Here is a 57,671-nt window from a genome sequence, read left to right on the forward strand (position 1 = left end):
CGGGAGCATATGGCGATCAAGGGGCGTCGCTCGGTCGAATTGACCGAGGCGGCCTTGAAGGATTTCGATGCTGTCGTCGTTGCAACCGACCACGACGCGATTGACTATCAGGCGATCGCGGATCACGCTCTTCTGATCGTCGACACACGCAATGTTTTTGGCCGCCTCGGGCTAACCCGAGAGACGGTGGTGAAGGCCTGACGGCGTCCGAGCCGGCGAATTTGTGGCGGATCAAGGAGATTTCGAGATAGCATGAGCACAGCGCAAGCAGAAATTTCTGCCATTCTCATGGATAAGGTTGCCGATTGGCTGACCCAATCGGCGCTGGCGGGCGACGACCTGGAAACATTGGTAAAGGGCTTTTGTGAACGGCTGGCTGCTGCCGGCCTGCCGTTGAGGCGGGTGCATTTGAGCTTTTCGATGCTTCATCCGCTTTATGACGCGCTTGGCTTCACCTGGCTCCGCGGCCAGGGCTTGGAAGTAGAAGGCTTCCGTCATGACGACGGCGTTCCTTCCGACAGATTCCTGACCAGCCCATACTACCATCTGCTCAGCCACAAACTCGACCATCTGCGGCGCCGGCTCGACCCGTCGGTGCCGTCTGAATTTCCTGTTTTCGATGACCTCAAGCTTATGGGCGTCACCGATTACATGGCTTTCGTCCATCCGTTCAGCGGCAACACCAGTCAGGGCATGATCGGGTCTTGGTCCACCGACAGTGCTGCAGGCTTCAGTGACAACATGATTTCGGCGCTGCTGCGGATCCAGAACCATCTCGCTATCGCAACCAAGATGGCGGTGCTCACCAAGCTCGCCGACAACATGATGACCACTTATCTCGGCGGCGACGCCGGCAGGCGGGTGCTGGACGGCCAGATCAAGCGCGGCGAGGGCGACACAATCCGGGCTGCACTGGTCATGGCCGATATGCGCGGGTCGACAAGGCTTGCCGAAACCTCCGGCCGCGAAATCTATATCGATACGCTGAACCAGTTTTTCGATGCCATTGCTGCACCTTTCAATCGCAGAGGCGGGCAGATCATGAGTTTCCTGGGGGATGGCTTCATTGCTGTCTACCCTTGCGAAAGGCACCGTGCGCAGTCCGAGATCGCCTGCCGGGCTGCCCTTGCGGCAGCGCACAAGGCCACCGCGCGCATGATGGATCTCAATCTGCGCAGAAAGGAGCAGCGGTTGGGCGACATTAAATTCGGCATCGGCCTGCATGTCGGCAATGTGATGTTCGGCAATGTCGGGCTTTCCGACCGGCTCACATTCTCTGTCTTCGGCTCGGCTGTAAACGAGGTCCAGCGCCTTCAGACCCTGACTAAGAAATATTCGCACAGCGTTCTCGCCAGCGAAGATTTCGCCGGCTATTGCAGCGCCAACAACTGGCTGACGCTCGGCAAGGAGGAACTGGCGGGCATCAAGCAGAAGCTGACGGTGCTTTCACCCGATTTGTCGGGTGCTCTTGCACTCGATGAAGACGGTGCGCTGGAGCCGATTTACGACCGAATATCGGACGCCGAGCAGGTCATGCTGCTTCATCGCGATGCCGCGCGGCTGTCGGCGGGCGACCCGAGGAAGCTCCAGTAACCGCCACGATCTGATCCGAACGCGTTTGGTATGCAGTCCGGTCGCCGGTTCCGCCAGGGAACTGGCGACTGTTCGAATCCAAGTTGCTCTAGGCTGGCAATGCGTTAGTCTCGCCTTCTGGACGTGCCAGAGTGGGGGCTGGTGTGAGAATGAATTTGGGCGTTGATCTGCTGCGGATCGAGGATGTTGGCATCTCTTTTGCCATTATAGGGGGACCGTTGCATGCTGTCAGGCGTGCAAATCTTCGCGTCCTGCCCGGCAAGGTTACCGCGCTTGTGGGCGAGTCCGGTTCCGGAAAATCGGTTCTCAGCCAGGCAGTGATGGGCATTTTGCCGAACACAGCCCATGTTCGCGGCCGTATCCTGTTTTCCGATCCTGAAAAGCCCGGCACGACGCAGGATATCCTGCAAATGCCGCGTGACGGACCCGAAATCCGGGCGTTGAGAGGCAGCCGCATCGGCAAAATATTTCAGGAGCCGATGACATCACTGTCGCCGCTGCATACGATCGGCAATCAGGTGAGCGAATCGCTGCAGATTCATACGCCCATGGCTCGGGTGAAGCGCAAGGCGCTGACCGAGGAAATGCTCGGACTTGTCGGCTTTCCCAACCCCAAGCGCGCCTATGACATGTATCCCTTTGAACTTTCGGGAGGATTGCGTCAACGCGCAATGATCGCCATGGCGCTTATCTGCCGGCCCGCCCTGTTGATCGCCGACGAGCCGACGACGGCGTTGGACGTCACCATCCAGGCGCAAATCCTGCAATTGCTGCGCGAGCTTCAGACGAAGCTGAACATGGCGATGCTGCTGATCACGCACGACCTTGGCGTAGTCGCCAATGTAGCCGACGAGGTGGTGGTCATGTACCATGGCGACATCATGGAAGCGGGACCCGTGGAGGCGATATTCCGCCGGCCAGGCCACCCTTACCTGAAGGGCCTGATGGCAGCCGTTCCGCATTTCGACCTAAAGCCTGGCGAAAGGCTACAGGCGCTCCGCGAGGTGCCGGTGAATGTCGAGAACCTGCTCGGCAAGCAGACGGCGCCGGCATCGAAGGGGCCGGACGACCTCCTGCTGTCGGTCAAGGATCTGACAAAGACCTTCACGATCCGCAAGTCCGGATGGTTCGGCGGAGATCATCAAACCTCTGTTCGCGCCGTGGACGGCGTGAGCTTTGATATCAGGCGGGGTGAGTGCCTGGGTCTTGTCGGCGAAAGCGGCTCCGGCAAAACCACCGTCAGCAAGATCCTCATGCGGGCTGTCACCCCTAGCGGCGGCTCTGTGATCTTTAACGGCCGCGATGGTCCGATCGACGTCTTGGAAGCCGAGGGAGACGCGCTGCGCCTGTTGCGCGCGAAAATCCAGATGGTCTTTCAGGATCCGGTTTCGTCGCTTTCACCTCGCATGACGGTGGAGAACATCTTGAGCGAGCCACTGGAAATCCATCAACGCGGCAATGCCGCGTCCCGACTCGCCACGGTCAAGAGCCTGATGCAGGCAATCGGGCTCGATCCGCGCTTCATCAAGCGTTATCCGCACAGTTTCTCCGGCGGGCAGCGTCAGCGTATCGGCATCGCGCGCGCGTTGGCGCTGGGGCCTGAACTCCTGATCTGCGACGAGCCGGTTTCGGCGCTCGATGTCTCTGTCCAGGCGCAGATCCTGAACCTTCTGAAGGACCTGCAGAAGGAACTGGGCCTGACCTACCTGTTCATATCCCACAACCTGGCGGTGGTGGACTACATGGCAGACCGCATCGCGGTGATGTGCGGCGGGCGTATCGTCGAGCTCGCGCCGCGCGAAATTCTGCTTAGGAAACCGGTCCACCCCTACACGCGCTCACTGGTCGCCGCAGTACCTTTCCCCGATCTCGACAGGCCGATGGATTTCAAGACGCTGAAGCTCAGCGGCGCTTCCGACACCAGCGCATGGGGACCGCAATTTCGCGACGAGGGCAACGAGGATATGCTGTCGCCGCTCGATCTTGGCGGCGGCCACCTCGTGCTGGCCCGACGTTCGGCCGATGTCAGCGAGCTACGCCATTGATCAGCCGGCGCACCATCCTTGGACTCATGGCTTCGGCATTTCTGCCGGGCACGTTGCGTGCCGGCGATCTGGAGCCGGAATTTCTTCAGCCGCAGCTGAAGGCCGGGGCGCTGCCGGCACTCGCCGAACGTCTGCCCAAGCGCCCGCGCGCGTTGAATCTCGCTGCGATGGGCCGGCAGCCCGGCCAATATGGCGGCACGCTGCGCACGATCATCGGCAGCCAGAAAGATATCCGGATGATGACGATCTACGGGTACGCTCGCCTGGTCGGCTATGACGAAAAGCTTAACTTGCAAGCCGACATTCTCGAAAGTTTCGATGTTGCGGATGATCGTGTCTTCACTTTCAAGATACGGGAAGGGCATAAATGGTCTGACGGTGGCCTGCTGACGCCGGAGGATTTTCGCTATTGCTGGGAAGATGTCTGGCTGAACGATGAGCTTTCGCAAGGCGGGCTCGCCCCGGCCCTGCTGGCGGACGGCAAGCCGCCACGCTTCGAGATCGTCGATCCGTCGACGGTCCGCTATAGTTGGGATGCGCCCAATCCCGACTTCCTGCCCAAGCTCGCCGCTGCTTCGCCGATATCGCTTGTTCTGCCAGCCGCCTATCTCAAGCAGTTCCACAAGAAATACCAGGATCCATTCCGGCTCGCCGGCCTAATGAAGGAGAATCGGGCCCAGAAATGGACGCTCCTGCATATCCGCATGTCGCGGCAGTATCGCCCGGAGAACCCGGAACTGCCGACGCTCGATCCCTGGCAGAACCGGACCAAGCCGCCGGCCGAGCAATTCGTCTTCGAGCGCAACCCGTTCTTTCATCGAATAGACGAGAATGGCCGGCAACTGCCCTATGTTGACCGGATCGTCATGAATGTCAGCTCGTCGGCGATCATCTCCGCCAAGACCGGTGCGGGCGAGAGCGACCTGCAATGCATGGGAATTGACTTCAGCGATTACTCCTTCCTGAAAGACGCGGAGAAGCGCTACCCGGTGAAGATGCATCTCTGGAAACGCACACAGGGTTCGCGGCTGGCGCTGCTGCCCAATCTGAATTGTGCCGACCAGGTGTGGCGTGGCCTTTTTCGTGACGTGCGAGTGCGCCGCGCACTTTCGCTCGCTGTGGACAGGCGCGAGATCAATTTGGCTGTGTTCTACGGATTGGCGCAGGAAAGTGCCGATACGGTCCTGCCGGAGAGCCCGCTCTACCGGCCGGAATTCGCGAAAGCCTGGGTCGCCCATGATCCCGACCAGGCCAATGCCCTGCTCGACGAGGTCGGGCTTCAGGCGCGTGACGATGACGGCCTGCGGATACTTCCCGACGGACGCCCGGCGCAGCTCGTAGTGGAAACGGCCGGCGAAAGCACGCTGGAAACCGACGCGCTCGAGCTCATCACCGATCACTGGCGCAAGATCGGCATCGCCCTGTTCATCCGGACTTCGCAGCGCGACATCTTCCGCAGCCGCGCGCTTGGTGGCCAGATCGTGATGTCGATGTGGTCGGGCATCGACAATGGCGTGCCGACCGCCGACATGAACCCGTACCAACTGGCCCCCACCGTCGACGACCAGCTGCAATGGCCGCTCTGGGGTGCTCACTACTTGTCTCATGGCAAGGTCGGTGAAGCGCCCGATCTTCCGCCTGTGGTCGAGTTGATGGCTTTACTCAAGCGCTGGAACGCATCGACCGAAGCCACGGAGCGCGCCGAAATCTGGAATTCAATGCTGTCGATCTATACCGATCAGGTGTTTTCGATCGGCACGGTGAACGGAACGCATCAGCCGATTCTGGCGTCCTCGCGGCTGCGCAATCTGCCTGACAAGGCGCTCTACGGCTACGACCCGACCGCCTATTTCGGTGTCTACATGCCGGATACATTCTGGCTTGGAGAGTCCTGAGCGTGCTTCGATATTTTGTCTGGCGCATCGCCGTGATGGTTCCAACGCTGCTGGTCATATCGGCACTGGTGTTCACGATCATCGAACTTCCACCAGGCGACTATTTCGACAGCTATGTTGCCGAGCTTCGGGCTCAGGGCGAAGCGGTGGATTCCGATCGCATCGAGATGATGCGCAAGGAATATGGTTTCGACCAGCCACCGGTCATTCGCTACTTCTACTGGGTCGGCGGGATGCTGCACGGCGATTTCGGCTATTCCTTCGAATATGAGCTGCCGGTTCGCGACGTCGTCGGGGACCGAATGTGGCTGACCGTGCTGGTTTCCTTCGTCACGATCATCTTTACCTGGCTCATAGCCTTTCCGATCGGCATGTACTCCGCCACGCATCAATACAGCTGGGGCGACTACGGCCTGACTTTGTTCGGCCTTCTCGGCCTTGCCATTCCGAACTTCATGCTGGCGCTGATCCTGATGTATTTCGCCAACATCTGGTTCGGCACGTCCATCGGCCATCTCATGGACCAGCAATATCTCGGCGAGCCGATGAGCTGGGCCAAGGCGAAGTCGATCCTCGCCCATCTCTGGATCCCGGTCTTGATCATCGGCACCGGGGGCACGGCAAGTATGATCCGGCGGCTGCGCGCCAATCTGCTCGATGAGCTACATAAGCAATATGTCGTGACCGCGCGCGCCAAAGGCCTTCATCCCTTCAGGGCGCTGGTCAAATATCCGCTGCGCATGGCGCTCAATTTCTTCATTTCAGACATCGGCTCTATCCTGCCGGCCATCATCTCCGGCGCCGAAATCACGGCGATCGTGCTGTCTTTGGAAACGACCGGGCCGATGCTGATCAAGGCGCTCCAAAGCCAGGACATGTATCTGGCAGGGTCGTTCCTGATGTTCCTCGCCTTCCTGACGGTCATCGGCGTCCTGATTTCCGACCTGGCGCTGGCGCTACTTGATCCGCGAATTCGTTTGCAAGGCGGCAGCACCAAATGAACACGCAATCGCCGCTGCCTGCTCCGGGTGCCCCACTGCAACACTACGTTTCCATCGCGCCCTTTGACCTGCAGTCGGTCGAGGTGATGACGCCGGAGCAGTCGAAGGTCTTTCAGGCGTCGCAGTTGCGGCTGATGTGGTGGAAATTCCGGAAGCACCGGCTTGCCGTCATATCCGGCATATTCCTGGCGGCGCTTTATTTCGGGATACTGATCTGCGAGTTCCTGGCGCCCTACAATCTGCACACGCGCAACATGGACTACATCTATTCACCGCCGCAGCGGGTGCACCTGTTCCACAACGGCCAGCTCGTCGGGCCGTTCGTCTATGGCCGTCAGATGACGCTGGATATGGACACGCTCAAGCGGAACTACATCGAGAAACAGGATGATGTTCAGCGGATCCGTTTCTTCTGCAAGGGCGACAGTTACCGGTTCTGGGGCCTGATCGAAGGTGACAGGCATTTTGTCTGTCCTGCCGAAAACGGCCAGCTCTTTCTGGCGGGCACTGACAGGCTGGGGCGCGATGTGCTCTCGCGCATTATCTATGGTGCACGCATTTCACTGACAATCGGCCTCGTCGGCATCAGTTTCAGCTTCCTGCTCGGCATTGTCATCGGCGGACTGGCCGGCTATCACGGCGGTATCTTCGACCTGATCGTTCAACGGATAATCGAAGTTCTGCAATCGATCCCCAGCATTCCGCTATGGCTGGCACTGGCGGCGATCATGCCGATAACCTGGAGTCCGATCCTGATCTATTTCGGCATCACCGTCATCCTCGGGCTGCTCGACTGGACCGGACTGGCGCGGGCCGTGCGTTCAAAGCTTCTAGCCTTGCGCGAGGAGGATTACGTTCTGGCCGCGCAATTGATGGGCGCCAGAAGCAGCCGCATCATCGGGCGGCATCTCATTCCCGGCTTCATGTCGCATCTGATCGCGACGGCGACGATCTCCATACCCGGCATGATCCTGGGCGAGACGGCGCTGAGCTTCCTCGGGCTCGGCCTGAGGGCGCCGATAACCAGCTGGGGCATCCTGCTCACCGAGGCGCGCAGCGTCAGCGTCATCGCGTTCTATCCATGGCTGCTTTTGCCGATGCTCCCCGTCATTCTCGTCATCTTGGCGTTCAACTTCCTCGGCGACGGCTTGCGGGACGCCGCAGACCCCTACAAGTGAGATCGCTATTCCGCCGCGCGCCGTGCCGCCGACTCGACCCGGTATGGTCCTTGTCAGCGGCCTGTTCGCTTGTTGCAATGTTCATCGTTCGCCTCGGCAAGACTCGATCTGGGTTTAACACGTCGGCGTCGGGTTTCAGCCGCGAAACGCTCTGGTCGGGGGCAGTTGATTTCGTGGACTGGTTCAGGACATACAATCGCACATGAGTCGCCTCGACAGTTTCATCCGGAGGATGACCGCACAGCGCGACATACTCGATCATGTCTGCGCCGAGGTGGCGAAAATGGAGGGGCCCGTGCTCGAGCTCGGCCTCGGCAATGGCCGGACGTTCCACCATCTGCGCGAGCGCCTGCCCGGACGCCGGATCGTAGCGTTCGACCGCGCACTTGCCGCACACGCCAGCTCAATTCCCGAAGCGGAAAATCTCGTGCTCGGCGAAATACGCGAGACCGCGAGCAGGTTCATTGGCATCGACGCCGCTCTTGTTCATGCCGACATCGGCACTGGCTATGAAGATCGCGATGCAGTGACCCTTACCTGGCTTCCCGATCTGACCGCGCGCCTGCTTCGCGTCGGCGGCATCGCGGTCAGCGGCATGCCGCTAGATCATCCGCAGTTGCAACGCCTCCCGCCGCCGCCTTCGGTGCCCGCCGATCGTTATTTTATCTGTAGGCGCGTGTGAGGGGCCGAGACGATCCAAATCTTCAGGGGCCAAGCCTTCAGGGGATCGTATATACTGCTATCTCCCGCTCAATGCCGCGCAGCGAGACCTCGTGGGGCACGGGCGTCAGCGCCTTCCTGTGCAACAGATCGGCGGTGAGATTGTCGTCGACCACCGCCCGAGTGGCGAAGATCGCCTGTGCGTTGGCAAGGTTCTGGACCCGCGAAGCAATGTTGACCGTCTGGCCGAAATAGTCCTGTCGGTCGTTCATAGACACAGCAATGCAGGGGCCGGCGTGGACTCCGATCTTGAGCAGCAGATCCTCGCGCCCGCTCTTGTCGTTGAGCGTACGCATGGCATCGCGCATCCTGAGGGCGGCAGCAATCGCACGATCAGGCGTCGCGAAGGTCGCCATCACCGCATCACCGATCGTCTTCACCACCGCGCCTGCCTCCGCTGCGACGATCTCGTGCAGAACCTGGAAATGCACGCGCACGAGATCGAAGGCTGAAAGGTCGCCCACCCGCTCGTAAAGCTCGGTCGATCCGCGCAGGTCGGTGAACAGGAACGTCAGGCTGGTGATCTTCAGGCGCTGGTTAATGTCGAGTGTATCCGTGCGATAGAGATCGCGGAATGTCTGGTTGGTGAGCAGGCGCTTGGCGGTCAGGAAGGGCCGGCGTTTTCCCAGGAAATCATGCAATGCCTGGCCGGCTATGAAGACCGTCGGCAGCACGCGGGTGTCGGTCCTGTTTTCCAGCGAAATGCGCAACGGGCCGGGTTGCATCTCCAGCGTCTGGTTCTGGACATGGTCGCGGTCGAAGGCCAAAGAGAGGCTCCGGCGCTCCTTTGTTGGTTCGCCTTTCCCGTCGATGAACTGCGCTGAATGGGTGACCGGCTCGAAGACGATGATGAATTCGGACGGAAGCTGTATGGGCAGAACCGCCTTTTCACCGGGCGCAAGCTCGATATCCTCCAGCGAGAACGCTTCCATCTTTTCCGCGAAATCCTCTTCCGGCAGATCGACGCCGGACGCCCAGTAGATCTGGCGGAAATATTCCGCCACCGGCAATTCGTGTGGATTGTGGGCGGCAATCCTGCGCACGCGGGGACTGACGGTGAATGTCACCTCGACCATCTCGTCGAGGGTGGGCGAATAGCCCTCGGAGCACAGCGCGCAGGTGTATTCGTCCTTCTGCAGGGTTTTCAGCGTGGCGTTGGTGTCGAGCACGCCGCCACAGCCGGGGCACAGAACATTCCAGGAAATGTCGAAGATGCCCACCCGCGCCGCATGGAGAAAGGCGCTTATGGCGCGCTCCTCGTCGAGGCCATGCTTGCTGGCGAAGGCTGGCGCATTGATGCGGCAAAGTTCGCGGTCCTCGCCCTCCGCGATGGTTCGCTTGATCGCGTCGATCGCCTGTGGATCGACATCGGCCGATTGTCGCAGAAGCGAGAACAGATCCTGAGCTTCGTTCATCGTGCAGGTTCCGGAAAATGCGCCCCGAGGCGTGTTGACCGGACCGGTCTTTGGTCCGAGTGCTCCATCTTACTTCGAAACAGATCGTACGGCCATTCGAATGGATAAGCCTGGTGACCGTCCAATTTCCATTCGGCGGATTTTCACCGGCCGCAAGCAGCACTATGATGGTCCATGGAGCATTCATCTTTGGGATTTTCTCCCATGCCGACATCCAACAACCCGCCATTTCCCGCGGCCCTGCGCCTTTTCTCTGCGGTGGTCATCATCGTCCTGATCGTAGGCGCCGGCCTGTTTTTCGTGCCTGTTCTGGTCAAACCGGGCTGGCCTTGGGCCGTCACGCCGTTCAATGCGCGCTTCCTCGGTGGCTTCTACACCGCCGAAATGGTCGTGATGGCGGCGCTGCTGGTCTGGAATCGCTGGTCGCCCGGCAGGCTCGTGCTCGTCATGGCCTTCATCTTCACCGTCATCGTGTCGGTGGCTTCGTTCATCAATCTCGGTTATTTCAACTTCGAGCGCAAAGCGCCCTGGCTGTGGTTTTTGGTCTATCTTGCTTCGGTCGCGGTATCCGGGCTGTTCCTGTGGCGGGCCAGGGCCCGTCCTTCTGCAAAAGGCGTGACCTTAAATCCCGCATGGCGCGGCTACATGCCGGCGGAATCCGCGATCCTTGGGCTCTATGGCGTCGGCCTGTTGCTGTTTCCCCTGACATTCAGTGGCATCTGGCCATGGCCGATCGATGCCTTCCACGCTCAGGTCTACAGCGCCATCTTCCTCGCCGGTGCGGGCGGTATATATCTGGTCTGGAGAAGCGCGCCGCGCGAGGAACTGCTGGTGCTCGGCTTGGCGCAGTTTCTGGTTGGCCTGCTTGCCATCCTCGGCGTCGCCATCACCGACGCTGCGGTGCACCGGATCGACTGGACGGCGACCGGGACATTGTGCTGGCTCGTCCTTTTCGGCTGGATCGGCATCAGCGGCGTCTTCAAACTCTACGCCGCCTCCCGGTATTTTAGCTCGCAATCGGCATCATAGGTTGCAGAGACGGCTGGATTTTCAGGTAACGTCCGGTGCATCGTACCGGGCCGATTGCCTTCGCCGGGAACGCCATGACCAGCACGACCTCGCCACCCTCCGAGAAAATCCAGCCGCAGCTCCGGTCCGTCCGGCCAAGCGATGCGGAGGCGCTTTGCGCTATCTTCAACATGCCGGGCTTCCGCTGGGGCACGCTCAGGATGCCTTTCGAGATGGTGGAGCAGGTGGCGCGGCGTATCGCCAAGTCCGGCCAGGAAACCACCTGGATCGTTGCCGAGCTGGACGGCAAGGTCGTCGGCCATGGCAGCCTGGTCGTGCAGGGTTCGCCGCGCCGTTCGCATATCGGCGAGATCAATATCGGCCTTGACGATGCCTTTGTCGGCAAAGGTATCGGCTCCGCCATACTTGGCGCGCTGCTTGACGTAGCCGACAACTGGCGCGCCCTGAAGCGGGTCGAATTGACCGTCTATGCCGACAACGAACCCGCCCTCCGTCTCTACAAAAGCCACGGCTTTGAGGTCGAAGGCCGGCATGTGAAGGCCGGCTTTACCGACGGGCAGTACCACGACCTCCTGAGCATGGCCCGCCTGCGGTTTTAAGATCCGCTGGTTTGGCCTTAACTGTTTAGCCAACCTAACAATTCGTGCCGAGTCGGCGAACAGGCGGTTGCTTATGGAGAACTCCGTAGGAGACGGTCATTTCGGCTCACACCATCTTGATCGAGTTGACGATCTATGTGTGGGCCGGCCGCATCCAGCAAGTCTGGTCTCCCTTGGCGTTTGCACCGCAAGCGGCTAGACGGGACCAATGACCGCCGTCCTTGACCCAACGCCTACGCCTCCGGTGGAAATTCTGGCTGTGCTGTCGCTGCTCTGCCCGGAGGTCGTGCGCGACATCGAGCAGAACTGGAATGCACCGGTTTCCGATTACGCCCGCCATCTGTGGCGGCCGGTGGCAAGGCCTGCATCGGCCCCGGCGATCGCTGCCCGATCGATCCTGCGCGAAGTCTTGCATCAGCGCCTTGGTGTGATGATGCAGCCTGACGAGATCGGCAAGACCCTCGACGAGTTCGAGTACAGACCGGTGATTCAGTCCGGCCTGCACTGCCTGCTTCTGATGGACCGGATCACCTTCGATGCCCTCCTGCTTGCCTGGCTCGGCGCGGTCGAAAACGGGCTGTCGGCCTTCTTCGGCTTCATGGGAACGACGATGACCATGGAGACAATTGGCCGGGAGGGGCCGGGATGGCTCGATGTCGGCGACGACAAGGTCAACCTGTTTGGCATCGGGCGCCACAAACTGTGCCGCAAAAGCGCCTGCGTGGCCGGTCCCGTTTCCCTCAACAAGCGCGCGCTTGAGGCGGTGGGCGATGAAACGGATGCCAGCCGCTGGCTGGGCACACTGCTTGCCAGCCAGGACAAGGTGTTTGGAACCGCCGCCGATGCGCTGACAGCCCTCAACGAGGATCTGGTCGCCAATTGGGATCGTGCCGGCATGGCCCTGCCGGTTTTCATCGATGATCGGCTCGCCGCGGCTGCCATGGCACGGCATCTAGAACATGACGGCAGCCTTCTTTCCAGGCTGCTCATTGAACCCGCAAGACGCCAGCGTCTCGAACATGCCTTGCAAGAGGCCGCATCGAGCCCGTTTGGCAGATTCCTGCCCAATGCCACGGACTATTTCTGGGGCATCCGCGAGGAGCGCGTGCGCAAGCTCGTCCTCGAGAACGGGCACCTGATCGAGCCTGACAGGCCGCATGGTCTTTTAATCCCGTTCGAGCGGCTGCATCTCAAGCAGGGGCTGCTGGACGGCGTGCTGCTGCCGAACTTGTTCCTGACGTTCCTCGTCCTTGCCATATTGCCGCGCGTGCGGGTCGTGGGCGGCCTGAGACAGATTGGCTATGTAGCGCTTTTCCACTCGATCCTTCTGGCCGTGCTAGACGAAAACGCGCCGGAAGAGCGCGATCTGGCCGCTGAGCTGCAGGTTCGGGAAAATGCCTGGGGCATGCGGGTCATCGATGAAAAGATCTCGGTCCGGGAGCAGCTTGCCGGCCTGCCGGAAGGGGCGCTCTTCCCGGACCTGCTCCGACAATACCGTTTGCGGACATTTGCCGAGACGACCGACGACCTGAAACTGGTTCGCGAAAACGCCCGATGGCGCAAGATCGGCCGGGCAGAGATCAAGCCGACCTGAGCCTCACTTCAAGCCTTATTTCAGGTTGATTTTCTGGTGAGCAACCGCAAGCGACGGCGACTATCGGTGAGCCTCTGGCGTCTGGTCCGGCCGCTTTCCTTGACGCTGATGCGTTTTGGGATTTCGACGACGGCTTCCGCCTCGACAGTCATATGGCTTGCCTGAGAGCCGTCTGCAGTTCAAGGCCTGACCTGACATGGCCTCACCTGTCATTGCACGACACCGGCCTTGCGGAACCCGTCCACAGCGAGTTCGAAATCGGCAATGACTGCTCTATCATGCTTTCGGACGTTCGACACTGTCACGCCGAGCGGCCGCTCTGGGTCAAACTTTGCCGTTTAAGGCGGCGCCCCGGAACGGGCAACTTGCGCCATATCCGGACCTTGCCAGTGATGCCGTGAATGTTAAGTCTCGGCTCCGATGCGGACGTTCCGCCCGAGTTCAAAGACTGACCGCGACCGTTCTGTGGCCTTCGCATCGACAGCGCCAATAAGCTGCGTCCCACATCCTACTCCTTGCGTCCATGGGAGGGTCGTTGTGAACCAAGCCCTACTGCCCGGGCTTGTGGGAAAGCCGATCCAGCGCGTCTCGAAGCGCAGTGGCGGCATCGTCACGCTCGTCAGCGGACATCAGCTCCGGTTCAAGTTCCAGCCTGAAGTGCGGCAGCTCGGTTCGAACGGCGCGACAAGCGCCGGCTAGATTGGCCTTCAGATCGATGACGCGGTAGGTGGCGACGGGATAGGCGATCCCCTTGACCTGGACATGCCCCATCTCCTCACAGTCGATCGTGTTCTTCACTTGCGCAAACGTCTCGTAGGAAATGAGGACGGTCCCCGGTGGCGCCTCCTGTTCCAGGCGCGAGGCGAGATTCACGGCGCCGCCGATTATCGTGTAATCCATCCGGTCCTCGCTGCCGAAGTTACCGACAGTGCAGTAGTCGGTATGGATGCCGATGCGGCAGCGCAGCGGTGTCTCAATTCCAATGTCACGCCAGATTTCGGCAAGTTCGCTCATCCGCTTTTGCATGGTGAGAGCCATCTGCACACACGCCAGCGCGTCCTCCTTGACGCCGCGCGTCTCAGGGTCGCCGAAAAACATCAGGATCGCGTCGCCGACATATTTGTCGATCGTCGCGCCGTGATCCGAAGCAATTTTCGACATTTCCGTCAGATAGTGATTGAGGAGCTGGGTGAGATCCTCGGATTCCATTTTGTCAGTGGTCTCGGTAAAGCCGGCGATATCGGAGAAGCATATTGTCAGTTTCTTCCGCTGGCTGGCGATTCTAACGTCTTGGCGGCCGGCGAATATCGAGCTGTACACTTGCGGCGCCAGGTATTTGGCCAGCTTGTTGGAAAGCGCCTCGAGAGCCGTGGATTTCTCTGCGAGGTTCTCCTCTCGTTGCTTCAGCTCAGTGATGTCCGAATAGACCGCGACCGTGCCGCCGGCGGTGATCCGCCGCTCGCTTATCATGATCCATCGCCCGTCGCCTCGCCGCTGCACCCACGGTTCGCCTGGGTTGCGGTGCCGGGAGAGCCGCTCGGCGACCCATTCCTCGAGCCGCCCCTCGGCATCCTTGATGTAGCCGCGCTCAGCGGATCGGCGAATAATGTGCTCGAATGTCGTGCCGGGCATCAGTTCGATCGCAAGGTCGCTGTAGAGCAGTTCGCGGTAGCGGCTATTGCTGAGGACAAGCCGGTCCTCCCCGTCGTACAGCGCGAATCCCTCGGAGATACTCTCGATCGCATCGATGAGCCGTTGGCGCGCCTCAGCGACATCGCGCAGGTTCTTTTCCTCGACCTCGACTGCGGTGTCCCGGAAGAGCCTAAGCGCTTCGGCCATCCGGCCGATCTCGTCGCGGCCCGCGGCAGGCAGCGGCGCACGAAGATCGCCGCCGGCGATTGCGAACATGCTTTGGCTCACCTCTCCCAGACGGGCGAGAAGGCTACGGTCGACATAGAGCCAGACAACCAGAACGGAACTCAAGAGGGTGAGAAAGGCGGAGCCAAGGACAACTCCGGTACCGTAGCGCTGGACCGTCGCGGCTTCGAGACCGGACGCGGTGATCTCGCGGTCTGCCGCGGCGACCAGGCGATCGACGGCAGCGGTGAGACTGCGCGACAGCCGATTGTTTTCGGCCAGAAGCTTTTCGCCCTCTGCGAGCACTGCTAGCTCGTCCTTGCGCGCCTTCGGGATGCTGTTCCCGCCGTCGATCAATGCCTTGAACTCGCCGACCCGCTGTTGGAAACGGGTTCGCAGCCTCTCGTCGATCTCGGTGGAAACCGTGTCGAGAACGGCGAGCGACCGGCGCAGCGGAAACAGGATCAACGTCAGATCGTCTGGCGTTGGCGCGTCCGTCGTCTTGACCAGCACGTCATTGACCGCCGATATCTCCTGCTGCGCTTTCTGCTGCGGAATGTAGGCCGCAATTGCCTGGACCAGGTCGGCCGCCGCCGCCGCACCGCGATCCGGCGCGAGCGACGTGTCGGCTGTAACCGCCTGCCATTGCTGGAGCTTGGAATTCATCACGAGGATACCGGGCGCCACAAGACGCTGGCTTGCATTTGTCGTAGCCGACAAGCGGCGTAACAGTTCTTCTTTGCGCGCCACCACTGTGAGGCGGGCGACAACAAGGTCGTCGAGGGCGTTGAGGTTGCGCCGCAGACCAAGAACTGCAGCCTCGATCTCAGCCACCACCGCCGTGCTAAGCGTGGCACCTTTGAGTGCGGCAAGCAGTTCCTCGAGGCGCGTCATCTCGACCCCGACCGCGGCGGAAACCTCGCCGTGCTGAGCTTTGCTGGTCGAAGTAAGTACGGCGGGCGCAGAGGCGGCTACCCGCTCTGCCTGGCGCGACAGCTGGAGGGACGCGAGCGCCAACGGTACCCGATCCTTGGTGATGCGGTCGACGACCTCTCCTACCTGGAGGAAGGCATAGAGAGCGGCCGCTGTCGCGAGTACGGCGAAGGTGCTGATGCCGAAAAAAGCGAGCAACAGACGGCCACGTATGCCGAAGCGTTCAAGCATAACGGCGACACATAGCTCTGAACGGTCCAGCTAACTCGATCTCCATCAGCTGTCTCAAGCGGCGACGGCATCGGCGGTCCTTATTCGACCGGCACGTACTCTCCACCTCGCCAGACGTACCATACCCAGTTTTGGCTCGTGAGATCGCCCTTGTTGTCAAAGTCGATACGGCCCAACACGGTATCAAATTGATTGCCGCGCAGCGCCGCTATCACGGCTTGGAGCTCTAGTGAGCCGGCCTTGTCCACTGCCTGCGACCAGGCCTGGACGGCGGCGTAACTGAGCAGCGTGTAGCCTGCGGGCTCGAAGTTTTCAGCCCGGAACCGCTCGACGACCGAGGCGGCTTCGGGATTTCGGCGAGCGTCCGCGGGGAACGTGAAGAGGGTACCCTCAGCCGCGGGGCCGGCGATCAAAGCAAATTCCTCGGTCGCCATGCCATCGCCTGAGACTAGCTGAACCGTGTAGCCGCGGTCGCGCGCAGCGCGAACCATGAGTGCGACCTCGGCATGATATCCGCCGACATATGCCACGGCGATGTTCGCAGCCTCTAGCGCAGCGATCTCGGCCGAATAGTCGTTCTTCGCGGGTGTGTATTCCTCGTAGATCGCTTCGACTACGCCGCGCTTGTTCAGCTGTTTTCGAGTCTCGTCAGCAAGACCCTTTCCATAAGTGGTGCCGTCATGAAGGATCGCAATCTTGCTGTTGCTCCAATGCTCGGCCAGGTAGTTGCCGGCCACGATCCCCTGCGTGTCGTCGCGACCAATGACTCGAAAAACGTTGGCGCGGCCTTGTTCAGTCAACAGCGGATTGGTTGATCCTGGTGAAATCTGCAAAACGCCCGCCGCCTCGTACACCTTCGATGCTGGGATCGAGGCCCCAGAGCAGTAGTGCCCGACGACGAGCACCACACCATCACCCACCAGTTTCTGGGCTGCGGCGACCGCTTGCTCGGGATCACAGAAGTCGTCGGCCGTGATGAGCCTCATCTGCTGGCCGAGTACGCCACCCGTCGCATTGATGTCGGCCACGGCCATCTCGGCGCCACGCTGCGCCTGCTCGCCGAACCAGGCGAGCCGTCCCGTCATCGCAGATGAAACCCCAATCAGCACCTCCGCCCGCGCGGAGCTGAACGCGGCCGCGAGAACTAAGATCGCCATGGCGATGATGCGGTGCATGTGTGCACCCCCTTAACTGTAGCTTACGCCAATCCCGTCAGAGCCGACAGCCCCTTCGGCAAGCGCGGCTGTCTCGGCGGCGTTCGCGGATCCGACAACTATTGCGCCTTCAACAATGCCTGCCCGCAGCGCCCTGCCACCGGACCCACACTGATCGCTCGATGCCCATTTGCGCTGCCGCTTGCCGGTCGACGACTATCGGTGCATCCTTGCGAATAGCCTGGCCGTGAAGTGCGTGGCGAGGTCACGCCGGGACGGCCTCTAGTGAGGTCTTGTTCGATGGACTGCTCGGGCTGCGGTTTCGAGGTTGAGGGCGGTTACGCCTTCTGTCCGAGGTGTGGCAGGCGCCAGCCCGTGCCATGCGCCAGTTGCGGCTACCCCTGCGCACCTGATTTCGAGTTCTGTCCGAAATGTGGGGCAAACGTCGGTGCGCCCGCAAAAGTCGTCGAACGGCCTGCTCCGACACCAAGCCGGACCATTGTGCCGCCTTCTCGAACTCCATCGATGCTTCCGGACATCGAAAGCGAAGAAGGGCTGCATCCCTTCTCTGACGCCGATCGCCGGACGGTAACGGTCCTGTTCGCCGACCTTTGCGGCTTCACGACGCTCAGCGAGCAGCTCGACCCCGAGGTCATGCAAGCGCTGCAGAACAAACTGTTCAAGGAATTGACGGCGGCCGTGCGAAACTTTGGTGGTTTCGTCGACAAATTCATCGGCGATGCACTGCTCGCGTTGTTCGGTGCGCCGGTCGCGCATGAGGACGATCCCGAACGTGCGCTTCGCGCCGCTCTCGACATGATCGCCCGGACGGCGCGGCTCGGCGAAAGCACCCCCCACTCCGGCTCGCCTCTGTTGCTCCACATCGGCATAAACACTGGTCCGGTCGTTACTGGCGGATTGGGCATCGGCACCGCCAAATCCTATTCGGTGACCGGCGACACAGTGAATACGGCGCAACGCCTGCAATCGCTGGCCGCACCGGGTGAGGTGCTGGTAGGCGAGCTCACTCACAGACTGACCCGGCATGCCTTCTCTTACGAGTCGCTGGGTGATGTCGTGTTTCGCGGCAAGGCTGGCAGTGTGCTCGTCCATCGACTGGATGCACCGCTTGCGACGCCGCGTGCAGCGCGTGGGCTCGAGGCGCTCGGCCTCAGTGCGCCGATAATAGGTCGTGGTGCGGAGCTCAGTAGAATGATGGCGAGCCTTGACCAGGCGTGCAGCGGCTCGGCCCAACTCGTCCGCCTCGTCGGAGAAGCCGGTATCGGGAAATCGCGGCTGGTGAAGGAGTTCGTCGCCCGCGTCGGCGACGAGGATCGTTTTCGCAACGTCGCCGTGCGGCTGGCCACGTGCTCACCGCTGGGCGAACAATCATTTGGCGCCTTGGGCGCAGTGGTGCGCAGCGCTGCCGGGATGATGCAAAACGACAATGGGGACGAAATGCGGGGGAAGCTCGCAGGCTTGCTTACCGATCTCGGCCTGCAGGGCGAGGAGGCGAAGCGGCTGATGCCTTTGCTCTACCATGTGCTCGGCCTTGGCGACCCCGATGCCACCTTGCAGCATGTCGAACCCGAGCAGCTGCGGCGGCAAATTCTCTACGCAGTCCGCACAATCATCGAACGGCGGCTTGCGTTGTCGCCGCTGTTGATTGTCGTCGAAGACCTGCACTGGGCCGACGCCGTGTCGCTTGAGGCACTACGTTTCGTGATGGACAGGTTGGAGCGCACGCGGTTGATGTTGCTGGTCACGCATCGTCCGGCGCCGGATAACGACCAGCTCGACTCAAGTCGGGTCAGTCACACAGCGCTCAGGCTTCCGCCGCTCAGCAGTGATGACGGACGCAGCCTGCTGGCGGCGCTTTTCGGCGAGAGCTGGGTAAACTCCGCAGGAGGGCTTCTCGACCAGATTCTCGAGCGCGCGGGCGGCAACCCCCTTTTTTTAGAGGAGATCGTTCGCGGCCTTATCGATCGCGGTGTACTGATGCGAGAGGGCCAGCGATGGCGGACTGTGGCAGGCGAAGTCGCAACCGGCATCCCCGCCACTATCCAGGCAATGTTGCTTGCCCGCGTCGACCGGCTGCCCCAAGAGGTGCGCCGGTTGGCCCAGGAGGCCGCGGTAATCGGCCCGCGCTTCGATGCCACACTTCTGAAAACTGTGACAACCGACCCCGGCCGGCTCGAAGCCGGCTGCGAACTGCTTTGCGATGCGGAAATCATCGAGGAAGTTGCCGGATCAGGCTCGGTCTCGTCGCAAAGCTACCGCTTTACGCAAACATTGCTGCAGGACGTGATCTACCAGAATCTACTCCTGCAACGGCGGACCGACATCCACGGGCGGGTCGGAGCTGCCTTGGAGCAACTGTGCGGCGACAAGCCGGAGCGGCTCGAGGATTTGACCGTGCTCGGTCATCATTTCGCACAGAGCGCCGAGCGGGAGAAGGGCGCGCATTACCTGCAGGCGGCGGGCGATCGCGCTCGCATGATATACGCCAACGACGACGCCCTTCGTTTCTACGAGCGAGCACTGACTGCGTTGGGCGCGATCGGGCAAACACCGCTCAAACTGGCAATTGCAGAGCGCATTGCCGATTTGAGCGGCCCGGCAGGCCGCCGCGAGATCGCGCACCACCATTACGAAACGGTGTTGCAGGTATACCGCGAGTCGGCCAATCGCGTCGCGTCGGCGCGAGTTTTACGCAAGATCGGTCGGCTGCTCTGGGACGTCGGCAAGCGGGACGACGCAGAATCCCGCTATGCTGAAGCGGCAGCGCTCCTCGATGGAGCGGATGCCCCGATCGAGCAGGCGCATCTCTGGCAAGAACGTGGCCGACAGGCGTTCCGTAGCGGAGATCACGCTCTCGCGGCAAAATGGGCAGACGCGGCGCTGGATTGCGTACGCACTCTGACAACGGAGCATGTCTCCGAGGTAGGGCGTGATGCCACCCTTGTGACCGCCGAGGCACTCAATACCAAGGCTGTTGCGCTGGCTCGCCTTGGGCGAAACCGTGAGGCCGTGCGTCAGGTTGAGCATAGCATTGAATTGGCCGAAGCCGCCGGTCTACTGGGCGCGGCCTGCCGCGGCTACACCAATCTCGGCGTGCTTTACACGACCATCGATCCGGCGTACGCGATGGAGGTCTGTCGGCGCGGTCTTGAAGTGGCGCGCCATATTGGTGATTTGGGTTTCCAGGCGCGCCTCCTCGCCAATCTGGCGGTCGCTTGTTGTACTTTCACGGATCGCTGTCCAACGGAGGGCGTACCTGCTGCCGAGAAGGCCATCGAGATCGACCGGGCGCTCGACCAGCGCGAGCACCTGCCGGTGCCGTTGATCGTGCTTGGGCAGATCCACCAGTGCAACGGGCGTCCGGAGCTGGCGGTTGGCTTGTTCCACGAAGCACTGGACGTAGCCCGCGAAACGGGCGAACCCCAACTGCTGTTTCCGTGCTATGATGGTCTTGCAACGCTTAATCTCGACCTCGACAATCTGGCCGAGGCCGAACGCTACTTTTCCCTGGCGCAGGGTATATGCGCCCAGCACGGGCTCGACCCGGAAGCGCTTGTGGTGCTGCCTTTTCTCGACTAGCCGGGGTTGGAGGTGGAAAATGTCCGCGCGTAGTGACTTGGTACCGCTTCAACCGGGCGACCGTGCGCCGAACTTGATACTCGACGCCATTACCCAGGAAGGCAAGATCGCGCTTGACGACTTTCGCGGCCAAAAGCCGGTGCTGGTCGGCCTGTTTCGAGGTCTGCATTGTGCGTTTTGCCGGCGCCATATCGCCGCCCAGGCGCGGCTTGATCCGGAGCTGCGCGAAAAGGGCGTGGAGAGCCTGACGGTGGTCAACACGCCGATCGAACGGGCGCGTCTCTATTTCCGCTACCATCCGATGCCGAATCTGCTTGCGGCCTCCGACCCTGAACGCGCTTCACATCGTGCTTTTGGACTGCCCAATCTCGAATTCACCCAAAACGAGACGAACTGGCCGTACAAGGTCTCGATGGCAGCGGCAAAGGATATGCGGGTCGATATACCAGGCGAGTTGCCCGGTCCTATGGACCCCATTGCGGCCAGCGAAATCCTTAATAAGAGGGACCATTACGAACTGACCGAAGCCGACGAGCAGATGATGGCAACGGGACACGGACAACTGGTCGGTCAGTTCCTACTGGATCGGCAGGGGATCGTCCGCTGGAGCTTCACGGAGGTTCCAGAGGGCGGGCGATATATGTTTGGGGCGCCAAGCCCGCAGGAGCTGATGTCAGCCGTGTCCCAAGTGGCCCAATAGACTTGCGAACGAGGTAAACGGGCGCGACACTGAACAAAAAGCGGAACCAATTTGTTACAAATCTAACATTGGCCTCGACGAGCCAGAATGTACGGTCCTGGCAATGCTTTCTGTCGCCTCTGGACTGGCGATGTCCTCTGTGGATGGCTCCTGTATCGTGGGGTGGCTGCGACAGCACCCCTTCCAACCGTCAGAACGCTGTCGTCAACAACAACAATCTCGAAAGAGCGCGCAGCTGCGGAGCGTCTCGTCGATTGTATCTTGCGCATTGTGAGCGGGAATGATGACACTGACAAGCTCACCGTTCATTCGAGCACGGCCTCGATACGGGCAACAAAGTAATCGAGCGAGCGATCCCCGCGAATCTCGATCCGCGGAAGGTCGATGGGATCGCAATCGAGGTCCGCCGGCCCGTGTCTGCCGCCGAAGCCGATCCGATAGCCGCACTCCTTGGCCAGCCTGCCAAGCCGTCGGTCGGTGACCGAGAAGGGTGCCGCGAACGCCGTGGTTGGCCGACCGGTCCACCGTTCGATGAACATACGAGAGCGCAGGAGTTCGGCGGCCAAGTCAGAGCTCGACAGACCATCGATCGCGCGATGCGTCGCCAGATGGCTTCCGAAGAACGCACCTTCGCCGGCGAGGCGTCGCACTGTCCTGGCGTCCATAAGCTGCGTCGGCGGGCCACTGTAGGCGTCCCACTGTGCACTTTCACCCACCAGGTCCGTCACCAGGAACACTTCCGCGGTCAGGTCGTTCGCGCGCAAGGTCGGCCAGGCATGGTCGGCAAAGTTCTGGAAGCCGTCATCGAAGGTGATGAGCACTGGGCGGCCAACGAAAGGCTGACGGTTGGCGATGAACCATTCCAGCTGCTCGGACCTAATCGCGTGAAAGCCATTGGCGCGCAGCCATGCCATTTGGCTGGCGAATGCGGCGGGGGTGAGCCGAAAACGGGCGAGCGCGGCCGGACCTTCATCGGAGACGCTGTGATACATGAGGACGGGGATACGCTGTCGCCGCTCGCTACGTGCGACGTCGCGGCGCAAGGCCCGCGCCCCGCCCCAGACGATTTTTCGCGCGACCCCGATTTCGACGGGCGCGCGGATTGGCACATGATCAATCGTCGGTTCCGTCGCCACGTAGCCTGGTGACAGGCGGCGGAAGCGGTCTATGCGGTAGAGTTCGGTCTGGATCGATTGCTCGAGGACGAGGCCGTCGGTCGCTGCCAGCGTCTCTGAGATCGCTTGTGCACCGAATGTATTCCAGTCGAAGCCCGTCCTTTCAACATTGTCACGTAGCACGAACGCGTGTGCGCTGATGAAACTGCCGCCAGGCGCCAACGCCTCAACGAGTTTTTTGGCGATGCGCCGCAACTCGGCGAGATCATCCAGGTAGTAGAGCACTTCCGAACAGACGATCAGATCCATCTCACCCGGCAGCGTGTCGGCGGAGAAATCCAGTACGCCGAACTCAACGTTCGGCTGATCGCCGCATCGCGCGCGCGCCCGCCCGATGGCTACGGCGGAGATGTCAGTTGCGGTCAAATGGCCCACCCGCGGCGCCAGCTGACGCGTGAAGTGGCCCTCCGCGCAGCCCAGCTCAAGCGCCCGTCCGATGGGACCGGCAGGCAAAATTTCGAGCTGCCGCTCATATTTTTCCTGCTCATAGGGCGAGCCGTAGTTCCAGGGATCCTCGGTCGCGAAATGGCGATTCCAGAAAGACGTGCGATCATTGTCGTGCCCATCCGCGGCCCGTGCACGGCGCGGCGCTGCAAGAGGCTCTTTAGTTTCGGCGCTCGACCCAACCAGCGCCTGCGCTTCCGCGGCCAATCCCGCGAGTTTGCCGAAATGGCTGTCCCGATCAGACCGGCGTCCCGCTATGGACAACAATGCCTCGGCTGCAAACATGTCTGACTTGTCGGCACCGACGCCCTTTTGCGGTGCATGTACAGGTGATCGCCTCGCAAGCGGCGCGGCACTGTGCATAAGCCGCTCAGGGGGCACGAAATTCAGGATCAACTCAGTCCAATGACGCCTTGTCACTTTCCCGAGTACGCCGAACTGTACGAAAGCCTCGATCTGGCCATCCATCATCAGATAAGCATAAATTTGATCGATTCCTTCCGGAAGCTCGATCGAGGTCGGATTTCGAGCGTCGACGCGAATGCCGAGTGTCCGCGCCAGTTTGCGCGGCGCGGCAAGATCGTCGAAGTCGAGAAGCATTTGCTCGAGGTGATACTGGACGCGGCGACCCGCTACGGGATCGTCCCAGACCTTGCCGAGTTCGATGATCAATTCGGTGAGGGAGCCGCCGAACCTGTCCCACTTGGCAGCCAATTGCGCTGGCACCGATAGGCTTCCTACCATAAGGCCATCGAAGACCACCTTGGCGATCTCACGCGCCCACTTACGTCCTGGCGGGAGCGCGCGCAGGGACTGCGGGTTGATCGAGCGCGAGCCGCAGCCGCAATCCGATGCGGCGTTCCACAACGCGAACCACGCGAGTGCTTCGGAAGCGGTGCGGCCGTTCGCCTCGATCGCTCCATTGGCGTGAGCCGATGCTGGGTGTTTGACCCTGGGATCAGCAGAAAAACCGCGGGCGATCACGATTTCCGCATCTGCCAGCATCTGCGTCGAATTGCGGCTGAGCGAGTTGGGGCTGACCCGATGGAAAGCGAGCGGCTCGTCGACCATCACCCAATTTTTGCCTAGACGTGCGAGGCGCTGCCACAGATCCCAGTCCTCGCAGGTGCGCAGCGACACATCGAAACCGGCCAACTCGACAATTGTCTCCCGGTCGACCAGCAGCGCGTGAATGGCGATGGCACACCGGCGGGCGAATGTCTCGAAGGGCTGGATCGCAACCTCCGTTGCGATGCTCGACGGGGTGAGTTCGCCATCGGGCATCACGCGCCGAGAACCGCAATAGGCGGCGACCGCATCGGGCGCGGCTTCAAGTGCGGCCAGCATTTTCGCAAGGAAGCTGGCATCCACCCAATCGTCCGCATCCAGAAACATGAGCCAGTGGCCGCGCGCTGTCGACATCCCGCTATTGCGCGCGCCGGCGGCGCTGTACGCGCAAGAGCTCAACGTCCGAAATCGGGCATCGTGCTCCACATAACCGGCGATGATCGCCGGGGTGCGGTCCGTGGAGGCGTCGTCGACGATGATCGCCTCCCAATCCACAATTTCCTGATCGAGAAGGCAATCGAGTGCGCGCGCCAGCGTTACCTCCGCGTTGTGCGCAGGAACCACGATTGAAACCAAGGGATTATGCGCCACGCCGTCTTACCCGCGCCTGGTTCGAAGGTAGCACAAGATGCGTCGATCTTTCTCGGCGTAGGCCGTCACAATCGACGCCGATCAGTCCGTCGACCCATCGTCTACCACGACTATATCCAGTATCTGGTAGCTCTGCCGGCGGATGCCGGCAAGCGCTGCGCCGACGGTTTGCTCGGCATTGACCCTCGGTACCACACCGCCTTGCGGTAGCATTGTCCTGGATCATCGAGCTTTCGTTTTCTTTGGCAAGAGTCGGCGAATGTCAAAACCGGGTGACGGCATCGGCTGGCAGCACTGCCCTGTCAAGATCGGGGCGAATTAGAGGCAGGCGAAAAAGACTTGAAGACAGGCCGAATGGCAAGCGCGCATGCCCGACGGCTTAGACTGAGGCCGATGCGCCGCGGCATTTCCTTTCGCGCATTTCATCTGCAAAAAGATGATCGCGGGCGAGACGCGAGCGTAAGCTGATCCGGATCGAGCCGCATGTCCAAATCTACCCGAATGGGACGCACGAAACGACTTAAGCCGAGAAGATTCCGGCTTGCGGGTCGGCTATTTTGCTGACATGTTTATCAGTTGCTAAATTAGCGCTGTGACAATGTTCAAAAGAAGGGGCATGGGATGGCCAAGGAATCTTCGAGTACCGCTTCTTCGGCAAATAAAGCGGACGCAAATCTGATAAGTAATGCAGACGGAAACGGGCTGACCTTCGTGGCGGGCCAGGCTCGCGAGAGCGGGGCCCCCGGCGACGCTGTAGGTGTCGACAAGATACGTGATCTGCTGTTCGGCAACCAGATGCAGGACTATGACCGCCGCTTTTCCAAGCTTGAAGAACGGGTCTTGCAGCGCTTCAAGGATGTCGAATCCGAGGCCAAGCGCAATCTTGAAATGTACGAGTCAAATGCAAAGAAGCAGGTCGACTCGCTTGCCGCGCAATTGCGGAACGAAAAAGACGCGCGAGCCGACGCCGACAAGGAGATTGACCGGAATCTTCGCGAGCAAAATCAGGCGCTTGAAAAGCAGGTGCGCGCGTTGTCGGATCAGTTGAGCGAGCTTGAGCGCGAAGTTGCGGACCGGATAAATCGAAACGACCATTTGCTGCGTGAGGAAATCAAGCAAAAGAATGAAAGCATTCAGATGCTGATGGAGAAAATGTTTTCCGATCTCGGCAATGTCAAGACCGACCGAAATCTTTTGGCTGGCCTGTTTGTCGAGGTTGCAAAATGTCTAAATCAGGATCCCGTCGGCAGCAAGAGCAACTCGGAGCGTACCTGGAAAGTGAGTTGATCGGAACTTGACGTCGACCGTCGACCCAATCAGCCTTCCTCAAAGAGCAGCTTCGAACGATACAGAGATTGATCGCGAGGCTCTGGCTCGCCTTTTGATCGAAATTGCCCGGAACGTTGATCCGGACTATCGTGCGCGTCTCGACGGAATCCCAACCGCCGATCCTCGCATGGAAACGCTTCGCCAGTTGCTGGTCGGTCGCGAAATTTCGGAGCTTTCACGAGTTACGCACCTGCTCGACGAACCCGAGCAGCTTGCGGCTGCAGTGGGGAGCGTTCTCCCCAGTGCAGCCGCACGTGCGCTTCATGCGCAACTCGGAGAGGCCCTTGCGCCGGCTGTCGAGAGGGCCGTGCAACGGTCCATCCAGAAGAGCCCGCGTACGCTTACGGATATACTGTACCCGGTGTTTCTGCCGGCTATTCGCAAGTCGATCGGCGAAAAGATCGACCAAACCTTTCAATCGCTGAATGAAACTTTAAGACATATATTTACCTGGCATGGACTCAAGTGGAGACTTGAAGCTTGGAGAACAGGAGCAAGCTTCTCAGAAGTTGTTCTTAAGCATTCTCTTGTCTATCGTGTGGAACACGTCTTTCTCATCAATCGCAATTCCGGGCTTTTGATAGCCCATGTAGCTGCCGATAATGCAACTAGCGAAGACCCTCAACTCATTTCTTCTATGCTTAGTGCAATTCAAGATTTTGTAAAAGACTCATTTAACGAGAAAGAACAGAGCGGCCTGGACACTATTCGTTTCGGGGAGCTTCGTCTCTGGTCGGAAGTTGGACCGTTTGCGACCTTGGTTGCGGTGATCCGGGGAAATCCGCCGGAGGAATTACATGAAATAATTCGCGATGTATTGCTTCGCATCCATGATGAATGCTCACAGGCCCTAGAGCAGTTTGACGGCGACAGTTCGCAGTTGGCCGGTGTAGAGACGCAGTTGCAGACCTGCGTTGAACTGAAGCAGGAGGAATCAAACCAGGGATTTCCGTGGCTGGTCGTGGCTGCAGTCCTGCTGGTTTTGATCCCCGCAGGCGGTTGGTTCTTTCTTTCCTGGCAATCCGGGCAGCGGTGGCAGGCGTATGTGTCGCGACTGGAGGCCCAGCCGGGCATCATCGTTGCCGAACAAACCGCGAGGGGCGGACATTTCTATATTTCCGGCCTGAGAGACCCGCTTGCCGCCGACCCGCAGGCTCTGCTGTCCGGAACGCAGGTCGATCCCGCCCGCGTTCATTCGCAGTGGCAATTCTATCAGAGCCTCGATCCGAAGTTCGTGGTGAAGCGGCTGATGGCGTCGCTGACTCCGCCGGATTCAATACGACTTTCGATCGTCAATGATCGCATCGTTGCCGAGGGAGATGCCCCCGACACCTGGATAGATCGGGCGCGCGCAGCGGCCCGACAGCTTTCGGCCGGCGGACCGGAATTCGATACCTCCAGGGTTCGTGATGTGAGCCCCGAAGCACGCGCGGCGGAGCACTGGCAGACTTATGTGTCGCGACTGGTGACCCAGCCGGGAATCATCGTTTCCGAACAAAAGGTGCGTGATGGCCAATTCTATATTTCCGGCCTGAGAGACCCGCTTGCCGCCGACCCGCAGGCTCTGCTGTCCGGAACGGAGGTCGATCCCGCCCGCGTTCATTCGCAGTGGCAATTCTATCAGAGCCTTGATCCGAAGTTCGTGCTGAAGCGGCTGATAGTGTCGCTGACCCCGCCGAAATCGGTTCGGCTTTCGATCGTCGAGGATCACATCGTTGCCGAGGGTGAGGCTCCCGACACCTGGATAGATCGTGCGCGCGCAGCCGCCCGACAGCTTTCGGCAGGCGGACCGGAATTCGACATCTCCAAGGTTCGTGATGTGAGCCCCGAAGCACGCGCGGCGGAGCACTGGCAGACTTATGTGTCGCGACTGGAGGCCCAAGCGGGAATCATCGTCGCCCAACAAACGGCGAGGGGCGGACATTTCTATATTTCCGGCCTGAGAGACCCGCAGGCCGCCGACCCGAAGGCTTTGCTGTCCGGAACAGGGGTCGATCCTGCTCGCGTTCATTCACAGTGGCAATTCTATCAAAGCCTTGATCCGAAGTTCGTGCTGAAGCGGCTGATGGCGTCGCTGGCTCCGCCGAAATCGGTTCGGCTTATGATCATCAAGGATCGCATTGTTGCCCAGGGTGAGGCTCCTGCCGCATGGATAGATCGGGCGCGGGTCGCCGCCCAACAGCTGTCCGCGGACGGACTCTCTCTAGAAATCTCCGAGCTGCGTGAGTTGACCCCTCCGCAACTCACTCATTTGAGGGAGGCTATTCAAGCGGTCAACATTTTCTTCGATTCTGGCAAGGCTGTACCGGGACCAGAGCAACTGCCGGTTCTCGACAATTTGGCGAATCAGTTGAAGCAATTGGCCAAGGACGCCCGCAACGCAGGCGTGACAGCACAGTTCATGTTGACCGGCCATTCGGACGAGACGGGCCGTGAAACGGCCAAATTGTCGATCAGCGCCGCGCGCGCGGAAACAGTTCGTGCGCTTCTCAAGAAGCGCGGCGTCGATCCGGAGTTGCTCTTGGTTCGCGGCGCGGGCACCTTTGAGCCAGCGGAGATTGAAAATAGCCGAACGGGGAACTCCGCCAACCGCAGAGTTTCGGTTACGGTAAACTTCCACTAGGGCGGAGCCCAGGAAATTGCAAAAGAAGATCTGCATGTTGGGCGGGTTCGCTGTCGGAAAGACGAGTCTGGTTCGCAGGTTTGTGCAAAGCATCTTTTCAGAAACCTACTTGACCACGGTGGGAGTGAAAATCGACAAGAAGAGTGTCGCATTCCCGGACAAAACCGTGGATCTGATTTTGTGGGATTTGGCCGGCGAAGACGATATCGGCTCATTCCGCGTCAGCTATGTGCGAGGTGCGAGCGGGCTCGTGCTTGTCGTCGATGGAACCCGCGCCGCTACTCTTGCCGTGGCGCTCACGTTGCGCGAGCGGGCCGAGGCGGAATTCGGCGCTATGCCGTTTGTATTGCTGTTCAACAAATCCGATCTGGCCGATCGGTGGGCAATATCGGATAGTGAAATTAACGAACTGAGGCAACTTGGATGGCAAATCTATCTAACAAGTGCGCTTTCAGGTGAACATGTTGATGATGCGTTTCGTCATCTTGCTTCGATGGTTAGCAAATAGACCATGCATGAATTGCCACGAGAAGTCAGAAGCTGGATTTACGATTTCTTCGACAACGAGCACTCCGTCGCATATCTGAAAATCGACGCCCAGCTTTGCATAGCTGCGAAGGGCGGTAACGTTGAACATTACGGACTCTCATCAGTTCGCATAGGTAAGCCTGTTGCCGAGCAGCTTGAATTCATGGAAGGTTTGCTGCCCTGCCCGGAGCTTCCATATCATATGGCCATGGTCGAACTGCCCAGCGGGCGTGTCGCGGACCTCCATCTTTTTGCTGACAATGCCTGCGTGTGGCTGCTCTTTCTTGACGCCACTGCCGAACGCGACAATAGGCAGCGACTTCAACAGAAGGCTTATGAAATGACGCTCCTGCAAGAGAGGGAGCGTCAACTCAACGAGAAATTACAATCGATGAACGAGGCGTTGAGGGCGAGCCAAGAGGGATTGTCGCGTGAATACCAGCGCGCCGAAGCCCTGCTCCTCAACATTCTTCCGGCGTCTATCGCGGAGCGGCTAAAAGCGCACGAAGAAATTGCAGACAACTACGCAGAGGTGAGTGTGCTTTTTGCCGACATCGTCGGTTTTACGGAAAGAGCGCGGAACGTCGGAGCCGTGACGACGCTCGCTATTTTAAATTACTTCTTCAAGGTGGCGGATCTGCTCTCGGAGCGATACGGCTGCGAAAAGATCAAGACAATCGGCGATTGTGTGATGGTGGTCGCTGGCCTGCCCGCCGCGCGATCCGATCATGCGGAAGCCCTTGCGCACTATGCACTTGAACTGCGGAAGGCGGTTAAGCTCGAACGCTTCGCAGGAGAACCGATAAGACTCAGAATTGGAATTCACTCAGGACCAATCGTGGCGGGCGTCATAGGCAAAAGGCGGTTTGCCTATGACCTATGGGGCGACACCGTTAATCTCGCCGCACGTATCCAAACGTCCGCGGAGCCCGATGAAATCCGTATTTCGGATGCAACTCACAAACTGCTTGGACCAAATTTTGCTTGCGACCCACTCGCGGAAACGGAATTGCGTGGTACAGGTCGTGTGCGAATGTGGCGGCTCCCGGGGGAAATCGGATCCTGATATCTGACGTCGCCATCGTTCTTCCCTGCACGGTCATGCGCCCAGTTTCCATCACATAGCCTCGGTCGGCGATGCCCACCGCGGCATACGCGTTCTGGCCTGGGGGATCCTGGTGCCGGGTCTTTTACGCCCAGCATCACGGATGCGCAGTTCATATAACGGCTGGAGGCTGGGCCTAGGTCGGAATGCCCTCCCCCGGGCGGCTAAGTAGACACCGCGAAGTACCCGGCGTAACGGTCTGGGTCGAAACGATGACGTCTTGCACCGCAACATCGGTTTCTTCAAGGTAGGGCAACAACGGACATAGATGTCGTTGCTAGCCGATCTGACCGGAAGGTTAACAGCACGATGCCACGCATCACTCGACGATTGGGGGCCAGGAACCTGGCGCGCCTGGCACGGCGTCTCGGAGACCTGACTGCGATGTTTGCCCTGATTGCCAGGCCGCTCGTCTTTGGGATCGCCCTTTTGTTGACAGGTCAGGCACAGGCGCAGGCGCCGGCGACCGCCCCGCCTGAAAGGGTCAAACAGTTGCTCGAGCTTCTCGACGATCCATCAGTGAAGGCCTGGGTGGCCGAACAGCGAAATCAGGACGCCGGGTCAACGGGAGCGCCTGCCGAGACAGGAGCTTCACCGACCGACGCATCGTCCGGCGCCGTGGCCGCACCCGGCCAGATGAATACGATGGCATCCTCGACGCTTGATGGGATCAGGCATCATATCGAAAGAATCGTGCGAACTTTGCCCTTGCTGCCAGGCCAGTTCGCACGCGTTCGGGCAGAGACGATGGAGGATATGTCCAGCAAGGGGTCAGCCGCCGTATTTGTGCTGATTGCGATGTTCATCGCTGCCGGCCTGGCACTCACTTGGGCAACGTTCAAGTTCACCCGTCCATTTCGTCTTTGGATTATCGCGCAACCGAAGGATACGCCGATTGGGCGAGCCAAGAAGATTGGTGGTCGCATGCTTTATTCCAGCATGCTGATCGTCTCTTTCGCACTGGGCAGCGCCGGCGCGTTCATGTTGTTCGACTGGCCAATGCTTATCCGCGAGATTGTACTGACATTTCTCATGGCGGCAGTCGTTACATGGGGTGTGCGCATGTACGTCATGGCCATGCTCGTCCCTTCCTTCATGAACGTCGAGAACGCCGTCGAGGTTCGTGCTTTGCCGATCACCAACGAAGCGGCTGACCATTGGTCCTATTGGCTACCCCGGATCGTCGGCGTCTTCGCCTTCTTCGGCGCCGCGTTTATCCTCTTGCCAGGTCTCGGCATCGATCAGGACGGAATGATGGTCCTGTCACTGGGCGCCGACTTCGTGCTGCTGGTGCTCCTGCTGCTCGCGATTTGGCGTCGGCCAAGAACGCAGCGAGACGGTGCGCGCCACATCGGTCACACGGAAGCGACATGGCTATTGACTGCTTATTTCGTCGTCCTGTTCCTGCAGCGCATCGCCGGCCTTTATACATACTTCTGGTTTACCTTCGCCGCATTCTTCCTGCCTTTTGCAATCGTGATGACGCAGCGCGGGGTTAATTTCGTTCTGCGACCAGGTTCGGAAGATGTCGGCCGGCCTACGATCCCGGCGGTGACGATCGCTGTCATCGATCGCGCAATCCGAATGATTTTCATCTTGGCGGCGGCTTACTTTCTCGCACGTGTCTGGGGTCTGGACATGCAATCCATGCGGGACAGCGATACGACGACGACGTTCATATTGCGCGGCTTGGTCAATGTCGTGGTCATTGCCCTAGCAGCCGATTTCGGCTGGTCGATCATCAAAGCTTTGATCGAACGAAAGCTGGGCATCGAAACACCGCACCCTGTGATCAGCGACGAGGATGTCCCGGTCCTCGATCCGCAGCAGGCGCGGCTGCACACGCTCTTGCCGATCCTCCAGAACATTCTGCTCGCATCGATCATCGTGATGGCGGTGCTTATGATGCTCGCCTCGCTGGGTATCCAGATCGGCCCGCTGATCGCCGGCGCTGGCGTCGTCGGCGTCGCCGTGGGCTTTGGGGCACAAACCATCGTCAAGGACGTCATTTCAGGCGTGTTTTTCCTGCTCGATGATGCGTTCCGTGTCGGCGAATACATTTCATCGGGCAATTACAAGGGTACTGTGGAAAGCTTTTCGCTGCGCTCGGTGAAGCTGCGCCACCATCGTGGTCCGCTGTTCACGATACCTTTCGGTGAACTCGGGGCAGTCCAGAACCAGAGTCGTGACTGGGTTATCGACAAATTCAACATCACCGTTGGTTATGACACCGATATCGACTTCGCTCGCAAGCTGATCAAGCGGATCGGCCTCGAACTGGCGGAAGATCCCGAGTTCAAACACTGGGTGCTCGACCCGATCAAGATGCAGGGCGTACAGGAGTTCGGCGAATACGGCATCGTATTGAGGGTCAAGGCCACAACCAAACCGGGAGGCGCCTTCGGTATGAAACGCAAATTCTATGTACGCCTCCGCCAAGTCTTCAAAGAGCAGGGCATCGAACTCCCATTTCCGACCGTCCAGGTCCAGGGGCTACAGAACCCACATGGGGCAGAGAATGCGCCGTTGGAGATCACACCCGAGTTGAAAATGGCCGTTGCGCAGTCGCACACTATTCGGCGCAGAAAAAAAGCCAGCACACCGGAGTAGGAAAGCTGTGACACCTGCCGGTCACAGCGTCGCTTTCCGCGCATCGCCCGTGGCAGGGATACTCTTCTATCTTCAACCGTTAAGACGAAAAAGACGGTCACGAGGCAGTCTACAACCAGAGTCCGTCCCGAGATTTACATCGGGCTGCGTAAGTTGATACAGCGGTACGCTCGAGACATCGCCATCGGCTACCTGCCGCGCGTCAGTCACGCGATAAGGACCGTCCCGCGAGAAGCGGCGCGTACGCGGCGAGCCTGCGGGATACGAACTCGGTGAAGAGCCGCACGCGCTTCGTCTTGCGTGTCTCCCCCTGTGTGAGAAGCCAGAGCGTTCCGTACATGTGCAGGTCGGTGCCCGGCACCCTCACCAGTAGGGGGTCGGCATCTCCGACGAAGCACGGCAGTGTCGTCATCCCGAGCCCTTGCCGTACTGCAACGATCTGCGCCTCGCCGTCCGTGGTCCTGAACGGAACCCCCGTGGTACGAACCTCACCCTCGCTGGCCCAATCCGGGATGCCATGAATGCTTATGACGATCCACCGGATGGGATCAGGCGCGCCCGCACGCCACGCGGCTAGTCGATCGCGAGACATGTAGACGCCGCCGAACAGCTCCGGTCCCTTCAGGCCGTGAAGATTGAGCGGCAGGGTTTTGCGGTCGTAGACGACGCGGATCGCGACGTCGGCCTCCCGGTTGGTCAGATTTGCCAGCTCGCCGGACGACAAGATTTCCATCTCGATGTCCGGATGCAGACGCGCGAAATCGGCGAAATCCGGCATGAGCAGGTGTGTCGCGAGGGGCGGTGCCAGCGTCACCCGCAGAAGCCCGCGCACGCTCTGGTCGCGCCCGAAGACGCGCGTCTCCAGCAGGTGCGACGACACTTCCATCTGGTCCGCGAACTCGAGGACCTCCTCGCCCGCAGCCGTCAGGCGGTAGCCCGAAGGCAGCTTTTCGAACATGTGCACCCCGAGGCGTTCCTCGAGCTGGGCGACGCGTCGCAGCACGGTCGAGTGGTTCACACCGAGGCGCTCGGCGGCAGCCCGCACGGAGCCTCCGCGCGAGACGGCAAGAAAGTAGCGAACGTCATCCCAGTCGATCATGGTGCAATCCGGCACCGCGCGGTGCGCCTTCCAAAGCCCGTATCTAACACATCGAACAGCAGTACGGGCGGTCATCATAGCCTATGTCGACGAGCGCGGGCCAATTTCGAACGGCGGACGCCGATCGTCGCGGCTGGCCTCAGTCGTCCAGCCGGATCGATTTCGCACCACCGATGTGCGCGCTTCCGCACTCAACACCTGACGCCTGCGGACCCATTTCGAGGTTCTCGGAGGCAGATGCTGTCCCGACACCACGAAAGGAGAAGTCATGGGAAAGCTTGAGGGTAAGGTTGCAGTCATCACGGGTGGATCGAGCGGCATGGCGCTGGCGAGCGCCAAGCGGTTCGTTGAAGAAGGCGCCTATGTTTTCATCACGGGCCGGAGACAGGAGGCGCTGGACGAGGCCGTCAAGCTGATCGGCCGGAACGTGACCGGCGTGCGCGGCGATGCGGCCAATCTCGACGACCTCGACCGCCTGTTCGATACAGTCAAGCGGGAAAAGGGCAAGATCGACGTCCTGTATGCGAGCGCCGGCACGGGCGAAGCCGTCCCACTGGGCGAGATTACCGAGCAGCATTTCGATGCGACCTTCGGCCTGAATACGCGCGGCACGCTGTTCACGGTGCAAAAGGCGTTGCCGCTGTTCAACGATGGCGGATCGATCTTCATGACCGGATCAGTTGCTTCGGTGAAAGGTTTTCCTGGTTACAGCGTGTATGCGGCGAGCAAGGCGGCGTTGCACGCATTCGCACGCGGGTGGCTCAACGAGCTGAAGGGCAGGAATATCCGGGTGAACGTGCTGCACCCGGGGCCGATCGCCACCCCGATGCAGGACCAAGTTCTCGACGAGGAGGGGAAGCGGATGTTCGAATCCCTGATCCCGCGGGGAAAGATGGGGCGTCCTGAGGAAATTGCGACGGCCGCGCTGTTTCTTGCTTCAGACGATTCGAGCTTCGTGAATGGGCTGGAGTTGTCTGTCGACGGAGGCTTCTCGGCCATCTGAAATCGCGGCGGATCGCGGGAAGCGGCTGACCGGCGGGAACTAGCGTGTCCATGATGGAACGCCGGGACGTCTACGCAAAGGTCGCCACACAGTAGAACGGATAACCCAGCGCCGTTGAGGGCCGGGGAATCAAGACCAATACGGATCGGAGAAGTATTATGAGCTATGCGATTGTAGGATTCGGTGCGGTAGGCCAGGCCCTCGCCCACGCCTTCGCCCGTAAAAACATCGACGTGACCGTCGCGAGCCGCCGGCCGCCCGAGGCGCTGGCGCCGCAGGCTCGGGCGATTGGACCCACGGTCGTCGCCAAGTCGCTGCGGGATGCACTCGAGGCCGACACAATCATCTTGGCGGTCCCGTTCGGGGAGCATCGCGAGGTTGCGAAGGTCCTGCCGAGTTGGAAAGGCAAGACGGTCATCGACGCGATGAACGCGTTTCCAGTCCCTGAAGAGCTGGACGGTCTCCCGTCCTCCGCCTTCGTCGCGAAGGCGTTCACCGGCGCCAAATTCGTGAAAGGGTTCAATCACCTGATTGCGGCCACCCTGGCTGCCGATCCGATCGTCGAGGGCGGCCACCGGGTCGTCTTTCTGTCGAGCGACGACGAGGACGCGACCGCTCCGGTGGCGGCCTTGGCCAAACAACTCGGGTTCGCACCCGTCAAGCTGGGAAAGCTCAACGAGGGTGGCGCGCTGGTGCACGCACGCGGCCGCACTTGGGGCCAGCTCATCTTCCAGGATTTGTTCAAGAAGGAGCAGTAATCGATGTATGATCATGTGATTTGGCCCGAGCGATATGATCCGAAAACGTCGGCCATCTACGCACTCAACGACATTGACGTGAAGGCGCCGGCTGAAGTGGTCTGGAAGCTGCTCGTCGATGCCGAGAATTGGTCGAGCTACTTTCCCGCCGAAGATCAGGTCAAGATCTTGACCGGCAAGCCGGAACTGGCGCTTCAAACCAGATACAGCCGGGTGACGGTTGCCTTTCCGATGAGTCTGGTCGTGACGGAGTGTGAACCCTTCCGCAGGCTCGCGTGGGCGACGACGGTCGATGGCGACGAGACCGGCTCGAGCGCGTACCACGGCTGGGTCATCACTCCTACGGTCGATGGCTGCCATGTGCTGACCGAAGAAACGCAGCAGGGCCCTTGGTTCCTTGAGGAACTCGGGCGCAAGCATCCCGGTGCACTCTACCGCTATCACCAGGAATGGGTCGAAAGCCTCGCCCGCGCTGCGAGGCGGAAGTGGCAAGCAGGGCAAGTTGAATGGGCTTGTCTTGAGGCCTGGCCGGTTGCTTGGGCCGCAACGCTTTCGACCGAACAGTACTGGGCCTGCCTTCGTCCCGAATATTGTCGGTACTCAACAGACGACGGGCGCTTCCAGCCTGGATCGGCGGATGATCACCCACCTACCATTGGAGATAAATGACATGAATATTGAACTCAGGGGCCGCAAGGCGATTGTCACCGGATCCACCGCCGGAATCGGCCGCGCGACGGCGGAGGGGTTTGCCCGTGCCGGTGCATCGGTCGTCGTCAACGGCCGTGGGAATACCCGGGTCGACGAGGCGGTGAGGCAGATGCGGCAGGCCTTTCCCGGAAGCGACATCTCGGGCATCGCCGCCGATCTTGCGACAGCGGAGGGTGCCCAGGCCTTGATCGCGCAGGCGCCGGACGCCGATATCCTTGTGAACAATGTTGGTACGGCTCACATCCGGAGCTACAGTGGCGTCGAGGACATCGCGAAGATCCCCGACGAGGACTGGCTTGGCCTCTTCCAGTTGAACGTAATGAGTGGCGTGCGCGTGACCCGTCATTATCTGCCGCGGATGGTGGCGAAAGGCTGGGGCCGCGTCGTGTTTGTAAGTAGCGAGTCCGCAGTCAACATCCCTAAGGAAATGCTCGACTACGGCATGACCAAGACCGCTCAACTCGCGGTGTCGCGCGGGCTCGCCGAGGCGGTCGCGGGCACGGGTGTCACAATCAACGCCGTCCTGCCGGGACCTACCCGCTCTGAGATCCTGGGCGACTTCATGGCGAAGCAGGCTGACGCAAACGGAATCACGCAGCAGGAGGCCGAACAGGGCTTCTTGAAGGCGATGCGTCCGACCACCCTCATCCAACGCTTCGCGACCACCGATGAGGTGGCCAACATGATCATCTACGCATGCTCGGAGCAGGCTTCGGCGACAACCGGCGCGGCTTTGCGGGTGGATGGCGGCGTGGTCCGCTTCGTCGCGTAGCTGCCGAGACGGTTATGGCGCTAATGGCGCCGACCAGCGGACGGTCGACACCTGCGGCTGAGTTTCCCCTGCCCGGTGTCTTCAGGCCAAATGCTGGCCGTGACCTTCACCTGTTTCTCGACACACCCTGCAACAGGTCGAGGAAGGCGCGCACAGCGGGATTGGCGCGCCGGCTTTCCGGCCAGACCGCCGTGATATTGTGCCGCTCGACCGCATGGTTGGAAAGCACCGGCTCCGAAGCATCGACCAGGATCAGCGGCAGATTATAGTGCTGGCGAAACATCTCCACGAACTGATCGCGCGCTAACTTCTTCGAGCAGCGCGCGACCGAAGATTTGAAGGCCACAAAGTCGCGAAGGTTGGGGTAGGCCCGACGGGGTATGGGCGCCGTTCGAAGAGCGGGGAGACGCCCGACAGAGCGGCAGATCTGTCGGTCGCCTAGAATCTATCGACTGCTATCGATGGCCTAGGATTCGCTCGAGTGTCCTCTGCTATCCGATACTACTCCACAGCACTCCCCTCCGTTCGCGCAGCCAGAGTGGGCGTTTGTGTTCACTCCATCGCTTTCGTTCGCCGACATAGAGCTGCCCGCTTCCGCAGCGTCAGAGCCGATTCTCTACATGTAAAAGCTGTACCTTGGAGCGATCTCCTGCCCGTCTCCGAGGTACTTCAGCACCTGCCCCACCTGTCTTGCCGTCGCAATAGTAATCGGCATTCCGTTGTCGAACTGAGTGTTGTTCCAATTCATCTTGATCAAAGCCAGGGTCTCGTACGCGATATGCTGCAGTGGTTGACCGAGGACCTGACATCGCAGTATCAGCGGCCGCGGCACATACATTCCGGGATATGTGCGGAAGAAGTCGACGCTGCCGCGCGTGTAAAGGTGCGGAAATCGACGCCTCAGTTCGACTTTCTTCTGACCGCTTACAATCTTGGTAGCGTACTCTGGCTTGACGCTCAGAACGAAGTCGTGGCGGAAAGGTCAAGGTTGTTCATTCAGTGACGATCGCAAAATTTCCCACGATCGGGCATTATCCTACGCGAAACAAATTGTGAACCGCTGATTGATCCAAATCGGCGACGGAGGTCACCGAGCGATCGGCTTCCGATATTGCGGTTCGCAAGCCCGCAGGAAACGCCGAAGCAACAGGCGTCACACTCGCCTGTCTGTAACCCAAAGGCCGTAGTGTGGCAGAGCAATGGCTCTTGGGATCATCACAAAAGAAAGGACGCTTGGCTGCCGCTGTTGCAGTTGTGGGAACAACCGCTTTCAAGTCGAGGCAGAGTTTGGGTTAACGACTGAGATGAGGCGCAAAGCAGCCATGCCGCCGCCGCGTGTGAGACTCTGCTTCGGGTCACAAGCAAAACAGCAGCCCTATGGCTCGTCCCTCACATCGCGCAAATTAGACACGACCCGGCGGTTCTGCGACCTGCAGGCGTTGTCGGGGCACTCGCGGACGAGCCTGTCCTTGCCGTAGCCCTTGGCCCACATGCGGTTGCGGTCTATGCCGCCGGCGGCGAGGTAGTCCATCACCGCATCGGCGCGCTGCTGCGACAGCGCCGTTTCACTTGCGCCGGGATCGTCGGCGAAACCCTGCAGCTTGAGCAGCCAGCGCGGATGCTTTGCTAACCAGGCGATCTGGGTGTCGAGGGTGGCCTTGGCGACAGAATCGAGCGCGGCCGAACCTTGCGTGAAATAGGTGCGGCGGCCGACATTGAGGATAAAATCCTCCTCGCTGCCCGGCTGCACGTTCTGGAAGCCGGCAACCTCGGTGTTGGTGACGTCGGGCGTGGAAGGGGCCAGCGTGTTGCTGGTCGAGCAGGATGCGACCAGCACCAGCAGGCCGGCGGCGAGCAGCCGGCGCGTGTTTTCAATCATGCGGTTCATGAGGCGCCAATCATTCGACAGTGGTGGAAGCGGGCGCCTGGTCGGCGATGTGCGGCAGGACCTGCACCGCGGTGCCGATCGGGCAGCGCTGGTAGAGGTCGATGATGTCTTCCGGGAACATACGGATGCAGCCGCTGGAAGCGTCGGTGCCGATGCTCCATGGCTCCAGCGTGCCATGCAGGCGGTAGCCGGTGTCGGCGCCGTCGCGGTGCAAATAGAGCGCGCGCGGCCCGAGCGGATTGTTGGACGCGCCGCCTGCGACCATGGGTGGTAGGTCCGGCTTGCGCTTACGCATTTCGGGGGGCGGGACCCATTGCGGCCACAGCGCGCGGCGGTCGATCGTCGCGCGGCCGTACCATTTGAAGCCGTCCTTGCCGACGCCGACGCCGTAGCGGATGGCGGTCTTGTTTTCCATGATGACGTAGAGGAAGTGGTGGCGGGTATCGACCACGACGGTGCCGACCGGCTCGCTGCTGAAATACTTGACGATCTGGCGATGCCATCTCTTGTCGATCTTGGCGAAGTTGGTCTTGCGATAGACAAAATTGTTGTCGCTGGCGGTACCGGCGAAAAAGGATTTTGCCGCCGCGGCTTGAGCAATATTGCTGGTTGCACCCACCGCGACCAGCGCCAGGCCACCGAGCACGACACCCCTGCGTGATAAAACCATCGGCAATATTCCCCCATGCCTAAAGCCTGGCGGACCATAGTTGAGAATTATTTCGCCTCAAAGTGGAAAATGCTGCGTTGCTTAAGTCGGCCGTGTCCGGACATTCGGCAATTTGGCGGCGAGTGACCGAATTGTGACTATCTTGCCGAGGACGAACGTCTAACCTAAACCCCCTCCAGGACCTTACCAAATTGGCGCGACTGTTTGGGACCGGGCGTAGTTGCGACATTTGCCCTATCCGGAAGTGTGAGCGATGCCGTGGGCATGATGCATGCTTTTCGTTCGGTTGCTGCGATGATCGTGATGTCCGGCGTGGCAGGTTGCACCAGCATTTCCTACTACGCACAATCCTTGAAGGGTCACGTGGAGATCATGGCGGCGCGCCAGGATGTCGGAGAGCTGATCGACAATCCTTCGACCCCTGGGACATTGCGCGCTCGAATGGCATCGGCGAGCGCCATCCGACAGTTTGCGATAGATGAACTAGCGCTGCCGGACAACAACAGCTACCGCAGCTATGTTGACGTTGGTCGAGACGCGGTGACATGGGCCATCTTTGCAGCGCCGGAATTCTCGCTGACGCCACGAACATGGTGCTTTCCGGTGTTCGGATGCGTACCGTACCGAGGGTACTTCTCCAAAAGGTCTGCGATTGAAACCGCTGTCGAACTTCAGAGACAGGGCCTGGACATCTATATGACGGGCATCACTGCATATTCCACGCTCGGCTGGTCAAGTGACCCGCTGCTAAGCACCATGCTCAGCCAAGATGAAACGTATCTTGCAGGGCTGGTATTCCACGAACTCGCTCACCAGCGCGTCTACGTGCATGACGATTCCTCGTTCAACGAAGCGTTCGCTGTCGCTGTCGAAACAACGGGTGTGAGAAAATGGCTGCGCGCGACCGGCGATACTGCCGGATTGCGCCGTTACGAAGCCGACCGGAGGCGCAGAGCTGAATTTCTTGTGCTGGTGTCGCAGACCCGGGACGAGCTAAGGCATGTCTATGACGACGATGTTACTTCTGAGCCGAAGTGGGCCGCGAAGAAGGCCGCGATCGAACGGCTGAGGACGCGATACCGACAGATGCGCGACAGGCGCTGGGGTGGATACCGTGGATATGACGCCTGGTTCGATGCTCCGATCAACAACGCAAAGCTCGCCGCGACTTCCGTCTACAGCGATCGGGTGACTGCGTTTCTCCGCTTATTCGATTTGTGTTCGGGCGACTATCCACGGTTCTTCGCGTCGGTTCGACGGATAGGAGCGTTAGACAAATCTGACCGCGCCGAAGCGCTCGAGGCCGCAGATACATGCGATTGGGCCGGTCAAATCCGAAGGCCAGAAGCGGCGAATCGGTCGCTGATGTACTCGGCAGCCAGCGCAGGTGATTGAATTGACCATTTGTCGGCCGATTTCCTAGGTACTTTGACGTCGGCGGGGCCAGAAGACGCATGTCGGCCTACAGAAGCCAAAAGCGGACTTGCCTGAACTCCCCGAGGGGTCCTGGACCACAATGATTGCCGGCGGGCTGTGGCGCCTCAGTGTGCGCCCCTACGAGGCCGAAAACCTCACGCTCACGCCGCGCTGCCGAAAATAAGCCTGCATCAGCTTGCGGCCCGAACGGTTGTTCTGTGCCAGCCTTGCCGGATCAAACACCGCCTGTTCTATCCCCTCTCGCGTCAGCGCTGCTTTGAGCGCCGCGATATGTGCGTCGATGTCGGCATTGTTCGCCCGGAGCGATGCATAGATGCTGTCGGTCGCCTCGGCCACGGTCGGCTCGCTCACGGGTGTACTCCTTTGGCTATTCGGGCGGCGGCTTAGCACAGATCAGCGGCTTCGCCGATACCGATAAGACGGCTAGATGGGCGGCAACAGTGTTCCTTGGGGTCGGTTGTGAGTCATAGGTTCCGCCTGAGTCGGAGATCGCAAGCCATGTCGACATGAACGAGTGAGGAGGATTGGACGCACACGTTCGAGTATCCGGGCTTGCCTGCCGCGCGGCTGACCGTCCGGCCGCGCGGAAGTCGTTCACGGCAGCACGTCTACGCGTCAATTCAGGAATTCGAACCGATGACGCGCATCGCTTGGGGTGGCAGTCCGAAGATCTCGCGAAGGTCGCCACACAGTAGAACGGATAACCCAGCGCCGTTGAGGGCCGGGGAATCAAGACCAATACGGATCGGAGAAGCACTATGAGCTACGCTATTGTAGGATTTCGGTAAGATAGGCCAGGCCCTCGCCCACGCCTTCGCCCGTAAAAACATCGACGTGACCGTCGCGAGCCGCCGGCCGCCCGAGGCGCTGGCGCCGCAGGCTCGGGCGATTGGACCCACGGTCGTCGCCAAGTCGCTGCGGGATGCACTCGAGGCCGACACAATCATCTTGGCGGTCCCGTTCGGGGAGCATCGCGAGGTTGCGAAGGCCCTGCCGAGCTGGGAAGGCAAGACAGTCATCGACGCGACGAACGCGTTTGGAGTTCTCCTTGAAGAGCTGGACGGCCTCCCGTCCTCCGCCTTCGTCGCGAAGGCGTTCACCGGCGCCAAGCTCGTGAAAGGTTTCAATCACCTGGTTGCGGCCACCCTGGCTGCCGATCCGATCGTCGAGGGCGGGCACCGGGTCGTCTTTCTGTCGAGCGACGACGAGGACGCGATCGCTCCCGTGGCGGCCTTGGCCAAACAACTCGGGTTCGCACCCGTCAAGCTGGGAAAGCTCAACGAGGGTGGCGCGCTGGTGCACGCACGCGGCCGCACTTGGGGCCAGCTCATCTTCCAGGATTTGTTCAAGAAGGAGCAGTAATCGACCTACGACCGTGTGATCGACGCCGAGAACTGGTCGCGCGCGCTAACTTCTTCGAGCAGCGCGCGACCGAATATTTGAAGGCCAAAAAGTCGCGAAGGTTGGGGTGGGCCTGACGGCGTATGGGCGCCGTTCGAAGAGCGGGGAGACGCCCGACAGAGCGGCAGATCTGCGGGTTCGCCTAGAATCTATCGACTGCTATCGATGGCCTAGGATTCGCTCGAGTGTCCTCTGCTATCCGATACTACTCCACCGCACTCCCTCCTCACTCCCACTCGATCGTGCCTGGCGGTTTGCTCGTCACGTCGTAGACGACGCGGTTAATGCCGCGCACCTCGTTGATGATGCGGGTGGCGGCGGCGCCCAGGAATGCCATGTCGTAGTGGTAGAAATCCGCAGTCATGCCATCTACCGAGGTGACGGCGCGCAGCGCGCAGACGAATTCGTAGGTGCGGCCGTCACCCATCACGCCGACGGTCTGCACCGGCAGCAGCACGGCGAAGGCCTGCCAGATGGCGTCGTAGAGGCCGGCCTTGCGGATCTCATCCAGATAGATGGCATCGGCCTCACGCAGGATCTCCAGCTTTTCGCGGGTGATGCCGCCCGGGCAGCGGATGGCGAGACCGGGGCCGGGGAACGGATGCCGGCCGATGAAGCTGTCGGGCAGGCCGAGCTCCTTGCCGAGCGCCCTCACCTCGTCCTTGAACAATTCGCGCAGCGGCTCGACCAGCTGCATGTTCATGCGCGCGGGTAGGCCTCCGACATTGTGGTGCGACTTGATCGTCACCGACGGTCCGCCGGTGAAAGAGACGCTTTCGATGACGTCGGGATAGAGCGTGCCTTGCGCCAGGAAATCGGCGCCGCCGAGCTTCTCGGCCTCCTCCTCGAACACTTCAATGAACAGCCGGCCGATGGTCTTGCGCTTCTTCTCCGGATCCGACTCGCCCTCGAGCGCGCCGATAAAACGGTCCGAAGCATCGACCAGGATCAGCGGCAGATTGTAGTGCTGGCGAAACATCTCCACCACGCCGGCCGCCTCGTCCTTGCGCATCAGCCCGTGGTCGACGAGGATGCAGGTCAGCTGATCGCCGACCGCCTCGTGGATCAGCAGGGCCGCGACCGAGGAATCGACGCCGCCCGAAAGCGCGCAGATCACCTTGCCCTTGCCGACCTGCTTGCGGATCGTCTCGACCGCGTGCTCACGGTAGGCCCGCATCGTCCAGTCGCCTTCGATGCCGGCGATGTTGTGGACGAAGTTTTGGAGCAGCCTGGCGCCGTCCGGCGTGTGCACCACTTCGGGGTGGAACATGAGGCCGTACATCTTGCGCTCAACATTGCCGAAGATGGCGAAGGGCGAGCCCTCCGATTTTCCGAGCACCTCGAACCCCTTCGGCAGGGAGATGACACGGTCGCCATGGCTCATCCACACCTGGTGGCGCTGGCCGGGCGCCCACAGGCCCTCGAACAACGGGCTGTCCTTGGCGATCTCGACGAAGGCGCGGCCGAACTCGCGATGGTCGGAGCTTTCGGCGACGCCGCCCATCTGCACGCACATCGCCATCTGGCCATAGCAGATGCCGAGCACCGGCACGCCGGCGTCGAAGACGATCTGTGGCGCGCGCGGACTGCCGATGTCGCTGGTCGAGGCCGGACCGCCGGACAGGATCACCGCCTTTGGATTGATGCGCTTGAACGCCGCCTCAGCCGACTGGAAGGGCACGATCTCGGAAAAGACGCCGGCCTCGCGAATGCGGCGGGCAATCAGCTGAGTGAACTGGCTGCCGAAATCGACAATCAGGACGGTGTCGGGATGATTGGCTGTTTTCATGGCGAGCGTTTAAAGAAAGAAACGAGTCGGCGCAATGGGTTGCGGGCCGTCTCTCTCACTCCGAATCCGCATCTTCATGCGACAGGTCAAAACTGCAGCGTGTCAGACGCGATCGCCTGTTCCAGCAGTTGCACCGCCCCGGCCAGCTTCTCGTCGATGACATGCAGGTATTCCGTCCAGTCGCCGACGTGCCTCAGATCGGCCGCCCCGTCGGAAATGCCGCGCAGGCCGATAAGCGGCACGTCGAACAGCTGACAGGCGCGCAGGCAGGCGAAGGTCTCCATGTCGACCATATCAGCGGCGACCGCGTCGTAGGCGGCGCCGGAGACGATTGCCGCGCCGGTGGACAGCGTCGCCGGCCTGATGCCCGGTATCCTGAACGGTAGCGGCACACCGACAGGCAGGTCGAGAAACGGCGTGGCGCCCTTCTCGAAACCCAAGGGCGAAGCGTCCATGTCGCGGTAGGCGACCGAAACGGCCTGGTAGATTTCCGTCTGCTCCAGCATCCGGCTGCCCGCCGAACCGAGCGACACGACCAGATCCGGCAGCGCCTTCCCGGCGTGCAGCCGGGACAGTTCGGCGCTGAGCCCGACGCCGGCCTCGACCGGCCCGACGCCGGTCATCAGCGGCGTGAACAGTCGCTGCAAGTGTGGGCCGTATTCGGCTTCGGCCGCCATGACGAAGAGAACGGACTTGCCGGAAATCAGGGTGAGCTCACCAGGTGTCTTGCCGGCCATGATCGTCTGTCCTCCCCTGCCCGTTCCTCAGCCCTCGATATCGTCGCGGCCGAGCACCGTCATCATCGTTCCGGTCATCGTGGCGATCAACTTGGCCTCGCCGTCGGTGGCGAACGCATAGGCCTGGCCATCGGCGACGATGATGGTGCGGCCGGGCTTGGTCACCGAGCCGCGGAACAGAAAACGCTCGCCCCGGCCGGGCGCCAGCAGATTGACCTTGAACTCGATGGTCAGCACGCCGGAATTTTCCGGCATCAGCGAGAATGCCGCATAGCCACAGGCCGAATCGAGAGCCGTCGAAATGACGCCGGCATGAAGAAAGCCGTGCTGCTGGGTCAGTGCCGACGAATAGGGCATTTCGATCTCGATGATACCGGGCGTCACCAGCGTCAGCTCGGCGCCAATCGTCATCATCGCGTTCTGGCGCGCGAAGGACGTCCTGACGCGGTCCTCATAATCGGGAGCAGGAACGATCTTTGCTGCCATGGCCGTCGCCCTTCGTTTCTCGACAAATCTTATTGCAGAGGCATTTATCGCAGAGGGGTGGGCGGCAGGCAATCGCAAATGCTGCACTGCAGCAATTGGCTAAACCTGCTGATAAGAAGCGAGATCGGCGACATCCGGCAACCGTTCAGCCAGCCCGCCGCAGCGCGCAGAAATAAAAGCCGTCGGTGCCGCTCAGCAACGGCGACAGCGAAATGCCGCCCGCGGCGCCAATACGCACTGCCGCTTCGTGGCCCGCAAAACGGCTGTCCCAAAGCTGGCGGTGATCGACCGGGACAAAGCCGGGATGGCGGTCCCGGAAGGCCGAAACCTGGTCGCCATTCTCCTCGTCGAACACCGAACAGGTGATGTAGACCAGCAGGCCGCCGGGTTTGACGAAGTCCTTGGCGGCATCGAGTATCGTCTCCTGCTCGCCCTTGCGGGCGTCGAGCTGCCTTTGCGTCAGCCGCCATTTGGCATCCGGCCGGCGCCGCCACGTGCCGCTGCCGGTGCAGGGCGCATCGATCAGGACGATATCCATGTGCTTGCCGAGCGGCGCAAGCTCGGCCGGCTTGGTGACGATCTGCACATTGCGGTTTTCCGAGCGGCGGATGCGGTCGAATATCGGCGCCAGCCTTGCCTTCTCGGCATCGTGGGCGAAGATCTGGCCGCGATTGTCCATCGCCGCGGACAGCGCCAGCGTCTTGCCGCCGGCGCCGGCACAAAAGTCGAGCACCTGCATGCCAGGCTCGGCGCCGGCCAGTTCGGCTGCAATCTGCGAACCTTCGTCCTGAACCTCGAACCAGCCTTTCTGGAAGGCCGGTTCGGCCTGCACGTTCGGGTGTCTGCCGTCGCCGTCGATCGGCGGGATGCGGATGCCGTGCGGCGCGATCCGCGCAGGCTTGGCGCCGGTCTCCGCCAATTCCGCCAGCACCTTGCCACGATCGGCCTTGAGCGTGTTGACCCTGAGGTCGAGCGGCGGGCGAGTGCCAAGCGCGGCACCCTCTTCCACCCAGGCCGTGCCGAACGCCCGCTCGAACAGCGGCATGCACCAGTCGGGGATGTCTGCCCTGACAGCCGGCGGCGCGTCGGTGAGCCGGCGAGCGGCGAGGGTTTTCAATTCGTCGGCGTTCAGCAGCGGCGGCGCGAACTTGTCGCCCTCGAGCGCCTCGTTCAGCGACTGCGCCGTCTGGCCCCATTCGAGCAGCAGCGCGCCGAAGCCGATGGCGCGCGGCGTCTCCTCGCCGAGCAGCCAGCCGGCGGAGCGTTTGCGGCGCAGCGCGTCGTAGACGATGTTGCCGATCGCGGCGCGGTCGCCGCCACCGGCGAAGCGGTGCGACAGGCCCCAGTCCTTCAGCGCATCGGCCACCGGCCGGTGGCGCCGGCCGATGTCGTCAAGCACTTCGATGGCTGCCGCCAGCCGCCCGCCCAGTCTCATTGTCGTCTTCCATTACTCAGCAAAATAAAATCCGGCCCTGCTCTTAGAGCTTTTCGTGTCCTGATTGAAACAGTCTGTTTCCCCGACGGCGAGACAATCCATGCAAGGCGGGTGACGAATGTGGGTTGGTGCATCGCGAGCCGCCGCCACCAAGCGGGCGTCGGCATGCGGGACCAAATAATTCGATCAATATATTATAATCCTCTAATGTTCTTGTCTGGCGAGCACAAGCACGCCGGCAGGTGCAACTGCGCTGCTTTGCAACTTTTGCGGTTGCGAATACTCTTTGCGCGGTGATTCGCGTCGCAGAAAAAAGCGGAGCCGCGGGTCGATACGAGGAGAGGGCAATGAAAACTTATCTGGCGGAAGTTCTAGGCACGTTTCTATTGGTGTTCATCGGCACGGCTTCGGTGGTGACGGGCGGCTTCGGCGGCGCGCTGCCGCTTGGCCAGGAAGGTATCGGTCTGGCATTCGGCATCGGCCTGATCGCGGCGGCCTATGCGATCGGCCCGATCTCGGGCGCGCATCTCAATCCGGCGGTGACGCTCGGCGTGTTCCTTGCCGGGCGGATGCCGGCCAGGGACGTCATTCCCTACTGGATCGCGCAGGTCATCGGCGCCATCATCGCATCGCTGGCACTGTGGATCATCGTCTCCGGACAGGTCGGCGGCCACACCGGCGGCTTCGGCGCCAATGGCTGGGACGTGACGAAATGGGGCGTCAGCTCGGCCTTCCTGTGGGAGCTGATCGGAACCTTCACCTTCGTCACGGTGATCCTCGGCGTCACCAACGCCAAGCACACCACGGCCTTCGCCGGCCTCGTAATCGGCCTGACGCTGGCCGGCCTGCATTTCGCCATCATCCCGGTGACCGGCACATCGCTCAACCCGGCCCGTTCGATCGGACCGGCGCTGTTTTCGGGAACTGCGGCGATCGGCCAGCTGTGGCTGTTCATCGTCGCGCCGCTGATCGGCGGCGCCATTGCCGGCGTGGTTGCCAAGGCCGGTATCTTCGAGAAGGACTGACTTTTCGGAGGCCCAACGAAAAGGCGCGGGTCGAGGCCCGCGCCTTTTTTGTTGCGTCGAGAACTTCGTGTGCTGGATCAGGCCGCGAGGTCAAAACGGTCGGCGTTCATCACCTTGGTCCAGGCCGCGGCGAAATCCCTGACGAACTTCTGCCCGGCGTCGGCCGAGCCGTAAACCTCGGCAAGTGCACGCAACTGCGCGTGCGAGCCGAAGATCAGGTCGGCGCGGGTGCCGGTCCACTTGACCGCCTTGGTCTTGCGGTCGCGCGCTTGGTAGACTTCATCGGAGCCGGCGGCCGGATCCCAGACCGTATTCATGCTGAGCAGGTTGACGAAGAAATCATTGGTCAACGTGCCCGGCCTGTCGGTGAACACCCCGTGCTTCGACTGGCCGGTGTTGGCGCCGAGCACCCGCAGCCCGCCGACAAGCACCGTCATCTCCGGCGCCGTCAAGGTCAGCAGCTGCGCCCGGTCGACCAGCATCGCTTCGACCGACATCGGCGGCTTGCCCCTGACGTAGTTGCGGAAGCCATCGACTTTCGGCTCGAGCGCGGCGAAGGACTGGACATCGGTCTGTTCCTGCGAGGCGTCCATGCGGCCTGGCGTGAACGGCACCTTGACGTCATGGCCGCCGTCTTTCGCCGCCTTCTCGACCGCGGCGACGCCGCCGAGAACGATGAGGTCGGCAAGCGAGACTTTCTTGTCGCCGGACTGCCCGGCGTTAAACTCGCTCTGGATGCCTTCGAGCTTTTCGAGCACGTTGGCCAGCTGCGCCGGCTGGTTGACCTCCCAGTCCTTCTGCGGCGCCAGGTGGATGCGGGCGCCGTTGGCGCCGCCGCGCTTGTCGGAGCCGCGGAAAGTCGAGGCCGAGGCCCAGGCGGTCGAGACCAGCTCGGACACGGACAGGCCGGAGGCCAGGATCTTCGCCTTCAGCGAGGCGATATCCTGTTCGCCGACCAGTTCGTGGTCGACTGCCGGTATCGGATCCTGCCAGATCAGCTCTTCCTTCGGCACGAGCGGGCCGAGATAGCGGACGACGGGACCCATGTCGCGATGGGTCAGCTTGAACCAGGCGCGGGCGAAGGCATCGGCGAACTGATCCGGATTCTGGTGGAACCGCCGCGAGATCTTCTCGTAGGCCGGGTCGACGCGTAGCGCGAGGTCGGTGGTCAGCATCGCCGGGGCGCGGCGCTTCGAGGCATCGTGCGCATCCGGCACGGTGCCTGCACCGGCGCCGCCCTTCGGTGTCCACTGATGGGCGCCGGCCGGGCTCTTGGTCAGTTCCCATTCGTAGTTGAACAGATTGTCGAAGAAGTTGTTGCTCCATTTGGTCGGCGTCGTGGTCCACGTCACCTCGAGGCCCGAGGTGATGGCATCGCCGGCAATGCCGGTGGCATGCTTGCTCGACCACCCGAGGCCCTGCGCTTCGATGCCTGCGCCTTCCGGCTCCGCCCCGACCAGCGACGCATCGCCGGCGCCGTGGGTCTTGCCGAAGGTGTGGCCGCCGGCGATGAGCGCCACGGTTTCCTCATCGTTCATGGCCATGCGGGCGAAGGTTTCGCGGATGTCGCGTGCCGAGGCCAATGGATCGGGCGTGCCGTTCGGCCCTTCCGGGTTGACGTAGATCAGGCCCATCTGCACGGCGCCGAGATGGCCGTGAAGTTCGCGGTCGCCGGAATAGCGCTCGTCGTCGAGCCACTTGGTTTCCGACCCCCAGTCCACGTCCTGCTCGGGCTCCCAGACATCGGCGCGCCCGCCGGCGAAGCCGAAGGTCTTGAAGCCCATCGATTCCAGCGCGACGTTGCCGGTGAGGATCAACAGGTCGGCCCAGGAGATCTTCCTGCCGTATTTCTGCTTTATCGGCCACAGCAGCCGGCGCGCCTTGTCGAGATTGGCGTTGTCCGGCCAGCTGTTGAGCGGCGCGAAACGCTGCTGGCCGGCGCCGGCGCCGCCACGGCCATCGCCGATGCGATAGGTGCCGGCGCTGTGCCAGGCCATGCGGATGAAGAGCGGGCCGTAATGGCCGAAATCGGCCGGCCACCAATCCTGCGAATCGGTCATCACCTGGTGCAGATCCCTGATCACCGCATCGAGATCGAGGCTCTTGAATTCCTTGGCGTAGTCGAAGTCCTCGTCCATCGGGTCCGAGAGGCTGGACTGCTGGTGGAGGACGGCAAGGTCAAGCTGGCTCGGCCACCAGTCACGGTTGCTCCTCCTGGCCGATCCATGTGGGACCGGGCATTTGCCGGCGCTGTTGTCGTCGGTTTTCGCGTCCATCTTTGCCTCCGATTTGTTGATTTTCCGGGATTTTGTTGATTTTCCGGATGGGCCTCGAGCCGCACCACTCTGGAATGGTTCCAGATTAGGCCGCCTTGCCGATAAAAACAAATTGCCTTTGCTGTTTGTTGCGATAGGTTTTCCTTATGATTGGTTTGACCGTCCGGCAGATGCATTATTTCGAAGCGCTGGCGCAGACGCTGCATTTCGGCCGCGCCGCAAAACTCGCCGGCGTCAGTCAGCCGGCGCTGTCCGCGCAGATCGCCGAGATGGAGCTGCGGCTCAATTGCCGTCTGTTCGAGCGCGGCGGCAAGTCGGTGCGCATGACCGACGAGGCGCAGGTCCTGCTGCCGCGCATCGAGCGCATCCTTGCCGACGTCCGCGACGTCGAGGCGACGGCCCGGCGCGGCCGCCCGGCGCTGGAAGGCCGCTTCCGGCTCGGCATCATCCCGACGGTGGCACCCTATCTCTTGCCGCATGTGCTGCCGGAGCTGAAACGGCACTTTCCGGCCTTGCAGCTGGAGTTGCGCGAGGCGGTGACCGCGTCGCTGGTCGAGGACACCGCCTCGGGAAAGCTCGACGCCTTCGTCGCGGCACTGCCCCTCGATTACCCAGGCCTGGTCACCGAAGAACTTTTCCCGGACCGGTTCTTCCTGGCCGTGCCGGCCGGCGATCCCGCCTTCGCCTCGCCGCCGGTGCCGCCGGAAAGCCCGGCACTGGAGCGGCTGATGCTGCTGGAGGAAGGCCATTGCCTGCGCGAACAGGCGCTCGCCGTCTGCGGCAGCGTGCGGCCGGTGGCGATGGCAAGCTATGGCGCGACCAGCCTGACGACGCTGCTGCAGATGGTGGCGCACGGGCTCGGCGTCACGCTTATCCCGGAAATGGCGGCAGGGCCGGCCAGCACTATCCCCGATCTGAAGATCGTGCCGTTCCAGGAACCAATGCCGCAACGCACGATCTGCCTCGCCTGGCGGCGCAACAAGGTCCGCCACGACGAATGCGTCGAACTGGCCAAGATCATCCGCGGGCTGGATGCGGCGGTGCTGGCGGCGTGAGCGGCGGGTCAAGGATCCGGTTTTAGCCCCGAAGCCAACCGGCAAGCGCCTTCGAAAGGAACGACTTCAGTTCCTTTCCCAGGCCGCGAGCAAGCCGCCATGCGGCTCCGCACCAAGGTCCGGCACGATGAATGCATCTAGCTTGCGAAGATCATCCCGATTGGAAGCGGCGGTGCTGGCGGGTGAAGGTGCGCCGTACCATCCAGCGGAAGTCTGGTGTTGACCCGAAGTCGACCCTCGCAGACCTGAACGGCTGCTTTGCGCCGCATCACAGCCGTTGGGTAGGGAAGATGGTCATCCCGAAAGCCGAAAGTTCCGTTTGTTCGAATGATGACAACTAAGGAAATAGGAAACAGCCTTTGCGCGCAATTCCGTGCTTTGGCGTTGCCGAGGGTGCTTCACTAGCATTGATCTTTTCGGTGCGGCATCCGCGGCGTGCAGTAAGTGGAGAATACAATAGCGGTGAGGGCCGCGATCGGTGAGGTTCAGTGATGAATCATGCGCAGAGTACCAGGTCAAAATGTCTCCGCTGTGACTTCACCTTTATTAAACCACGGCCCTTGATTTTACTTCACGGGATACGCGGCAGGGGGTGCAACGCCATACCATCCCTCATTCCGTTATGCCTCGTTCTGGCGTTGGCATCTCCGGCAAATGGTCAGTTGGCGCCCGAAGCGTCAGCGGTTACCACAGCTAACGACAGCTCGTCGGTCGCGGTTTCCGAACACACCGAGGTCGGCAAAGAACCGGGCAAGCCACAACCGAGCGCGCTCCGATCCCCTATATCTAGAGAGCTGGTGATCAGCGAAACACAGGCACTCAAAACACGGGCACTCAAGGAGGGCGCGCAAACACCGCTCGGCGAGCATGAGGAGGCTTTACGCCGCGAATTGGCCGCAGCACGAGCGGAGCTAGACATTATGCAGCGCGGCGCACGTGAGCTAAGCGCCCGGGCACACGTACTGGCAGACACGGTGGCTCAGCAAGCACAAGCCCTAAATGAGCAGCAGCGAACAGACGAAGCGCTCGCGCTCGATCTGGAGGCGGCGCAGCGCGTTATCGAAAGCTACAGGGCCGAAGCCAGTCTCTGGAACAGCGAGAAGGCTGCCGCGCCTGGAGCGCACCCCTCTATGGACGCCTCCCAGCTTGCTGCGAAGCGAGCGCTTGATGACGAGCGGCACAAGGTTGAGCTCCTGGAACAAGAACTTACCACGGCTCGCCAAACTATCGATGCTCTTAAGAAAGGCGCAAATCTGGCAGCCGTCGAGCAAGCCAACGCCATAAGGGACCGACAGGTGGCCGAGGCCGCTCTAAAGCAGGCTCGAGAAACACTCGAACGGGGACGCGAACGAGCAGATTCAGCTGTACGTGACCTCGATATTGTTCGCCGGGAACGCGATGCTTTAAAGCAGAGCTCGGTAGATTTGAGTGCCGCGCTGGACCAAGAGCGTGAACGGGCTATCGGTCTAGCCCGCAGCCTCAGTGCCGCGCGTGAGGCAATTGATATTGTCAAGGGTAAGCGTCGCACTGCGGCTGTGGAGCGCGCGCCGAAAGCACGTACCCCCGCGAGTGCACTTGCAAGTAGGTTATCGCATTCGGGCGCCCAACCAGCCCGTAAACCGGGCTTGCCGAAAAAACAGAAAGTGAAGGTCCAAAAGTCGCCACAAACTGCTCTGCTGGCAACCATACCTCTTCCCGCAGCATTGCTTCCAACACGGCCATCCAAAAGCGGCGAGCCGCGCCAGTGAAGACTAGGGAGCGAAAGCCGCAGGGGAGATGACAATGAACAAGTATGTCGCAGCCGCGTTGACGATCGGGATCACAATTGGGCCTGCCTCGGCACTTGAAGCAGGCGTGGGCGGTAGGGCCGGCGGTGTCGGGGTCGGTGCTGGAGTGAGCGCCGGTTCGCAAGGCGTATCTGTCGGGGCGGGCACGAGCGTCGACGGCGTAGGCGGAGCAAATGTTGGAGCTTCGGTCGGTGCAGATGACGGATCAGTCGACGCAGGCGTTAGTGCCAGCGGCAACGTTGGTGACACAAGCACAAGTGCCAGTGTGGGCGACGATCCGTCCGCCGAAAACGAAGCGGCTACGGCACCCGACAGTTCGACTGCAGTGACGGCCCCTTCCCCTGCCAAGACCGCCAGGCAATCCATCGTCCTGCCACCCGTCCTCAGGCCTTCCAAAGCCGGTGGGAGTGACTCCACCAAGGGGTATCCCTTTGGATCTCTGGGACCACTGACAGCGAGACCCGGTACGCCGGTTGCGGTCGTGCAAGCCTGCCGCGCGGCGATCATGGCCGCTGCGACGCCGCTTGGCGCCGTCCGTGTCCACGCGGTAAGCGCAGGCGCATTGCGTCAACTTCGGGGTGCACGCACGGCGCCGATCGAGGTGCGAATAGACTACGCAAGAAAGGGTGGCATCGAAGTCCGACAGGCGCAAGTCAGTTGTCGCCTCGATGCGTCGGGCAGGGTCACTGCGATAACATAGCACCAAGCCTGATTGCCAGAGCTGCCGCACGCCGACAGCGGCACGATCCGCTTCGCCATCTACAAGGCGGCCTTCTTCGTCGGTGGCGCCGTAGGTGTTGGTCAAAGGTTCGGTTTGAGCCACGAAGCCAACCCGCAAGCCCCTTCGAAAAGAACGGCTTCAGTCGCTTTCCCAGGCTGCGAGCAACGGGCCTTTGCTGCCATAGACAGGGTCCTTGCGCGGGCGGTCGACCCTGGGGATCGTTACGACCGCCTTGGCATGGTAGGCGGCAGTCGTGCACAGGTCATAGGTGCCGGATTGAGGATAGGCGCCGACGACTAGAAAATCGTCGGATGCGGAAAGTCGCTGGTGCCCGGTGCCGGCCGGAAGCACCGCGACGTCGCCGGCCTTCAGCGACAGCGTTCGTCCCTTCTTGCCGCCAAACCGGACTTTGGCCGTGCCGCGCGCGACGCCCAGCACCTCGTGGATGCGCGAATGGTAGTGAATGTGCCCATAGATGCCGTTGCGCCAGCTATCGCCCCAGCCATTTGCTTCGAAAAGCGCCTCCATGACGGCCGCCGGGTCGAATTCTTCAGGCAGCTTGACGGCGCCGCGATAGACGACAAGCGGCCAAAACGGATGGTTGGGCACCAGGCCATCATCCCCAAACCGAAACGCATTCGGTCTGCGCGGCCTCAGGAGATCGGCGACCTCTCGCCTGCCGGGTCTGGCCACACCGGTGACCTGCTCGACGGTTTTCTTCATGCTTTGCAGAATGCTCATGGTGTGGCCTTGGGTTGGTGGGAGCTTCATGCCGATTAACCGGCTGCATGGCGCTCGGTTCCGCTGAGGGCAGAGATCAACCCACACCAGAGGCGTGAAGACGGACCTTGTGATCCTTCCACTTTATGCAAAATTCCCGGGCACGCTCGGCGATCTCCCGGTCCGGATTCACAACGAAGAAGGTTCGGCAACTGTACGCAGTCGCCCGAACAGCAATCGCAGGCATGCCAAGAGCGTGTAACCAGCTTTCCACCTCCGCGTCATGACCGCCTTTGAACCTGCTGTTGTGATGGTAGATCACCGCGCACCTGCCCGCGCTCAGTGCACGCACCTCTGACAGCGGGATCTGCTTGCCGAAATTTGGGGCTCTCCAGCGCCAATCCTCATCGCCTACTAGCCCGTTATCCGGATCGGCGAAGACAAGGTCGCACTGAGCTAATTGATCAAGACTTTTCTCAAACCAACTCTTCCGCGCAGCACTGCGTTCTGAAGCTGGTAATCCTGTCGGGACAGGTTCAGCGGCAAAGCACGAATCTTCATAGAACGCATTTTGAAGTTCTCGCACCGACCTTCTGCCAAGAACTGTTTCCCGAAGAAGGTCAAAAAGTTCTGGATCCAGATGACGCCAGTTCTCCCGCTCGTGTAGATAAGCGGTGTGCCTACCGTCCTCATTGTGGCGTTCATCTGGATATAAATACCAAGATACACCAATCTTACCAAAGGCACTTAACGCCCGGATTAAGGCAAGTTTGACATAGTCTCCAACGTCTCCCGCGTATCTATCTTGCATCTTGCGGCGTTGGCGAGGTGGCTGGAGCTCGAGGTTCAGCATTATCTGTGCCAATAGGGCGCAGACTATCAATGACAGCTTGAAGCTCGTCGAGCCGTACTTCGAGTGCCTTCAGTTGTTCCTGAGTTCTGTCGTCAGCTGTGGACGAGAGTTCCTTTACTCGGTCACCAAGAGAGTCCACCCTGCTGTCTACCCCTAGATAAAACGTCACGATGCCGCCTACAAAAGTGGCCCAAAGCGTTAGGACAGCAACCCCGCCAACTAGAGCTCCAAGCCATCCAATTCTGTTAAACAACTCACGTGTTTTACTTGCTTCCTGTTGTGCACCAGAGGCGTTATTTCTGGCTGACTCACTGGCTTCCAACGCTTTTTGAGAAACATCACGTGCTTGTTCTGCTATTCCCGTCGCACGGGCGACCATAGTAGGAATTGAACTTCTGATGCCAATATTTGGCTTGTCTTTTACAAGTGGAGTTGCCGCCTTGCGGAGAAATTTCTCTATTTCCCAGTGTTCGGAATGCGTTTCGCCCTCAGCGAGAGTGATACGGCCTTCGCGGGAATCGGAAGTGGTCTTTGTGAATTCCACCCAGATGAGTCCCTCACTCAGCGGGAGTTCATAGTCTTCGTTGGTAAGATTATGCAACGGTATACAGAGTTTTCCCCAGAATCCAGGATCGACGAGTGGTCCTGTTCCTAGCAATAGACCGCGGTGAACGTGCCGAATTTGAAGGTTAAAACGAAGGGCTATATATTTTGGAAGGCGAAAGTCGAGATCTGACTCTACGAAGACGATCGAGTTCGCAGGAATAACTAATGGTTTGTCTGGAATAAGTACGGGCTTGAGTTCGTTTTCGTCGTCAAAGACGTACGCCTTCGATCCGATTCGACCTTCATAAGATGCCTTCTTCAATCGCGATTTGCGGCCGCCTCCCAGGAAAAATGGAGCGATAAGGCCAGTCGCGAGCACATACTTTTCAATATGCTCTGCAGAGAGCAGCGACGGTGGAATCTCGTCAAACGAGAAAGGGTCGGGTGTATCTAAGCAAGCCCGCGCGAGCTTGTCCGCGTCCTGAACCGAAAGCACGCACCTCTCGACGTCAGCTGCCTGCCCGCTCAAGCCAGCACTCCGTTAGCTTCTAAAACCCCTAGTTCTGAAAATCCGTACCAATCGATCCGCTGCATTATTTCAGAACTAACCATCCTGATGAATTTGGAAACGGCACTGTTAGGGTTAGATACTGAAGCTGCCGGGCCAACATAATCAAGATGATTTAGGACTATTCTATTGGGCGTGTTGGCGCGTATGGCCCGCCTAACAGAGCTTGCGTCGAATTCTCCGACCCTCCGTTCTTTTTTCGTAACCGTCGTGTACTCGCGAATATCTCTCTCTAGGCCCGAACGCTGGGCAATGCGGGCCCATGAGGTTTCTCCTGGTAGCGGCCCAGAATCTCCCGCTACACGGATTGGAAAGGCGCGAAGCACCATCGTAACGTTGTCGACCAATAGTGGGCTTAACCCTGCTTCCGCCAGTGCAGCCGCAGCTGTGGTGCATCGCGCTGTAGCCTTTGGCCAGTGTCCCCCGTCGAGCAGAGACAGGCCGAAACCTTGAGTCCCCTCAATAACGACTCGCTCCTCGGCAAGTAACTTCTTATGAAGGAGGGCTGTTGTGTCTCGCCGGAACTTCTCAAGCCGCGCATCATTGCCAGCATGGAGCGCTTCCAGTGGGAAATTCTTCGCGCCGCGTGCCGCGGACGCCAGTAGGGCAGCGCCAACTCCGGAACCCGTGGAACCGATAGACCCGACAAGACCAGAAGCCTCTTCCCAGGCTATTTGCTCCGGGGTGATGAGACTGGCATATTTGCTGATGTAAATACGATCTAGAGGATAATCGAGTTCATTGATCTCTCTGAGTAATATTTCCGTGTCTAGATATGACCCGGCCGGAAAGACAACGTCGACATTGCGGTCGATGCAGGCGGCAGGCATCTGCCGGAGTGCCCACTTTTTCCCGTCGCGATCATACGCCGTGTGGCCGGAGTTCGGCCCACCCACTCGGATGACCGTTACGGGACC

General features: G+C 60.7%; 43 protein-coding genes and 2 pseudogenes (2 of these 45 cut by a window edge). 26 read left to right on the forward strand and 19 right to left on the reverse strand.

Annotation, left to right across the window (positions count from 1 at the left end):
* The 7 genes from NKG95_RS09245 to NKG95_RS09275 all read left to right on the forward strand — a co-directional run.
* Positions 1 to 201 carry the final stretch of a nucleotide sugar dehydrogenase gene (locus tag NKG95_RS09245; RefSeq protein WP_031193288.1) on the forward strand. It extends 1,143 nt beyond the left edge of the window, so only the last 201 of its 1,344 coding nucleotides appear in the window; its start codon lies off the left edge, out of view; the stop codon is at positions 199 to 201.
* 51 nt (positions 202 to 252) lie between these two features.
* On the forward strand, positions 253 to 1,593 hold the full coding sequence (locus tag NKG95_RS09250; protein WP_023716526.1) for an adenylate/guanylate cyclase domain-containing protein: 1,341 nt from the start codon (positions 253 to 255) through the stop codon (positions 1,591 to 1,593).
* A gap of 149 nt (positions 1,594 to 1,742) precedes the next feature.
* Complete coding sequence (locus NKG95_RS09255; protein WP_353020401.1) at positions 1,743 to 3,638, forward strand: ABC transporter ATP-binding protein; 1,896 nt, start codon at positions 1,743 to 1,745, stop codon at positions 3,636 to 3,638.
* The gene (locus NKG95_RS09260; RefSeq protein ID WP_353040506.1) at positions 3,635 to 5,533 is read left to right on the forward strand and encodes an ABC transporter substrate-binding protein; all 1,899 of its coding nucleotides are present in this window, start codon (positions 3,635 to 3,637) and stop codon (positions 5,531 to 5,533) included. Before NKG95_RS09255 ends, NKG95_RS09260 begins: the two co-directional genes overlap by 4 nt.
* A 2-nt stretch (positions 5,534 to 5,535) precedes the next feature.
* Positions 5,536 to 6,534: an ABC transporter permease gene (locus NKG95_RS09265; protein ID WP_023716523.1), complete on the forward strand. Its 999-nt coding sequence runs from the start codon at positions 5,536 to 5,538 to the stop codon at positions 6,532 to 6,534.
* Positions 6,531 to 7,712: an ABC transporter permease gene (locus NKG95_RS09270; RefSeq protein ID WP_352482321.1), complete on the forward strand. Its 1,182-nt coding sequence runs from the start codon at positions 6,531 to 6,533 to the stop codon at positions 7,710 to 7,712. Before NKG95_RS09265 ends, NKG95_RS09270 begins: the two co-directional genes overlap by 4 nt.
* 202 nt (positions 7,713 to 7,914) lie before the next feature.
* A complete protein-coding gene (locus tag NKG95_RS09275) occupies positions 7,915 to 8,394 on the forward strand; it encodes a class I SAM-dependent methyltransferase (RefSeq protein ID WP_352493870.1) in 480 nt (159 codons plus the stop codon).
* A 37-nt stretch (positions 8,395 to 8,431) separates the two neighbouring features.
* On the opposite strand, the gene NKG95_RS09280 is transcribed toward NKG95_RS09275, so the two are convergent.
* Complete coding sequence (locus tag NKG95_RS09280) at positions 8,432 to 9,847, reverse strand: adenylate/guanylate cyclase domain-containing protein (protein ID WP_353040507.1); 1,416 nt, start codon at positions 9,845 to 9,847, stop codon at positions 8,432 to 8,434.
* A 204-nt stretch (positions 9,848 to 10,051) separates the two neighbouring features.
* On the opposite strand from NKG95_RS09280, the gene NKG95_RS09285 reads away from it, so the two are divergent.
* The 3 genes from NKG95_RS09285 (at position 10,052) to NKG95_RS09295 (ending at position 13,069) form a co-directional block, all read left to right on the forward strand.
* On the forward strand, positions 10,052 to 10,876 hold the full coding sequence (locus NKG95_RS09285; protein WP_352482324.1) for a hypothetical protein: 825 nt from the start codon (positions 10,052 to 10,054) through the stop codon (positions 10,874 to 10,876).
* 74 nt (positions 10,877 to 10,950) lie between these two features.
* Positions 10,951 to 11,475: a GNAT family N-acetyltransferase gene (locus tag NKG95_RS09290; RefSeq protein WP_023716519.1), complete on the forward strand. Its 525-nt coding sequence runs from the start codon at positions 10,951 to 10,953 to the stop codon at positions 11,473 to 11,475.
* Between the two features lie 208 nt (positions 11,476 to 11,683).
* A complete protein-coding gene (locus NKG95_RS09295; RefSeq protein ID WP_352493866.1) occupies positions 11,684 to 13,069 on the forward strand; it encodes a hypothetical protein in 1,386 nt (461 codons plus the stop codon).
* Between the two features lie 549 nt (positions 13,070 to 13,618).
* Here NKG95_RS09295 and NKG95_RS09300 read toward each other — a convergent pair.
* Positions 13,619 to 16,090: an adenylate/guanylate cyclase domain-containing protein gene (locus NKG95_RS09300; RefSeq protein ID WP_352482326.1), complete on the reverse strand. Its 2,472-nt coding sequence runs from the start codon at positions 16,088 to 16,090 to the stop codon at positions 13,619 to 13,621.
* An 80-nt stretch (positions 16,091 to 16,170) separates the two neighbouring features.
* Complete coding sequence (locus NKG95_RS09305) at positions 16,171 to 17,265, reverse strand: branched-chain amino acid ABC transporter substrate-binding protein (RefSeq protein ID WP_352482327.1); 1,095 nt, start codon at positions 17,263 to 17,265, stop codon at positions 16,171 to 16,173.
* 279 nt (positions 17,266 to 17,544) lie between these two features.
* Between NKG95_RS09305 and NKG95_RS09310 the strand changes: the two genes are divergently transcribed.
* Both NKG95_RS09310 and NKG95_RS09315 read left to right on the forward strand, forming a co-directional pair.
* On the forward strand, positions 17,545 to 20,844 hold the full coding sequence (locus NKG95_RS09310; RefSeq protein WP_353040508.1) for an ATP-binding protein: 3,300 nt from the start codon (positions 17,545 to 17,547) through the stop codon (positions 20,842 to 20,844).
* A 19-nt stretch (positions 20,845 to 20,863) separates the two neighbouring features.
* Entirely contained in the window at positions 20,864 to 21,544 is a 681-nt protein-coding gene (locus tag NKG95_RS09315; protein ID WP_023716514.1) for a redoxin domain-containing protein, read from the forward strand.
* A gap of 305 nt (positions 21,545 to 21,849) precedes the next feature.
* Here the strand turns inward: NKG95_RS09315 and NKG95_RS09320 are convergent, their stop codons facing one another.
* Together NKG95_RS09320 and NKG95_RS09325 are read right to left on the reverse strand one after the other, a co-directional pair.
* The gene (locus NKG95_RS09320) at positions 21,850 to 24,822 is read right to left on the reverse strand and encodes a trifunctional glycosyltransferase/class I SAM-dependent methyltransferase/polysaccharide deacetylase (protein WP_353040509.1); all 2,973 of its coding nucleotides are present in this window, start codon (positions 24,820 to 24,822) and stop codon (positions 21,850 to 21,852) included.
* An 81-nt stretch (positions 24,823 to 24,903) separates the two neighbouring features.
* A complete protein-coding gene (locus NKG95_RS09325) occupies positions 24,904 to 25,035 on the reverse strand; it encodes a glycosyltransferase (protein ID WP_353040510.1) in 132 nt (43 codons plus the stop codon).
* Between the two features lie 408 nt (positions 25,036 to 25,443).
* On the opposite strand from NKG95_RS09325, the gene NKG95_RS09330 reads away from it, so the two are divergent.
* The 5 genes from NKG95_RS09330 (at position 25,444) to NKG95_RS09350 (ending at position 33,017) form a co-directional block, all read left to right on the forward strand.
* A complete protein-coding gene (locus tag NKG95_RS09330) occupies positions 25,444 to 26,109 on the forward strand; it encodes a DUF3450 domain-containing protein (RefSeq protein ID WP_031193285.1) in 666 nt (221 codons plus the stop codon).
* Between the two features lie 7 nt (positions 26,110 to 26,116).
* Positions 26,117 to 28,774, forward strand: a complete 2,658-nt coding sequence (locus tag NKG95_RS09335) for an OmpA family protein (RefSeq protein WP_353040511.1) — start codon at positions 26,117 to 26,119, stop codon at positions 28,772 to 28,774.
* 16 nt (positions 28,775 to 28,790) lie between these two features.
* Positions 28,791 to 29,282: a Rab family GTPase gene (locus tag NKG95_RS09340; RefSeq protein ID WP_353020389.1), complete on the forward strand. Its 492-nt coding sequence runs from the start codon at positions 28,791 to 28,793 to the stop codon at positions 29,280 to 29,282.
* Positions 29,283 to 29,285: 3 nt separating this feature from the next.
* Positions 29,286 to 30,368 (forward strand): adenylate/guanylate cyclase domain-containing protein, encoded by a 1,083-nt coding sequence (locus NKG95_RS09345; RefSeq protein ID WP_353040512.1) that lies wholly within the window; start codon positions 29,286 to 29,288, stop codon positions 30,366 to 30,368.
* Positions 30,369 to 30,791: 423 nt separating this feature from the next.
* Positions 30,792 to 33,017, forward strand: a complete 2,226-nt coding sequence (locus NKG95_RS09350; protein WP_352810415.1) for a mechanosensitive ion channel family protein — start codon at positions 30,792 to 30,794, stop codon at positions 33,015 to 33,017.
* 202 nt (positions 33,018 to 33,219) lie between these two features.
* Here the strand turns inward: NKG95_RS09350 and NKG95_RS09355 are convergent, their stop codons facing one another.
* The gene (locus tag NKG95_RS09355) at positions 33,220 to 34,116 is read right to left on the reverse strand and encodes a LysR family transcriptional regulator (protein ID WP_023716506.1); all 897 of its coding nucleotides are present in this window, start codon (positions 34,114 to 34,116) and stop codon (positions 33,220 to 33,222) included.
* A gap of 268 nt (positions 34,117 to 34,384) precedes the next feature.
* Between NKG95_RS09355 and NKG95_RS09360 the strand changes: the two genes are divergently transcribed.
* The 4 genes from NKG95_RS09360 (at position 34,385) to NKG95_RS09375 (ending at position 37,360) form a co-directional block, all read left to right on the forward strand.
* On the forward strand, positions 34,385 to 35,119 hold the full coding sequence (locus tag NKG95_RS09360; protein ID WP_292208972.1) for an SDR family NAD(P)-dependent oxidoreductase: 735 nt from the start codon (positions 34,385 to 34,387) through the stop codon (positions 35,117 to 35,119).
* Positions 35,120 to 35,277: 158 nt separating this feature from the next.
* Positions 35,278 to 35,877: an NADPH-dependent F420 reductase gene (locus NKG95_RS09365; protein ID WP_353040513.1), complete on the forward strand. Its 600-nt coding sequence runs from the start codon at positions 35,278 to 35,280 to the stop codon at positions 35,875 to 35,877.
* Positions 35,878 to 35,880: 3 nt separating this feature from the next.
* Positions 35,881 to 36,546 carry an SRPBCC domain-containing protein gene (locus tag NKG95_RS09370; protein WP_353040514.1) on the forward strand — a complete coding sequence of 222 codons (666 nt, stop codon included), beginning with the start codon at positions 35,881 to 35,883 and terminating at the stop codon, positions 36,544 to 36,546.
* Between the two features lies 1 nt (position 36,547).
* Positions 36,548 to 37,360 carry an SDR family NAD(P)-dependent oxidoreductase gene (locus tag NKG95_RS09375; protein WP_023716502.1) on the forward strand — a complete coding sequence of 271 codons (813 nt, stop codon included), beginning with the start codon at positions 36,548 to 36,550 and terminating at the stop codon, positions 37,358 to 37,360.
* A gap of 106 nt (positions 37,361 to 37,466) precedes the next feature.
* Here NKG95_RS09375 and NKG95_RS09380 read toward each other — a convergent pair.
* The 3 genes and pseudogenes from NKG95_RS09380 to NKG95_RS09390 form a co-directional block, all read right to left on the reverse strand.
* A pseudogene (locus NKG95_RS09380) lies at positions 37,467 to 37,592 on the reverse strand (LysR family transcriptional regulator); the annotation flags it as partial.
* A gap of 1,143 nt (positions 37,593 to 38,735) precedes the next feature.
* Positions 38,736 to 39,248, reverse strand: a complete 513-nt coding sequence (locus tag NKG95_RS09385) for an OmpA family protein (protein ID WP_353040515.1) — start codon at positions 39,246 to 39,248, stop codon at positions 38,736 to 38,738.
* Positions 39,249 to 39,258: 10 nt separating this feature from the next.
* A complete protein-coding gene (locus tag NKG95_RS09390; RefSeq protein WP_352482339.1) occupies positions 39,259 to 39,918 on the reverse strand; it encodes a L,D-transpeptidase in 660 nt (219 codons plus the stop codon).
* A gap of 264 nt (positions 39,919 to 40,182) precedes the next feature.
* On the opposite strand from NKG95_RS09390, the gene NKG95_RS09395 reads away from it, so the two are divergent.
* Positions 40,183 to 41,313, forward strand: a complete 1,131-nt coding sequence (locus NKG95_RS09395) for an aminopeptidase (RefSeq protein ID WP_353040537.1) — start codon at positions 40,183 to 40,185, stop codon at positions 41,311 to 41,313.
* Positions 41,314 to 41,472: 159 nt separating this feature from the next.
* On the opposite strand, the gene NKG95_RS09400 is transcribed toward NKG95_RS09395, so the two are convergent.
* A complete protein-coding gene (locus NKG95_RS09400) occupies positions 41,473 to 41,706 on the reverse strand; it encodes a hypothetical protein (protein ID WP_023716496.1) in 234 nt (77 codons plus the stop codon).
* Between the two features lie 407 nt (positions 41,707 to 42,113).
* On the opposite strand from NKG95_RS09400, the pseudogene NKG95_RS09405 reads away from it, so the two are divergent.
* Positions 42,114 to 42,717, forward strand: a pseudogene (locus NKG95_RS09405) (NADPH-dependent F420 reductase).
* Between the two features lie 265 nt (positions 42,718 to 42,982).
* Here the strand turns inward: NKG95_RS09405 and guaA are convergent.
* The 4 genes from guaA to NKG95_RS09425 form a co-directional block, all read right to left on the reverse strand.
* Complete coding sequence (gene guaA, locus NKG95_RS09410; protein ID WP_352482341.1) at positions 42,983 to 44,545, reverse strand: glutamine-hydrolyzing GMP synthase; 1,563 nt, start codon at positions 44,543 to 44,545, stop codon at positions 42,983 to 42,985.
* Between the two features lie 86 nt (positions 44,546 to 44,631).
* On the reverse strand, positions 44,632 to 45,282 hold the full coding sequence (locus NKG95_RS09415; RefSeq protein WP_023716494.1) for a 5'-methylthioadenosine/S-adenosylhomocysteine nucleosidase: 651 nt from the start codon (positions 45,280 to 45,282) through the stop codon (positions 44,632 to 44,634).
* Between the two features lie 27 nt (positions 45,283 to 45,309).
* Positions 45,310 to 45,768 carry a PaaI family thioesterase gene (locus NKG95_RS09420; protein ID WP_023716493.1) on the reverse strand — a complete coding sequence of 153 codons (459 nt, stop codon included), beginning with the start codon at positions 45,766 to 45,768 and terminating at the stop codon, positions 45,310 to 45,312.
* 145 nt (positions 45,769 to 45,913) lie between these two features.
* Entirely contained in the window at positions 45,914 to 47,203 is a 1,290-nt protein-coding gene (locus NKG95_RS09425) for an RsmB/NOP family class I SAM-dependent RNA methyltransferase (protein ID WP_353040516.1), read from the reverse strand.
* 347 nt (positions 47,204 to 47,550) lie between these two features.
* Between NKG95_RS09425 and NKG95_RS09430 the strand changes: the two genes are divergently transcribed.
* Entirely contained in the window at positions 47,551 to 48,228 is a 678-nt protein-coding gene (locus tag NKG95_RS09430) for an MIP/aquaporin family protein (protein ID WP_023677138.1), read from the forward strand.
* Between the two features lie 77 nt (positions 48,229 to 48,305).
* Here NKG95_RS09430 and katG read toward each other — a convergent pair whose 3' ends face one another.
* On the reverse strand, positions 48,306 to 50,504 hold the full coding sequence (gene katG / locus NKG95_RS09435) for a catalase/peroxidase HPI (protein WP_353040517.1): 2,199 nt from the start codon (positions 50,502 to 50,504) through the stop codon (positions 48,306 to 48,308).
* A gap of 146 nt (positions 50,505 to 50,650) precedes the next feature.
* Here katG and NKG95_RS09440 point away from each other — a divergent pair, with 146 nt between their 5' ends.
* Both NKG95_RS09440 and NKG95_RS09445 read left to right on the forward strand, forming a co-directional pair.
* Positions 50,651 to 51,559, forward strand: coding sequence for a hydrogen peroxide-inducible genes activator (locus NKG95_RS09440; protein WP_353040518.1), 909 nt, complete (start codon positions 50,651 to 50,653; stop codon positions 51,557 to 51,559).
* Positions 51,560 to 52,356: 797 nt separating this feature from the next.
* A complete protein-coding gene (locus NKG95_RS09445; protein ID WP_353040519.1) occupies positions 52,357 to 53,307 on the forward strand; it encodes a coiled-coil domain-containing protein in 951 nt (316 codons plus the stop codon).
* Between the two features lie 898 nt (positions 53,308 to 54,205).
* On the opposite strand, the gene NKG95_RS09455 is transcribed toward NKG95_RS09445, so the two are convergent.
* The 4 genes from NKG95_RS09455 to NKG95_RS09470 all read right to left on the reverse strand — a co-directional run.
* Positions 54,206 to 54,808 (reverse strand): cupin domain-containing protein, encoded by a 603-nt coding sequence (locus NKG95_RS09455; protein ID WP_353040521.1) that lies wholly within the window; start codon positions 54,806 to 54,808, stop codon positions 54,206 to 54,208.
* A gap of 76 nt (positions 54,809 to 54,884) precedes the next feature.
* On the reverse strand, positions 54,885 to 55,640 hold the full coding sequence (locus NKG95_RS09460) for a hypothetical protein (protein WP_353040522.1): 756 nt from the start codon (positions 55,638 to 55,640) through the stop codon (positions 54,885 to 54,887).
* On the reverse strand, positions 55,588 to 56,715 hold the full coding sequence (locus tag NKG95_RS09465) for a dCTP deaminase/dUTPase family protein (protein ID WP_353040523.1): 1,128 nt from the start codon (positions 56,713 to 56,715) through the stop codon (positions 55,588 to 55,590). Before NKG95_RS09465 ends, NKG95_RS09460 begins: the two co-directional genes overlap by 53 nt.
* Positions 56,712 to 57,671 carry the 3' portion of an adenylosuccinate synthetase gene (locus NKG95_RS09470; RefSeq protein WP_353040524.1) on the reverse strand. Its footprint extends 84 nt past the window's final position, so only the last 960 of its 1,044 coding nucleotides appear in the window; its start codon lies beyond the right edge, outside the window — the gene reads right to left on this strand; its stop codon occupies positions 56,712 to 56,714. Before NKG95_RS09470 ends, NKG95_RS09465 begins: the two co-directional genes overlap by 4 nt.

Origin of the sequence: Mesorhizobium sp. M1423 (assembly GCF_040317575.1) — a bacterium.
In the GTDB taxonomy this organism is placed as follows: Bacteria; Pseudomonadota; Alphaproteobacteria; order Rhizobiales; family Rhizobiaceae; genus Mesorhizobium.

Bases quoted from the DNA above. Each gene is read 5' to 3' on its own strand.
- NKG95_RS09250 (WP_023716526.1), top strand. From the start codon at position 253: ATGAGCACAGCGCAAGCAGAAATTTCTGCCATTCTCATGGATAAGGTT.
- NKG95_RS09255 (WP_353020401.1), top strand. From the start codon at position 1,743: ATGAATTTGGGCGTTGATCTGCTGCGGATCGAGGATGTTGGCATCTCT.
- NKG95_RS09270 (WP_352482321.1), top strand. From the start codon at position 6,531: ATGAACACGCAATCGCCGCTGCCTGCTCCGGGTGCCCCACTGCAACAC.
- NKG95_RS09275 (WP_352493870.1), top strand. From the start codon at position 7,915: ATGAGTCGCCTCGACAGTTTCATCCGGAGGATGACCGCACAGCGCGAC.
- NKG95_RS09280 (WP_353040507.1), bottom strand. From the start codon at position 9,847: ATGAACGAAGCTCAGGATCTGTTCTCGCTTCTGCGACAATCGGCCGAT.
- NKG95_RS09285 (WP_352482324.1), top strand. From the start codon at position 10,052: ATGCCGACATCCAACAACCCGCCATTTCCCGCGGCCCTGCGCCTTTTC.
- NKG95_RS09290 (WP_023716519.1), top strand. From the start codon at position 10,951: ATGACCAGCACGACCTCGCCACCCTCCGAGAAAATCCAGCCGCAGCTC.
- NKG95_RS09295 (WP_352493866.1), top strand. From the start codon at position 11,684: ATGACCGCCGTCCTTGACCCAACGCCTACGCCTCCGGTGGAAATTCTG.
- NKG95_RS09300 (WP_352482326.1), bottom strand. From the start codon at position 16,090: ATGCTTGAACGCTTCGGCATACGTGGCCGTCTGTTGCTCGCTTTTTTC.
- NKG95_RS09305 (WP_352482327.1), bottom strand. From the start codon at position 17,265: ATGCACCGCATCATCGCCATGGCGATCTTAGTTCTCGCGGCCGCGTTC.
- NKG95_RS09310 (WP_353040508.1), top strand. From the start codon at position 17,545: ATGGACTGCTCGGGCTGCGGTTTCGAGGTTGAGGGCGGTTACGCCTTC.
- NKG95_RS09315 (WP_023716514.1), top strand. From the start codon at position 20,864: ATGTCCGCGCGTAGTGACTTGGTACCGCTTCAACCGGGCGACCGTGCG.
- NKG95_RS09325 (WP_353040510.1), bottom strand. From the start codon at position 25,035: ATGCTACCGCAAGGCGGTGTGGTACCGAGGGTCAATGCCGAGCAAACC.
- NKG95_RS09330 (WP_031193285.1), top strand. From the start codon at position 25,444: ATGGCCAAGGAATCTTCGAGTACCGCTTCTTCGGCAAATAAAGCGGAC.
- NKG95_RS09345 (WP_353040512.1), top strand. From the start codon at position 29,286: ATGCATGAATTGCCACGAGAAGTCAGAAGCTGGATTTACGATTTCTTC.
- NKG95_RS09350 (WP_352810415.1), top strand. From the start codon at position 30,792: ATGTTTGCCCTGATTGCCAGGCCGCTCGTCTTTGGGATCGCCCTTTTG.
- NKG95_RS09355 (WP_023716506.1), bottom strand. From the start codon at position 34,116: ATGATCGACTGGGATGACGTTCGCTACTTTCTTGCCGTCTCGCGCGGA.
- NKG95_RS09360 (WP_292208972.1), top strand. From the start codon at position 34,385: ATGGGAAAGCTTGAGGGTAAGGTTGCAGTCATCACGGGTGGATCGAGC.
- NKG95_RS09365 (WP_353040513.1), top strand. From the start codon at position 35,278: ATGAGCTATGCGATTGTAGGATTCGGTGCGGTAGGCCAGGCCCTCGCC.
- NKG95_RS09370 (WP_353040514.1), top strand. From the start codon at position 35,881: ATGTATGATCATGTGATTTGGCCCGAGCGATATGATCCGAAAACGTCG.
- NKG95_RS09375 (WP_023716502.1), top strand. From the start codon at position 36,548: ATGAATATTGAACTCAGGGGCCGCAAGGCGATTGTCACCGGATCCACC.
- NKG95_RS09385 (WP_353040515.1), bottom strand. From the start codon at position 39,248: ATGAACCGCATGATTGAAAACACGCGCCGGCTGCTCGCCGCCGGCCTG.
- NKG95_RS09390 (WP_352482339.1), bottom strand. From the start codon at position 39,918: ATGGTTTTATCACGCAGGGGTGTCGTGCTCGGTGGCCTGGCGCTGGTC.
- NKG95_RS09395 (WP_353040537.1), top strand. From the start codon at position 40,183: ATGATGCATGCTTTTCGTTCGGTTGCTGCGATGATCGTGATGTCCGGC.
- guaA (WP_352482341.1), bottom strand. From the start codon at position 44,545: ATGAAAACAGCCAATCATCCCGACACCGTCCTGATTGTCGATTTCGGC.
- NKG95_RS09415 (WP_023716494.1), bottom strand. From the start codon at position 45,282: ATGGCCGGCAAGACACCTGGTGAGCTCACCCTGATTTCCGGCAAGTCC.
- NKG95_RS09420 (WP_023716493.1), bottom strand. From the start codon at position 45,768: ATGGCAGCAAAGATCGTTCCTGCTCCCGATTATGAGGACCGCGTCAGG.
- NKG95_RS09425 (WP_353040516.1), bottom strand. From the start codon at position 47,203: ATGAGACTGGGCGGGCGGCTGGCGGCAGCCATCGAAGTGCTTGACGAC.
- NKG95_RS09430 (WP_023677138.1), top strand. From the start codon at position 47,551: ATGAAAACTTATCTGGCGGAAGTTCTAGGCACGTTTCTATTGGTGTTC.
- katG (WP_353040517.1), bottom strand. From the start codon at position 50,504: ATGGACGCGAAAACCGACGACAACAGCGCCGGCAAATGCCCGGTCCCA.
- NKG95_RS09440 (WP_353040518.1), top strand. From the start codon at position 50,651: ATGATTGGTTTGACCGTCCGGCAGATGCATTATTTCGAAGCGCTGGCG.
- NKG95_RS09455 (WP_353040521.1), bottom strand. From the start codon at position 54,808: ATGAGCATTCTGCAAAGCATGAAGAAAACCGTCGAGCAGGTCACCGGT.
- NKG95_RS09460 (WP_353040522.1), bottom strand. From the start codon at position 55,640: ATGCTGAACCTCGAGCTCCAGCCACCTCGCCAACGCCGCAAGATGCAA.